Origin of the sequence: Stenotrophomonas sp. SAM-B (assembly GCF_013387485.1) — a bacterium.
GTDB lineage: Bacteria > Pseudomonadota > Gammaproteobacteria > Xanthomonadales > Xanthomonadaceae > Stenotrophomonas > Stenotrophomonas maltophilia_AA.
The window spans coordinates 334,033-391,703 of the sequence record NZ_JABBXB010000004.1 but is presented as its reverse complement, the minus strand read 5'-3'; the positions used below and the strand labels follow the sequence as shown (position 1 = coordinate 391,703).

Here is a 57,671-nt window from a genome sequence, read left to right as displayed (position 1 = left end):
CTGTTCGATTACCAGCCTGCCGATTACACCGTCGGCACGGGCGACGTCCTGTACATCACCGTCTGGGACCACCCGGAGCTGACTGTCCCCGCCGGGTCCCAGCAGCAGGGCAACCTTGCCGGCCGTCTGGTGCAGAGCGACGGCGCCCTGTTCTACCCCTACATTGGCAAAGTGCAGGCCCGCGGCAAGACGCCGATGGCACTGCGCGAAGAGATCAGCCGCCGCCTGGCGCAGTACATCGAGTCGCCCCAGGTCGACGTCTCGATCCTGAACTACGGAAGCCAACGCGTGTGGGTGACCGGCGCTGCGGAACGTTCCGCACCCATTGCCCTGGGCACCTCTCCCCTCACCTTGTCTGATGCGATCAGCCAGGCGGGCCTCAACCCGACTCAGGCCGACCTGTCGGGCGTGAAACTGAGCCGCGCCGGCGCCACTTTCACCGTCAACCTGGAGACGCTCGCCACGCAGTATGGCGGCCGGCAGCTCTACCTGAAGGACGGCGATTCGATTTTCATTCCGTACCTGGACCGCAAAGAAATCTTCGTTGTCGGCGAAGTGAATCTGCCGGGCGCTTACAGCTTCCGGACGGGCGACGTGTCGCTGAACCAAGCGCTGGGTCGCGCCCGCGGGCTGACCCAGGAAACATCCAACGGCAATGCGGTCTATGTGATCCGCGGCAGCAAGGATTTGCAAACGATACCGTCCCGCGTGTTTCAGCTTGAGGCCCGCTCTCCCACCGCCTTCGCCGTCGGCAGCCAGTTCATGCTGCAGCCTGGCGATGTGGTCTTCGTGGGTGCCGCAGGCGTGACTCGTTGGAACCGCTTCGTGAACCAGCTCTTGCCGTTCAGCAACATCCTGTATACCGCGGCACGCACGGAGAGCGAAGTCGGGAACAACTGACATGGCACTCTTTGACGCGCATGCCCAGAGCCGCAGGGCGCCAATGGCGCTTTTGCCGTGCATCGCTCTGGCCAGCACGATGCTGCTCGCCAGCTGCACCACAGGCAGCCGCGCCACCAGCGATTCGTTCCGCCTGCTGTTCCAGGGGCGGGTACAGGCGACGCCGGCGCAGGTGGCGGCCACGCCCTATCCACAGGCCCAGCTGAAGGCACCTGATATAGCGGCTGTCATCGTGCTGGGCTTCGTCGACGAGGGGCAGCAGACCTGGTATGCCGGCAACCATGCCGTGTTCAAGCTCGATGCAAACGGACTGCTGACAGGCACATCGGGCAGTGGGCGCCAGCTCCACTCGCGCATCGTTGGCCCCTCGCCTTTCGGCAACCTTGCACGCATTCAAGGCAGTGCGCGCGTACAACGTGAGTACGACTGGATCCCCGGCTACCGCATGGGTGTCCAGGCGCATGGCACCGTCGAACGCGGTCCACTGGAATCGGTGGATATCCTGGGCCGCAAGCGCGATCTGGTTCGTTTCGATGAACGCCTAGAGGGTGGCATGCGGGCCCACAATATCTACTGGGCCGATCCTGCGACGGGCTTCATCTGGAAGAGCCGCCAACAACTGAGCCCGGATTATGAGGTTGAGCTGATTCAGCTCAAGCCCTACCGGACATCGAAGGACTGAGACATGCAGTTGCGTTTCCTTGCCCTGGCGGCCGGGCTTGTGTGGGCGTGCACCGCCTGGACGGCTACAGCACACCCCGCATCTCTGATAGCCCGTGTCGACGGAGAAGTCCATGCGCCGGGTGATTACACGCTCGCTGCAGGCGCTCGGCTTTCGAGCCTGCTTGCGGCCGCGCGACCTGATACTCAGGCCTACCTGCCCGGTGCCGCCTTCTTCCGCGAACACGATCGCCTTGAACAGGTGCGCCTGCGTGCGGGTATCGAGCATGACCTTGCCGATCTGCAGGACCACAAACGTCCGGAGATAGCGAAGGTCGCCGAACAGCTTCTTCAGTGGATCGACGCACGCAATGCCACGGGGCGCGTCCCGCTGGCAGCCACAGATGTACGCCTGATGCAGGTTCAACCTGCGGCGGACCCTGTGCTGGCACCCGGGGACAGGCTGCACTTTCCCGCCCGCCCAACGACGATCACCGTCATGGGTGGGGTCGGCGCTCCCTGCAAGTTGCCACACCAACCCGAACGCGATGCACGCGACTATCTTCGCGATTGCCCCATCACGAAGGCCGCCGACACCGACGATCTGTTTGTCATCCAGCCCGACATGATCATCCAGCGGCTTGGCATCGCGCTCTGGAACCGCGCTGACCCGCAGGCCGTTGCGCCCGGCGGGGTCATCTATGTCCCCCTGCGCCAGCGCGAGATCAACAGGATTGATCCGTCGTTCAACACCGATTTTGCTGCGTTTATCGCAACACAGGCCCTGACACCGTGAGCTGCAGTAAGATGACGCGTCCGACGACGCTTGCATTCTCGATGCTTGCGCTGGCCCTGTCGGCCAGCCTCCATGCACAGGAAGCACCACCCGCCACCGCGAGCGAATGGGGTGGCATAGGGCTGCTACAGACGCCGACCGCACGGATGGCGGCCGATGGCGATATCGCCTTCACGGCCTCGCACAACTCACCGTACAGCCGCTACAACCTGACCATGCAGCCCTTCCCCTGGCTGGAGGGTGCGTTCCGCTACATCAACGTCTCCAACATCCGCTACGGCTCAACCGATATAAGCGGCGACCAAAACTACAAGGACAAGTCAATCGATTTCAAGGTCCGTCTCTGGCAGGAAACGCGCTGGACACCCGACCTTGCCTTCGGTGTGCGTGACTTGGGCGGCACCGGCTTCTTCTCCAGCGAGTATCTCGTCGCCAGCAAGAACTTTGGCCCGGTGGATGCCTCCATCGGCCTGGCCACCGGCTACATCGGTAACCGCGGCGACTTCTCCAACCCCCTCGGCGCGATTGATGACCGCTTCAAGGATCGCCGCCCTATCGCAGGCAGCAACATCAACGACGCCGGCAAGTTTGGTGCCAGCAACATGTTCAAGGGGCCGGTGGGCATCTTCGGCGGCATCACCTACCAGACCCCCTGGGACGCGCTTCTGCTCAAGGTTGAGTACGACGGTAATGACTACAAGCGCGAGCCCCGCCGGAACAACCTGAATCAGTCCACGCCCATCAACGTGGGGCTGGTCTATGTTCCGAACCGGAACATCGAGCTGGCCGCAGCGTGGGAACGCGGCGATGCGGCCATGTTCTCCCTGACGTTCCGCGGCAATCCGGGGCAGGCAGCTTCGTCGGCGAAGCCGTTCGACCCTGCGCCGGTCAGACTGAAGCAACGCGCCCCGGCAAAGACAGAGGCTGAGGAAGAGGCACGACCGCAGTCCCCGGCGGGAACTGCGCAGGCGCATGGTACCGAAGCCGATTGGGAGAGCATCGCCCGCCAGCTGCGCCATAACGCGGGTCTTCGCATCGAGCAGATCTCGCGCCGCGGCAGTGAACTGTATATCGACGGCTACCAGGCCAACTACTACCACACCGCCAAAGGGATGGGGCGCGCCGCACGCATTCTGGGCAACGGCGTGGGCGACGACTACGACTGGTACACCTTCCGGACGACACGACTGGGGATGCCGATCATCGATACGTCGATGAAACGAGACACCTTCGAATCCTACCTGGACGGGCGTGCAACCGAAGATGATCTTCGCCGCAGCACCGAAGTTTCCGTGCCTGCCGACGTTGAACGCGAGGTGCTCTACACGCAGCCCAGGAAGCCGTGGGGCGGCGGTTACAGCGTCGGCTACCGGCAGAACCTCGGCGGGCCCGACGGCTTCATCCTCTACCAGGTAGCGGCGAACTTCAGCGGCAGCGTTTTCTTCAAACCCAATGTCTGGCTGACAGGCACCGTCAGCGCGGACATCATCAATAACTACGACAAGTTCCGTTTCGACGCGCCCAGCAACCTGCCACGCGTACGCACTGACGTGCGCCAATACTCAACGACGTCGGACGTGATGATGCCTAACCTGCAGTTCAACGTCGCAGGCAGACTCGGACGCGACATCTACGGCATGGCCTACGCGGGCTACCTGGAATGGATGTACGCGGGCGTCGGTGGCGAGGTGCTCTACCGCCCCATGGGCGAACGCTGGGCGGTGGGTGGCAATCTGAACTACGTGCGCCAGCGCGACTATGATCAGCATTTCGGCCTGCGTGATTACAGCATCACCACCGGTCATGCCACGCTGTACTACACATTCGACGCGAAGGAACGCGTTGTCGGGTCGCTCTCGGCCGGTCGCTATCTTGCGGGTGACTACGGCGCCACGCTCAACTTGGCTCGTGTCTTCGACAATGGCATGACCATGGGCGCTTACGCGACCAAGACGAACGTGTCGGCTGCCGAGTTTGGTGAGGGCAGCTTCGACAAGGGCATCTACTTCAGCATTCCGCTCGATACGGTGCTGCCCCGTTCGACGCGTTCCAGGGCCACGATTAACTGGGCGCCTTTGATCCGCGACGGTGGCGCCATGCTCAATCGCAAATACTCTCTGTACAACCTGACAGGCGAGCGGGACGAGCGGTTCTTCTACGACAACATCAAGTCGGCGGCCGACTGAGTCGGCCGCAGGGCGGGCAACCCGCCCTGGCCCAGCGCTACGCAACAACAGCGCACCCTTTGCACGAAGCACCGTTTAAGCGGGCGCCGGCACAGTGACCGGCGTTCGCACCACTGCGTCTCGCAGCCCCCGCGCGCCGTTTACCCGTTCTGCATGAGTTTAGTATCGTCGGGCTGCGTCTCCATCGGCCGGCGAAGGCCCATCGCAAGCGCGAGCGCCAGGCTGACGAACACGCTGTTCATCGCCGAAACAGACAACGCCGAGCTGCACACGATACCGAGGAAGACCATGACCTCGATGGGGCTATAGCCGCTCCTCTTCAGCGCTATCACCATGAATGCGAGAAGGAACAGCAGGCCGAGAATGCCGTGATCGAACACCGCCCGCAGGAAGTAGGAGTGCAGGATTACCGAATAACAGCGACCGTCCCCGGAGAAACTGAACAGGTCCTCATAGTAAGACAGGCTCTGGCAGGAATAACTGGACAGGGGCGTCAGTGGCATGCTGCCCAGCAGGAACTTCCACGCGGGCCAATGCGCCACCTCGCCCACGAACACCATCATGAAGTTGTAGCGATCGATGGACTCGATGCCACCCCCGTCGGAACGCAGGACAAAAATTGCCACTGCCACGCCTCCTAGGGCAAGAAGGCCAGCCATGTAGAAGAACGTTCGCAGGGTCAGGCGGTTCAGGAACACCCCATAGAAGAGCACCAGCAACGCCAGCACCGAACTACGCGAGCCGGACAGGCCGATGATCGCCACCAGCACCGCAAACCAGACAACCATCCGTCGGCCGAGATCATTGCGGAGGATGTAGAACATCAGCATCAGGAAGATCAGTTCGAAGTTGTTCTCGACGTACAAACCAGGCCGGCTCCCCATGCGCGGGGTGAGATCAAGCGCAATCGAGTATGCGTATTTGGCCAGGAACAGCACCAGCAGCCACTTCAGCAGCTTCACCGCGGATGACCGCGAAAACACGTTTGCACCAAAGAAGAGACAAAGCGGCGCAATGTAGAAGAAGGCTTTGTAGGCCTGAGCGAAATCGAGGATATGCGCCGGCTGGAAAAGCAGCATCAATACATACGATATGCCGACATAGAGGACGGAGCCGATGAAGAACGCGATCACCGAACGCTTCGGAATCCTCGCGATCAGTGCGGCACATATCAGCAACACGCATTCAAACATCGCATTTGCCGGAAGGGCGTTGTAGGACAGCGGGCTGAACAGACCGACCAGTCCAATGAGCAGAAAAGAGTAAAAGAATACGCGTGCCGACCAGCGCGCCCTCAACGTACGCATATATATCCCTCTGGATAAAGCTCAGCAACGCGGCTGGCATAACAGCATTGAAACAGGCCCGCGCTGGAGCAGTCAGGCATTGCGCGCATCACGCACCCTCTTTGCCAGGGAAACGGCCAGCGGCAGGAAGAAGCAGCCTGCCGCGGTGGCACCTATGTAGATTCTGGACGCCCGGGAAAACTGGGCGGTGAACCTGGAGCGACGCGCCGCCGGAATTCGACGGTACATGGTCATCGAATCCCTGTAGCACTGCATGTAGCTCGCCCAGGAGCATCCCTTGCCCAAGCCACCTGCATAGCGCGGCAAGGAGTAGAAGAACAGCTCTTTGATGACCGAAGGACCGATGCGAGCATCATCCTGGTCGACATTGGCCATCAGATGCGACAGTGCCACGATCAGGTCAGGGTGGCGGCTGAAGTTTCCGTGGATGCTCGACGATGCACGCACCCCATATCTATAGCGAACCTGCCGGTCAAACGTAATCTTCCTCGCGCGGGACAGCCAAAGCGGCACGACCGCGAGATCCTCATGGATCACACCTTCCAGGAACGCATGCCCGGTCTGAAGATACAGCTCGCGCCGGACAATCTTGTTCCAGGCGCTATGGCCATAGACATCGAATCGCGCAATCTTCTCCTGCGTGCCGTCGATACCGGGCGTGGCGGGCAGGTACTGGCCTAGGGCGCGCCCCGAGTCGACATCCACACGCTCGTAGCCAACCAGCACCAGGTCGGTGTCTTCCGCGAACTGCAGAAGAAATGCAGGGCCAGATGTCACGATAACAAGGTCATCGACGTCGACAAACCACAGGAATTTCCCGACAGCGGCCCTCGCACCGATGTTCTTAGCCCTGCCCTGGCCTCCATTGGGGACATGCAGCACCGCGATGGAGGGCTGATGGAGCGCCATCTCATTCAACAGGCTACCGGTCTGATCCGTGGACCCGTCGTTTACGAACAGGAGCTGGACCTGGCCGGTGGTAAGCAGCGGCGCCACCGAGTCGACGAACGTGTTGAGATATGCCTCACCGTTGTAAACGGGGACAACAATGGACAACACGCTCACGGTTCGGCGCCGGGGAGCGCGGGGCCGCGCGCCAGGCGCAGGCGAAGATCCGCGACAACAAAGGGAAGGTATTCGACGAGGTAGCGGCGCCAGAGACGGCCGGGCTCACGGCACAGCCGGTAGGGGGCACGCAGATTGAGCCGGTTCACCCATTCCGGATAGTACTTCACTCCGCCATCAAGGGCCTGATCCAGATACCCTCCACACGTGAATCCGAGACCCTTCCACCCGGAGTCCTTCAGGCCAAGAAGAAAACGCTCTTGGTGAGGCGCGCCCATGCCACAGATCACAACATCTACGTTCAACGCCCGCAGCCTGTCGTAGCACGCTTGGACCTCGCCCTCGCCGGTGAAGAAGCCCGAACGCGCATACACAACCTCCGCGTCAAACTCAGTGGCAAAGACCCCCGCCGCTCTTTCAGCGACACCATGCACACCTCCCACCAGTGCAATCTTGAGCGCATGCGTGCGGCAGAAAGCGAACACTTCCGGGGCCATGGAGTTACCGTCGAAGGACTCACGGACGATGACGCGGCCAAGTTGCCGGCTTGCACTGGATGCGAGCAGGTTTCCATCTGGAAGCAGTACATCCATTTCGGCCAGATCAGCCACGTAGCCAGGCCGATCGATCGTCATGCGGACCGCATGAGGATTAATGAAGCTAACCAACAATGCGCGATCGCTGGGGATCTTGAACGCACGCCAGTCATCGTGCCGCCGCCCGAGCAGGGCAGTCAGTCGCTGCAGCGCTGCCATCGCTTCAGTGGTGTCCACCATCAGAACCCCAGCTTCTTCAGCGCGCGGGACGCAAAGCCCTGGCGCCACGACTTGCCCCAGTGGTGAATTGCGTACGTGTTCTCGGTGATGCTCGAGAACATTAGTTCCTTGACCGGGCGACTGGCATCGTAGGGGTTGTAGGGATAGAAGTGCTCTTCTGACAGGATCGAAACTGTCGAAGGATCACCGGTAGCAACCGACGCCATCGCCACTTCAGGGGCGATCAGGTACGGCTTTCGGGCAGCAAAGCGCTCATCTATCAGCCGCATGCACTCACGAGGCAACCAGTGCCCCGGGACGGATCCGATGACGCCGGTGGTGGGCCGGCCAGGTGCTTCCAGACCCAGGAAGCAGCCATGGCCCAGAAGTGGATCAAACGACTTCACAACCTCAATATCTGCATCAAGGTAGATGCCACCCTCGTCGGCGATGGCGCGCAGCCGGATATAGTCCGACAAAAAGGCCCACTGTTTCTTCTTCAGGCAGTGCTGCAGGAAGGGGGTGTCGAACTGCGTGGACGACTCATCCCAACGCACGATGCGATAGCCCGGCAGCTTCTCCGCCCATGTATCGATGCATCGGCTGTACAGCGGCGGCAACGCATTGCCTCCGAACCAACAGTAGTGGATGGTCTTTGGAATCACGATACGGGCTCCTTTGCTAGCGCCCCAAGCAGAAACGCCTTCGAGTGCTCCCGAAGCTCCGCGACACGCTGATTCACACGTTGGTAGTCGATCGGTTCAAGCTCAACCGCCCCGAAGGCTGGACTGGCCGAGGCGTCGCACAACCTGTCTTCAAGGCCGAGCATTGCAAGAAGTGATTTGAAGCGCGTAAGCCCACGCCCGGCATTGCCGATGGCGACAAACTGCTTTTCGAAGATGATGGAGAAGATCATGCCATGGTAGGAATCGGTCACGACAAAGTCGGCGTCACGGAAGCGGCGCGCCCATTGACCGATATTCACGTACCCAGTCAGATCCGTCTCCGGCTCGGCGAGGGTCATCGTGTCCAGCTGCTGCGCCCGCTGGACGGCGTCGATGATGCCCTGCTTCGTTGCGGATCGATCAAGCACATAGGCATACAAGCCTCCAGCGCTGTTTCCGGGCGCCAACTGCTGGATGACACGTTCATGGAACGCCCGCTCGACCAGCAGCGTCGGGTCCAGCACATGCACCGCATCTTTCCTTGCGAAGCGTTGCCCGCAAAGCGCGACGCCCGAATCTTCACGGACCGATACCGAATCAAACTCCCCAAGCAGCCGTGTAACCTGCGCCACCTTTCCATCATCGGCCCATTGGTCCGTACCAAACGAAGCGGCATACGAAATCCGTCGCACAGACAAATTCTGCAGGAACGACAGAAAATAGGCGTCGTAAGCCCCATCGTCGATGTAATCCAACCGCCACACCTGGTCGCTTCCCACAATGACGGCATCCAGACCAAGTCGCGCGCTTTCCGCAGCGAGCTGCGATGGGGTACGACTGACCCCGGACTGGATCGGCAAGAACGCCCGCATGAAGCCGGCGTGCTTGCGCAGCTTCAGGAATTGGCTGCGATAGTTGGCTATGTTCTGGCCCGGAATGCGCTTCAATGCGGCTATGACGGCCAACTTCCACGCCGCCTTGTGATGCTCCTTGCGCAGCAGAATAGGCTGGTGTCCCTGCTCGCTCAGGAACGCATACAGCGCCGCAACCTGGACGATACCGCCGTAGTTGGAATGCAGCGGGAGGGTGAGCAGGCCGATTCGGCGAGTCATGATTTCTTCCTCAAGGGTCGGAGGACCAGTGACTGCAGCATGGCCCGCAATGTACGGTACGTTCTGCGCAGAAGCTGACCATTCTGATAGTTGTAAAGCACGTCGTAGGGCAGCAGTCGCAGGAAGAACCACCCAAGCCAGCCCCCTTGCTTGGCCTCTTTCAGGGCCCGGTGGGAGACCTGGGAAAGGCGCATGCGAGTGACGTAAAGACGCCTTCTCATGGGCTCCAACCCACCGTCGCCAGCCTGGACGCGTTTGCGGGGACGCCAGATGCCACGCGAATCCATATGGGCAAGGCGAACCTGGAGCCCTTCGTTGCGATGACGGAAGGTTGCCGCCTGCGACTGGTGGATCTTGCCGGGGTCGATCGGATCAAGCGAGATTTCGCCCCGTGCGCTCGCGTCCGCGAGCAGCGCTGCGATGACAGGATGGCGCACGATCACCACGTTCGTGCCGAGGCTGTCGTTCACATACTCCGGCAGCCATGCATCGCCCATGACAACATCGGCGGTCTCGCAGGCAACGTCATCACAGAAATCGCAGGCCAGCGGCTTGAACAGGCCCAGCCCCCAGTCCGAGCCGTACAGGCGGAAGTTCTCCGTGCGCGCAACCTTCGTATTGGACCGTACTTCGATCGAGTAATCATTGGCCGGGCGGGACGTGTCCTTGACGCGGAAGTCCACATCGCTCACCGCGTCGGGATGAATGCCCAACTGCCACCCGAACGATTCCACAAAGCCTCGCGACTTGAGATGACCGCAGAAAATACCAACGAAGTACTTGAGTTTCCCCTGCAGCAGCAGATCGGTCTCGGCAGCCAGGCGCAGCGCCTTGATATGGCACGGAACACCGGTAATGGCGAACGTCCGCGTGGTATCGGCGCGCACCTGCTCCAGCACCTCGTGGAACCCCGTGGGGTAGTAGATCGACTTGACCCGCGTCCGCAGTTCATCCACTGAACTGGAAATCAGGTACTCGAAAATGCCGTCGCTGGCGCCACGCCCGACGTGGATGACCGCATCGACCTCACCACGAGTGAGCAGTTCTTCAAGCACCCACGAGGTGAGACCGCCGGAGCTGCCCGAAAGACGATGCGGCCCGGTGATCGCATGGCCGGCATGCAGATCCGAGTAGAAGCCCGTCGAAGGATGATGCGAGATGCCCTGCAGCCCCCCGAACAGCTCCTCGGCCAGGACCGTCTCATTCCTGTCGGTCCCGAACGGACACGTCTCTGCAGACAATGATTCCAGGGCCGGATGGGACGGTTGTGGCATGCCAACGTCGTTGACGGACATCTGCACACCACTAGCCGCCATTGCGCAACCGCCGCAGCCAACGCAGTAGCCGCCCTTGACGATCTGCCCAAGTGAAACTGCCTGGCTCATGCGGACTCGCTCCTGCTGAATGAACGGTGGGCGGTGTAGCAGTACAGGCCCACCAACAGTGCTTCGGTCGCAATGGCAGCCTGGATTGCGCCCTGCATGCCAAACCGGCTGATCAGAAGATGGTTCAGTACGAGATTGCAGACCGCTACCAGCCCCATGATCCGGATCTTCACCCGCATCAGGTTGCCCGTGCTGAGAATCGCACCGGCACTGGTCGCAACGAAGCGCATCGGAATGCACGGTGCAAGCCACATGAGCACCCACGCGGCTTTCGCATATTCCTTGCCGAACAACAGGGGCACCAGATACTGAGCCAGCAGGGCCGTACAGACCGCCGCGGCAAGCCCTAGAAGGAGCATGTACTTGTTGCCGGCACGATAAGCCGCGCGGAACGCGGCCCGATCCTGGAATGCCCAGCGGTGAAGGCGCGGCATCATCAGCTTCTGGTAGATCGTGGTGGGCAGCAGGTACAGCGCGGCCAGGATGGTGACCGCCACGCCAAAGGTCGCAGTAGCCTCGGGTCCCAGGTGGTGGCTGATGAAGAGAATGCTGCTCTGGAAGTAGACCAGGAAGAACAGGTTGCCCAGACCGAATGCCCAGGTCTCCGATGCCACGGCCAGAATGCCCGGCTGCTCCAGCACCACCGGGTCGGTGGGTCGCTCGTGCCCCACCACGCCCATGCGCCCGGTCGCAAGCGCGACCATGTTTGGAATGCCGGCAAGCACAAGCAGGCCGCCCACCAGCGCGTACAACCACGCCAGGGTAACTGCATCCAGACCTTGGCCTGCCAACAGGACGCCGACCACCACGAGGAACCTGACCACCTGCGGCAACGTCTGCCAGACCATTAGTGGAACCGGCTTTTCCTCAAGCAGGAACCGCGTGGTGACCACCTCGATGCTGGCCACGGAGAGAAGGCTGGTGGACAGGATGAGCAGGCACCACGCCGTCGGGTCTTCAACGCCCAGCCCGACTATCGCCCAGGCCGCCACGCCGACAATCGTGATCACGGTGCTCAACGCGCAGAACATGAACGTCGGGCGGATCCAGCGCATGGCATGCCAGCCCTCGCGCCCGAATACCTTCAGCCAGAACGCCTGAAGCCCAAAGGCGGTCAGCGGTGAGACGATATTGATCGTTGTGAACGCCGCCATGAAGATGCCGTACTCCCGCGGCCCCAGTACGCGCGCTGCGAGTATCTGGGTGAGGAACGTCAGCCCGGCGCCCACGATGGTGAACAGACCGATGACGGAAACGTGCTGGATGGAACGTTTCATTGTGTATGACTTCAAACCGCGTATGCGTGCGGGGCAAGGCCCTGCCAGAGAGGATGCCGCGACTGCCGCGCAGACATGCAGTTGCCTGGTTCAGTACCGACCGCCGCCGATGCAACGCCCTCGCGCAGCAACGGGGCCGGAAACAGCGTGGGTCAGGCCGGGCGCGCACCCCGGCCTCCCGCGCGATCGCCTCAGGAAGAGGTGGACTTGTACTCGTAGTACCCGTAGCTGTAGTACCCGGTTGCGCGGCGCTGCACTGCGTTGAAGATCGCGCCCTTGATGCGGACGTTGTTCTGCTCGAAGCGGCGCTTGGCCAGCGCAAGCTCCTTGGCCTGGTTCAGCCCGAAACGGGCCACCATCAGGCAGGTGCCAGCGTGGTGGGCAATGATCGCCGCATCGGTCACCGCCAGGATCGGCGGCGTATCCACAATGACGATGTCGTACTGCGGGGCAAGCTCTTCCAGCAGGCGCGTGAAGTTGGCATGCATCAACAGCTCGGATGGATTTGGCGGCACGTCGCCCCGGGCGATATAGCTCAGGTTGTCCAGGCCGGGCAGCGTGCGGATCACCTCGGAGCGCTCGGCCTTTCCTACCAGCAGATCCGACAGGCCCGGCGTCTGCGTGGTGCCAAGCGCCTTGTGCAGGGTGCCCTTGCGCATGTCGGCGTCGATCACCAGCACCCGCTGCCCGGCCTGTGCGATGACGGCAGCGAGATTCGAGGAAACGAACGTCTTGCCCGCATTCGGGCTGGCGCCGGAAATCAGCACGATGTTGTTCTTGGCCTCCAGCCGTGCGAAATGCAGGCTGGTACGCAGGCTGCGCACGGCTTCAATGGCAAGGTCGGCCGGGTCCTTCACCGCGAGCAGATGCAACTTCCCATCCGCGCGGAACTTGCCCCGCACCGAGTCTCCCTGCTGTTGCAGGCTGACTGGGATGGACGCATAGACCGGCAGCCCAAGCTCTTCGATCTGCGCCGGGTCTTCCACGCCGCGATTCAGCAACTGCTTCAGCAGCACCATGGCAATCGAAAGGAAGGCGCCCAGCGCCGTACCGATCAGCACCACAATCGCCTTTCGCGGCTTCACCGGGGTGGTTGCATCCACTTCGGCGGCATCGATGATGCGCACATTTCCGACCGTGCCTGCGCGCGCCACATCCAGCTGTTGCGCCTGGTTGAGCATGCCCGTGTACATCTCATTACTCACCTGCAGATCGCGGGTGAGTCGCAGCAATTGCTGCTGGGCTTCAGGCAACTGCTTCACCTGGCCCTGGAAATTGCTCTTGCGCCCTTCCAGCTCGCCCACCTGGCGCATCAATGCCTGGTAAGCCGGGTGATCACGGGTGAACTTTCGGTCCATCTCGGCCTGCTGCAGGCGGAGTTGCTGGATGCTGGTCTCGACCGCGACCTCCTGGTCCAGGAGGCCCTTGGTCTGCAGGGTAAGGTCAACCGAATTGGCCTTGGTCTGGTAAGCACTCAGTGCCTTCTGTGCAGCATCCACTTGGCTGCGGACGTTCGGCAGCTGCTCTTTCACGAAGGCCAGCTGGGCAGAGGCTTCGGCCGAGTTGCGTTCAACGTTCTGACGCACGTAAGCCTGTGCCACCTGCTGCAGGAAGCTCTGTGCCAGTACGGGATCGGCGCTCTCATACGCTAGGGTGAGGATGCCGGAGTCCTTGCCGGACTCGCTGACGCCGATATCGCGCTGAAGATCATTGATGACTGTCAGGTGGCGCTGCCGCATGAGGTCAAAGCGCATGCCCGGATGCGCGCGGAGCACGGCAACCTGCATCTTCACGCCACCGCCGGTCGCAACCTCACCGACACGTCCCTTCAACAGCCGGTCCCCATCGTCGTCCAACAGCTCGTAGCTCCCCTTCTCCCCGACAACGAGCGTCATCTGGCGCGCCAACTGCGCGCGCGGGACGTCAAGCTGGAAGATATCGAGCTTTTCACCGCCCCAGCCGAAACGACGCATTCCAAAGCGCACGTCGGATAATGCGTCCGGATCCCTGGCCGCCGCCTTGCGGGCAAAATAATTTCCGATCAGCGGGAAACGGTTCGGCTCAATGCTGACATCCAGCTTCAGCGCATCAACGGCACTGCCGACAACCGATCGGGACGTGATCAACGCAATTTCAGTCGAGGCCTCAGCCGCGCCGCCGCTCATGCCCAGCGACTGGCTTACATCCGCCAGCCCCGGAAGAGAAGGCACCTTCGACTCGACCTGCACGATCGCATCGGCGCGGTAGATCGGGGTTGCCAGCAGTGCGTACGCCGCAGACACGAGGAAGAACACGAGGGTGATGGAGATGATCCACCATTTGTAGTCCACCAGCGTGCCCAGTAGCTGCCGCAGATCAATCTCGTCGTTGTCGTCTTGTGCGGAATTGCGTGAATCAGTAGTCATGGGGAATAGGCATCAAGGCAAAAGAGTTTAGAGACAAAGGAAGGTGCAAGAGGCGCGCATCAAAGATGCCGCGACCAACTCTCCACGCCCTCGGCCATGAGCTTGTACACGTGCTCGAACGCGGGACGCTGCTGGCGGTAGGGATCGGGAATTTCCCGGTCCTGCTGCCACTTGCCCAGCAGGAAGGTCTTGCCGGATGCCTCTGGGGCGATTTCCGCGATGCGCCGGACGTGCTTGCGTTCCATGGTCAGCACCAGGTCGGCCGAACCCAGGATCGCACCATTGATCTGGCGGGCGCGATGCGCCACACCGTCCAATCCCCGTTCCAGCAACAGTTCCTGCGCGGTGGCATCTATGCCGTGGTCGACCAGTGCGCCGAGCCCCGCCGACGACACCTGGATGTCCTTGCCTGCGACGGCTTGGCGCAGCATCACTTCGGCCGATGGGCTACGGCAGATGTTGCCGACACACACAAAAAGAATGTTTTTGAACACTACCTGGATTCCATAACAGTTCGCGCAGGCCACGACGTGCGTACAACACTCAGCCAGTCGCACAGGTTACCGCACGATGCAGGCAGTGGCACAGTTTTTTTTATCAAATCATTGACTTAGGTCGCTAAAATCGTCCCTCGCCTCAATACGCTGACTTCTGTCCAAAGACCTTGAAGACCGTCATCGCGATGATCCGTGCATCGAGGGTGGGGCTCCAGCGGCGGATGTAGTCAATGTCGTACTGAACCCGCTTCTTCATTGATCGCAGCTCCGGGGTTTCGCCGCGCAGGCCGTGCACCTGCGCCCACCCGGTGATCCCCGGCTTGACGTAATGACGGTGCATGTAGCGCTCGATCAGCCGCTCATAGTGGTTATTGTGCTGAATGGCGTGGGGCCTGGGGCCCACCACCGACATGCTGCCACCGAGCACATTGAAGAACTGGGGCAGTTCGTCGAGGCTGGAGCGGCGGAGAAATGCACCAAAACGCGTCACCCGGGGATCATTGCGTGTCGCCTGGGTAATCTTGTCGGCTCGTTCTGCATGCACCCGCATGGACCGGAACTTGAGCATCCAGAACTCTTTTCCACCCAACCCGTGGCGCTTCTGCCGGAACAATATCGGCCCCGGCGAGCTCAGCTTGACCCCGATGGCCAGCAACGCCAGCAGCGGCGAAAGCAGCACCACGGCGATGCTGGCAACGAACAGATCCTCGATCCGCTTGCCCAGCTTGAATTTCTGGTCCCCCAGGCCTTGGCGGACGCCGATCATCGGCACGCCACCCACCTCGTGCACACCCGGATTCAATGCCCCCAGGCCGGTGGTATCAGGAATCAACCGGACGGGCACCGGGAACCGCTCGATGTTCTTCAGCATCGCCTTGATCTGCACCGCGCTGCCCATCGGCATGGACACCCACAGCTGATCGAAGTCTCCCGCGTGGGCGGCCATGTACTCCGGCAGATCCTCCACCGCGCCCAAGCGATGCGGCCAGCCACTGCGCCGCCCACCGGCGATGTCGTAGGCGCCGGCAAAGTAACCGACGACCTCTTTGCCCAGCTCCGGCTTGCCGTGAAGCAGCCGATGGAGCTTCAACGCGGGCGCACGCAACCCCACCAGCAGCACGCGCTCCCTGTCCAGCCCTCGCGCACGCAGACGGTGCAGCTGCACCCTGAGTACTACCCGGACGCAGGTCATGGCCAACATGCCGGCAACGAACCAGCCCACCAGCCAAGGCGCAGGCACGGCATCGGCTACGTCGATCAGGATGGCGTACATGGAGAACAGCGCGAACACGGAGGTCCACGCCATGAGCAGGATCCAGAGATCGGCCAGTAGTCCCCGGGCCCGCCAGTTCCGATACATCGGGGCAACGGAGAAACACACGATAGCGCTCAGCAACACCGCGCCAAAGATAACCTTCTGCTCATGGGTGGGGGCTACCCATCCATAACGCAGGTAATGAGTGGCAATGGCGGCCACCGGCACGGCCAGGAAGTCGCCCAGACGCAAGCCCAACTCCAGCGCGGCTCTAGCCTCGCCGCGGCGCGCTCGAACGCGACTACCCGTGCCGGCCAGCTCTTCTACAGATCCTTGTAGCATGTACCGCTCCTTTTTCTCCGCACTCATTCCGCATCCTGATACGAGCAGACGCCAAAGGCTCCGTATCGGCCGTCTTGCGTGCACACAATCAAGCATTGTAACCAGATTGTGACGGGAACCTAACTAAATTTCTCGCCGTTTGCGACGCCGACAGCCTGAATAGGCACGGTTCGTGCAGGGATCCGTTTCTGGCACACCCGCCTGCCGCTACGGGAGCCGCGTCACGACACACATCATCTCGGGCTCGGCCCCGAAGACCGCGCAAGCGGGTCTGTTAACATCCCCCCACACACGAACCGACCGCGCCTGGGTCACCGCCCGGCGCCTTCTACACACTCAAGGAAGAGCTCTTTTGCGGGACGTACTCATCTGCGGCGGCGCCGGTTACATCGGCAGCCACATGGCCCAATGGTTAGCCGAGCATGGCCACACGGTCACGGTCCTGGACAACCTTTCAACCGGGCACCGCGCAGCCGTTCGCTGGGGCGAACTGATTACCGCCGACCTGATGGATCCGGCTTCACTCGAGCGGGCCTTCCACGGCCGACGCTTCGACGCGGTCATGCACTTCTGTGCGCGGTCACTGGTCGGGGAATCAGTCGCCGACCCTTATGGCTATTACAGCAACAACGTTACCGGCACCCTGAACCTCCTCGAGGCGATGCGTGACCATGGGGTTGAGAAGCTGGTTTTCTCATCTACCGCAGCAGTGTTCGGTCACCCAGCCACCGCCGTCATCGACGAAGGTCACCCCACGACCCCGATCAACCCATATGGGGCGAGCAAGCTGATGGCCGAGCGCTTCCTGGCCGACGCTGCCACAGCCTACGGCCTTCGCTCAGTGACCCTGCGCTACTTCAACGCTGCCGGCGCCCTGCCCGAGCACGGGATCGGCGAAGCGCATGCGTGCGAAACGCACCTGATACCCAACGTCCTGCGTGCCGCCCTGGGCAAGGGGCCGCCGCTGAAGGTGTTCGGCAGCGACTACGACACCATCGACGGCACCTGCGTGCGCGACTATGTGCATGTCCAGGACCTTGCCCAGGCCCACGCGTTGGCGTTGGAATTCATGAAGCATCAGGAGGGCGCCCATGCGTTCAACCTCGGCAATGGCCGCGGCTTCTCGGTAAAACAGGTCATCGCCGCGGCCGCCGCCGTGGCGGGCGCTCCCATCCCGTGCACCATGGCACCCCGCCGCGCGGGCGACCCGGCTTCACTAGTGGCATCCAGCGCCAAGGCGCGCGAACTCCTCGGCTGGGAGCCGCGTTGGACCGAACTGGCGCCAATCATCGAGAGTGCGTGGCGCTGGCACCGTGATCAGCCAAGCTGGTCCCCGCATTGACTTCACGACGAGCCTCCACCGCGGAAGCGTGAGCCAGGGCGCGGCCGCTGCAGAAGCCGGCCCCTCTGAGATCCACCGAACATGGAATTCGTGGCCCGGGCTGCCCCGAGAGCAAAGCGTGGGCCAGAACCGCGCCGCACCGCCAGATGAGGCATTGCTCCCCTCTGTTACCATTCGGGGTTCAGCTTGCCGCCCCCCCCCACCCTGCCAGCGGCCAGCGCCTTACAAACGCAACGCAACAGGAGTTTGCATGTCCTCTGACCTGCTCAAGGCCCTCGGCCTCGACGCGACCAACGCTGGCACCTACCTTGGCAACGGCGAGTGGTCTTCGGCCACCGATGCCGGTGTGATCACCCCGGTGAACCCGACCACCGGCGAAGCCATCGCCCAGGTCTACGCGACCACTGACGCCGACTACGAAACCATCGTGGCCCGCGCCCAGGAGGCCTTCAAGGTCTGGCGCACCACCCCGGCCCCGCGCCGCGGCGAAGCCGTGCGCCTGTGCGGTAACGCCCTGCGCGCCAACAAGGATGCCCTGGGCTCGCTGGTCGCGCTGGAAATGGGCAAGAGCAAGCCCGAAGGCGATGGCGAAGTGCAGGAGATGATCGACATCGCCGACTTCGCCGTGGGCCAGAGCCGCATGCTCTATGGCTACACCATGCATTCCGAACGCCCGGGCCACCGGATGTACGAGCAGTACCAGCCGCTGGGCCTGGTCGGCATCATCAGCGCGTTCAACTTCCCGGTCGCGGTGTGGGCCTGGAACTCCTTCCTGGCCACGATCTGCGGCGATATCTGCCTGTGGAAGCCGTCCAACAAGACCCCGCTGACCGCGATCGCCTCCATGCGCATCTGCAATGAAGCGCTGCGCGAGGGCGGGTTCCCGGACCTGTTCTTCCTGATCAACGATGCCGGCACCGAACTGTCGCAAAAGATGGTGGCCGACAAGCGCGTGCCGCTGATCAGCTTCACCGGCTCGACCCAGGTCGGCCGCCAGGTCGCCGAGAAGGTCGCGCATCGCCTGGGCCGCTGCCTGCTGGAGCTGGGTGGCAACAACGCGATCATCCTGGATGAAACCGCCGACCTGAAGCTGGCGGTCCCGGGCATCGTGTTCGGCGCCGTCGGTACCGCCGGCCAGCGCTGCACCACCACGCGCCGCCTGATCGTGCACGAATCCATCCATGACGACGTGCTGGCCACGCTGATCAAGGCGTACAAACAGGTCGAAGGCAAGATCGGCGATCCGACCGACCCGGCCAACCTGATGGGCCCGCTCAACAGCGAAGGCGCAGTGGAGCAGTTCCTGGCCTCGATCGAGAAGGCCAAGGCCAGCGGCGGCACCGTGCAGACCGGCGGCACCCGCATCGACCGCGCGGGCAACTTCGTGTTGCCGGCCATCGTCACCGGCCTGAAGAACAGCGACGAGGTCGTCCAGCACGAGACCTTCGCCCCGATCCTGTACGTGATGAAGTACAGCACGCTGGACGAAGCGATCGACATGCAGAACGGCGTGCCGCAGGGCCTGTCGTCCTCGATCTTCACGACCAACCTGAAAACCGCCGAGCGCTTCCTCTCGGCAGCGGGTTCGGACTGCGGCATCGCCAACGTCAACATCGGCACCTCGGGTGCCGAGATCGGTGGCGCGTTCGGTGGCGAGAAGGACACCGGCGGTGGCCGTGAGTCCGGCTCGGACGCCTGGAAGGTCTACATGCGCCGCCAGACCAACACCATCAACTACTCCGACTCGCTGCCGCTGGCCCAGGGCATCAAGTTCGACCTGTGATGGACGCCGCGCCCCACCTGCCGGCCGGCCCGCGCCTGGACTTTACCGGGCGCCGGGTGCTGATCGCCGGGGGCAGCAAGGGCATCGGGCGCGCGATGGCGCTGGCGTTTGCTTCGGCAGGCGCCCGCGTCTCGGTCTGCGCACGCGGTGAGGCCGGTCTGGCCGCGCTGCATGCGGATGCCGGGGCGCTCGGCCTGGCCGTGCATACGGCCAGTGCCGACCTCTCCCGGGTGGGCGACATCGGCCGCTGGCTGGCCGATGCCGCCCAAGCCCTCGGCGGCATCGACGTGCTGGTCAACAACGCGACCGGGTACGGCATGACCGACGATGAGGCGGGCTGGGAAGCCAGCTTGAACGTCGATCTGATGTCGGCCGTGCGCGCCTCGCGGCTGGCGCTGCCCTGGCTGCAGCAGTCCAGCGATGCCTGCATTCTCAACCTTGCCTCGATCGCCGCCCAGCAGCCGCGCCCGGGTGGCGCGCCGTATGCGGCGGCCAAGGCCGCGCTGATGCACTACACCACCTCGCAGGCGCTGGCCTTGGCGCCGCACCGCATCCGCGTCAACGCCATCGCCCCCGGCTCGATCGAGTTCGAGGATGGCTTGTGGGCGCGCCGGCGCGAGCAGGACCCCGAGCTGTATCGAAACACGCTGGCGAAGATCCCGTTCGGCCGCTTCGGCGAGCCGGCGGCCATCGCCAACGCCGCGCTGTTCCTGTGCTCGCCGCTGGCGGGCTGGATCACCGGGCATACCTTGAATGTCGATGGTGGCCAGGTCCTGATGGGATAAACCCGCCGCTGGCCCTATCATCGAACCTTCCCACCGCGACCAGGACCTGCATGAGCCTTCCGCCCCGACAAACGAGTGCCATGGCCGTGGTCAGCCTGATCATGGGCATCCTCGGCTGGACCGCCCTGCCCTTCATCGGCAGCATCGCGGCGATCGTCACCGGCCACCTGGCCCGTGCCGAGATCCGCCGCCGGCCGCTGGAACTGGAAGGCGACGGCATGGCGCTGGCCGGCCTGATCCTGGGCTGGATCGTGGTGATCGGCAGCCTGCTCGCCCTGGTAGTGGTGCTGTTGTTCTTCGGCGGACTGGCCTGGTTTGCCGCTACCCAATCGTGAGGTGCACATGAGCCGCTCGGATTCGACCGAACGCTTCAGCAGTCGGGTTGCCGACTACGTCCGCTACCGTCCCGACTATCCCCCGGCCTTGCTGGACTGGCTGCACCAGGACATCGGTGTGCCCACCGAAACCCTGGTCGCCGATATCGGCGCCGGCACCGGCATTTCCACCCGGCTGTTCCTGGCCGCCGGCCACCCGGTCATCGCGGTGGAACCGAATGCGGCCATGCGCGAGGCCGCCGAGCAGTTGCTCGCGCCGGACTATCTGCGCCTGAAGGTCGCCGACGGCACCGCCGAGGTCACCGGCCTGGCCGACAACAGCGTTGGCCTCGTTGCCGCAGCGCAGGCCTTCCACTGGTTCGACACCACCGCGGTGCGCCACGAATGGGCGCGCATCCTGCAGCCCGAGGGCATGGCCCTGGTGTTCTGGAACTCGCGCCTGCTCGATGCGTCCCCGTTCCTGATCGGCTATGAGCAGCTGCTGCTGGAGTTCGGCACCGATTACACCGACGTCGCCGAGCGCTATCAGGACGATGACACCATGCGCGCGTGGTTCGGCGAGGGCCTGCGTGGCATGGCCCGGCTGCCGAATGTGCAGCGCATGGACTACGACGGCCTGCGCGGTCGCCTGCTGTCCTCCTCGTATGCACCGCAGGCCGGTCACCCGCGCCACGCCGCGATGCTGGACGCACTGCAACAGCTGTTCGACGCCCACGCGGTGGACGGCCAGATCGCCTTTGAATACCAAACCCGTGCCTTTGTCGGCACGCTGGACTGATTGAACGCCATGTACTCGCTTGCCCGCCCCTTCCTGTTCGCCCTTGATGCAGAACGCGCCCACGGTCTTGGCCTGAGCGCGCTGGACCTGGCCTATCGCACCGGCACCACGCCGCTGATGGGCCGCCGCATCGACCCGCTGCCGACCAACGCGTTGGGAGTGAGTTTCCCGAATCCGGTGGGCCTGGCCGCCGGCCTGGACAAGAACGGCGAGCACATCGATGCGCTGCTGGCCCTGGGCTTCGGCTACGTCGAGATCGGCACGATCACCCCGCGTCCGCAGGCGGGCAACCCGAAGCCGCGCCTGTTCCGGCTGCCGGAGCACCACGCCATCATCAACCGCATGGGCTTCAACAACCTGGGCGTGGATGCGCTGGTGCGCAATGTCGAACGCGCCAAGCGCCGCACCGGCCTGCTCGGCATCAACATCGGCAAGAACAAGGACACGCCCAACGAGCAGGCGTTCGACGATTACCAGCACTGCCTGCAGAAGGTGTATCCGCTGGCCGACTACATCACCGTCAACATCTCCTCGCCGAACACCGCCGGCCTGCGCGAACTGCAGGAAGAGACCGCGCTGCGCCAGCTGATTTCGCAGCTGCGCGAAAGCCAGGAAAGCCTCGCCGCCAAGCACGGCAAGCGGGTGCCGATGCTGGTCAAGGTCGCCCCGGACCTGAGCGATCGCGACATCGATGCGGCCGCGCGCGTGCTCGGCGAACTCAAGGTGGACGGCGTGATCGCCACCAACACCACCATCGACCGCAGTGCCGTGGCGGGTGACCCGCGCGCGAACGAAGCCGGCGGCCTGTCCGGTGCGCCGCTGCTGGGCCAATCGACCCTGGTGCTGCGCCGCCTGCGCGCGCGCCTGCCCGAATCGATGCCGTTGATCGGCGTGGGCGGCATTCAATCCGGTGCGGACGCGGTGGCCAAGATGGCCGCCGGCGCCGCGCTGGTGCAGTGCTACAGCGGCCTGATCTTCCGTGGCCCGGAGCTGGTACATGACTGCGTGGAGGCGATCCGTCGCCGCAGAGAGGCGCCCAGCCGCGGCGCGGTGGCACCGCTGTGAACGACGCCATGACTGCCTGGGCCATCACTGAAAACGCCTCGCTGAAGGCGCTCAACACTTTCCATGTCGACGCCACGGCCGCGCAGCTGCTGGAGGTGTTCGATCCTTCCGTGCTGCCGGAGGTGCTGGCCCTGCCACGCGTCGCAGAGCAGCCGCTGCTGGTGCTGGGCAGCGGCAGCAACGTACTGATCGCGGACAACGTGGAAGGCACCGTGCTGGTGTTCGCCAATCGCGGCATCGAGATCCTGGAACACCGCGCCGACCACACAATCGTGCGTGCCGGTGCCGGCGTGAACTGGCATGGGCTGGTGATGTGGTCGTTGCAGAACGGGCTGTCCGGGCTGGAGAACCTGGCCCTGATCCCCGGCACCGCCGGCGCCTCCCCGATCCAGAACATCGGCGCCTATGGTGCGCAGGTCGGCGAGTTCATCCAGGCCGTGGATGCCTGGGACCGACACGAGAACGACTGGGTACGCTTCGATGCGGAAGGCTGCCAGTTCGCCTACCGCGACAGCATCTTCAAGCACGACCCGGACCGCTACCTGATCACCGCGATCGAGCTGCGCCTGCCGCTGCTGCATGGCCTGCGCCTGGGCTATGCCGGGATCGCCGAGGAAATGGAGGCGATGGGCGTTGAACTGCCGGTGGCCGCCGATGTGGCCAACGCGGTGATCAACATCCGCCGCCGCAAGCTGCCGGATCCGGACGTGCTCGGCAATGCGGGCAGCTTCTTCAAGAACCCGATCCTGCCGTTGGAACAGGTGGAGGTGCTGCTGCAGCACTTCCCGGAGCTGCCCGTGTACCCGGCCGACGACGACAGCCGCCGCAAGATCTCCGCGGGCTGGATGATCGAAAGTTGTGGCTGGAAGGGGTACCGCGATGGCGATGCTGGCGTTGCCCCAAGCCATGCGCTGGTGCTGGTCAACCACGGCCAGGCCACCGGCGAAGAACTGCTCGCGCTGGCGCGGCGGATCTCCGCCTCGGTACTGGAGAAGTTCGGCGTGCCGATCGAACCGGAACCCAGGCTGATCGGCGCACAGTGGTGAACCCCGCCCCCGCGTTACCGGTGGCCACGCCGTTGCGGGCCGCCCTGCTGATGCTCGGCAGTACGCTGGCCTTCGGCCTGATGGCGATCGCGATCCGCTATGCCACCCGCTACGTGCCGACCCAGGAAGTGGCGTTCTTCCGCAACGCGTTCGGCCTGCTGGCACTGCTGCCAATGCTGATCCGCCCCGGCAGCGCGCCGCTGAAGACGCAGCAGCTGCCGCGTTACTTCCTCCGCAGCGCGATCGGGCTGGCCTCAATGCTGTGCGCGTTCTGGGCGATCGGGCACCTGCCGATCTCCCAGGCGATCTCGCTCTCCTATTCGACACCGCTGTTCGTGACCATCGCTGCCGTGCTGTGGCTGGGCGAAACCGTGCGCATGCGCCGCTGGGCGGCGGTGATCATCGGCTTCATCGGCGTGCTGATCATCGTGCGCCCCGGCTCGACCAGCTTCACACCCGGCACCCTGGTCGCCGTCGGCGCTGCCGTGCTGAGCTCGCTGGTGGCGATCCAGATCAAGCAGCTCACCCGTATCGACAGCGCCGATACGGTGGTGTTCTACACCTATGTGTTCTGGGTGCCGCTGTCGCTGGTGCCGGCGCTGTTCGTCTGGGTCTGGCCGACTGGCCTGGCCTGGGTCTGGCTGGTCGCGACCGGTGTGCTCGGCACGCTGGGCCAGCTGCTGTGGACGCGCGCCCTGCGCCTGGGCGAAGTCTCCGCACTCACTCCGATCAGCTTCATGCAGCTGCCGCTGGTCAGCCTGCTGGGCTGGCTGTTGTTCAATGAAGCCCTGGACCGCTGGACCGTGATCGGCGCCGGCATCATCCTCGGCGCGAACGCCTATATCGCCCACCGCGAAGCGGTGCTGGCACGGCGGGCGAAATCGCAGGCGGTCACAGCGGCCGCCAAGCCGGGGGAATAGACCCCCGGGCATCAATCCGACCCGAACAGATCGCGCGTGTACACCTTGTGCGCCACCTCCACCAGCTCCGGCGTCAGCCGGTTGGCGACGATGATGTCCGCCTCCGCAAGGAACGCCGCAAAATCGTTCACCACGCGGGAGCGGTAGAAGGTCGGCTCCGTGAGCACCGGCTCATGGACGATGACCTCGATGCCTTTCGCCTTGATCCGCTTCATCACGCCCTGCACCGCCGAGGCGCGGAAGTTGTCCGAGCCGGCCTTCATCACCAGCCGGTAGATGCCCACGACCTTCGGGTTGCGCGCCACGATGTCATCGGCGATGAAATCCTTGCGGGTGCGGTTGGACTCGACGATGGCGTGGATCAGGTTCTGCGGCACCTTGCTGTAGTTCGCCAGCAGCTGCTTCGTATCCTTGGGCAGGCAGTAGCCGCCGTAGCCGAAGGACGGGTTGTTGTAGTGGTCACCGATGCGCGGATCCAGGCTGACGCCTTCGATCATCTGCCGCGTGTCCAGCCCGTGCGAACTGGCGTAGGTATCCAGTTCGTTGAAGTAGGCCACCCGCATCGCCAGATAGGTGTTGGAGAACAGCTTGATCGCCTCCGCCTCGGTCGCGTCGGTGAACAGCACCGGCACGTCCTTTTTGATCGCGCCTTCCTTCAGCAGCCCGGCAAACACCGCGGCGCGTTCGGAGCGTTCGCCGACGATGATCCGGCTCGGGTGCAGGTTGTCGTACAGCGCGCGGCCTTCGCGGAGGAACTCCGGCGAAAACAGAATCGTGTCCGTGCCGAACTTGGCCCGCAGCGCATGCGTGCAGCCCACCGGCACGGTCGACTTGATCACGATGACGGCGGACGGATGGATCCGCAGCACATCGGCGATCACCGCCTCGACGGAGCCGGTGTTGAAGTAGTTCGACTTGGGGTCGTAATCGGTCGGCGTAGCGACGATGACGAAGTCCGCGCCTTCATAGGCCTGCGCCGGATCCAGCGTGGCGGTGAGGTTCAGCGTGCGATTGGCGAGGAAGTGCTCGATCTCGGCATCTTCAATGGGCGACTGGCGCGCGTTGATCATCGCCACCTTGGCTGGATCGATGTCCAGCGCCACCACCTCGTGATGCTGCGCGAGCAGCACCGCGTTGGAGAGGCCCACGTAACCGGTACCGGCGACGGCAATCTTCATTCAGGATCCTTCTGCATACGTCGTCCAGAGTCGAACGACGAATTTTAGCAAACGTGGCGGAGTAAGCGCCACAACGCGTCTCATTACGCGTCATTTCTGGCGTTTTAACTCTATAAATTGCCATAACGCGCCATATTTGGCGCTTTAGTGAAATACAATCTAAATGTCGTAAAGCGCCACACTTGACGCGTTATTGCAATAGTGCGATACAAAGCGTCAGGAGGGTCACTTTATGACGATCACACATCTGATGACGGACGAGGCTGTCCTGGCTGAGCTGGGGCAACGTCTATCCCACGTGCGGCTCTCGCAAGGCATCACCCAGGAGCAGCTGGCCGATGCTGCGGGCGTCTCCAAACGCACCGTGCAGCGGCTGGAAGACGGTACGCCCGCCCAGCTGGCCAACCTGATCCGATGCCTGCGCGCCCTCGGCAGGCTGGATGCGCTGGACGTGATGCTGCCCAGCGACGGCCCCAATCCGATCGATCTGCTGGAGCGCCGCGGCCACCCACGCCAGCGCGCACGACCGGGCGTTGCAGAAGCCGCCCCGGCCAAGCCTTGGAGCTGGGGGGATGAGCAATGAACACCACGGCCGAGGTGCGCCTGTGGGGCAGCCGGATCGGCGCGGTGACGCTGGCCGACGGCGAGCGGATCGCACAATTCGCCTACGACCCGGCATTCGCACGTTCCAGCATTGAGGTCGCCCCGCTGACCATGCCGCTCGCGGCGGATCGGATCTACGGTTTCCCCTCCCTCAACCCGGCAGGCTTCCATGGCTTGCCCGGCCTGCTCGCCGACGCCCTGCCGGACAAGTACGGCAATACCCTGATCAATGCGTGGCTGGCCACCCAGGGCCGCACCCCGGACAGCTTCAATGCGGTGGAGCGGCTCTGCTATACCGGCACGCGCGGCATGGGGGCGCTGGAGTTCTCGCCTGTGCATGGGCCGCGCGTCCGCACGGCACACAAGATTCAGATCGATGCCCTGGTCGCGCTGGCCACCGAGGTTCTGAGCAACCGCGACAACCTGCGTGCCTCGTTCGGCGATGAAGAACGCGCCGATGCACTGCGGGACATTCTGCGCGTGGGCACCTCGGCCGGTGGCGCACGGGCCAAAGCCGTAATCGCCTGGAACGAAGCCACCGGCGAAGTCCGATCGGGCCAGGCCGCGGCGGCGCCAGGCTTCAGCTACTGGCTGCTCAAGTTCGATGGCGTGCAGAACAACCGCGACAAGGAACTGGCTGACCCCAAGGGCTACGGCGTGGTTGAGTACGCCTACGCGCTGATGGCGCGTGATGCAGGCATCCAGATCAGCGAGTGCCGACTGCTGGAGGAAGGCGGTCGCCGCCACTTCATGACACAACGCTTCGACCGCACCGATGCAGGGGGCAAGCGCCATATGCAGTCGTTGGCGGCGATGGCCCACTTCGACTTCAATGATCCCACTGCCTACTCCTACGAGCAGGCCTTGCTGGTCATGCGCCAGTTGCGCCTGCCCATGGCGCAGCTGGAGGAACAGTTCCGGCGGATGGTGTTCAACGTGATCGCACGCAACCAGGACGACCACGTCAAGAACATCGCCTACCTGATGGACCGGCAGGGCCAGTGGTCGCTGTCACCTGCGTTCGATATCACCTGGGCGTACAACCCGGACGGCGACTGGACAGCGCGGCACCAGATGTCGATCAACGCCAAGCGCGAGGGTTTCGACGTGGCCGACCTGACCGCCTGTGCCGCGACTGCCTCGATCAATGCCCGCCGCGCCCGGGACATCATTGAGCAGGTCCGGCACAGCGTGCTGCGCTGGCCCCAGTTTGCCGACGAGGCCGGCGTCGCCGGGCACTGGCGCGATCAGATCCGCGGCAGCCTGCGTACGGACATTCGCTGAGTCGCAGTCTCACCCCTGCGCAACCTGCCACGCACGGGTCGCGCAGTCGGCCACGTTGCCGGGCGCGAACTGCTCGGCCATGTAGCGCAGCGCCTGGCGCCGCTGTGCAGGCGGGCGTGCCGTGGCGCCGGGTTCCAGCAGGAGATCGTGGAACTCCTGCAGGTCCTGCAGGATCCGCCAGTGGCGGTAGTACGCCCCCCACAGCGGATCCGCCTCGACCGGGCCGTAGCCCTCGGCGAACCCCGGCGGCTGCTCACGCCCCCAGCGCCCGCCGATGCCGGCGCCGATGAACATCAGGTCGCGCTCGCGCGGGGCCAGCACCATCTCGTCCCAATCGATCAGATGGATACCCTCATCTGGCCCGACCAGCACATTGCCCGCGTGCAGATCGGCATGACAGAGCACGCGGCGGGGGCGACCGTCGCCGATGCGCGCGCGCAGCGCGCCGCAGCGCTGCCAGATCGCCTCGATGCGCTGACGGTGCCGGCACCACAGGGCCAGATACTCCTCGCCCAATGCATCGCGCACCGGTATCCGCGCGTCGGCGCGCTGCAGCCATGCGCCGACGCGCTCCACCGCAGTGTCGTCGTCGAATCCAGGGCAACGCAGACGCACGGACAGTGCCTCCGGCAACCGCACGTCGTGAACCTGGCGCAGCACGCGCCCGAACCGCTCCCAGTGCCCACGCGACAGCGCCTCCTCGAAACCGGAAAACGCATCGACATAGGGAAACAGCGTCCACTGCAGGCCCGCCCAGGTTGCCGCGGCCGCACCGTCCCGGGTCGGCAGCGGCGCGATGATCTCACGCAGTCCCAGGTGGTCACGCAGATGGTGCAGAACGTCCCACACCACGGCATCCACCGCGTAACGCCGGCACTTCAGCCACCAGCGCATGCCATCAGGCCCACCCACCTGGTACACGGTCGCACCTGCATCGGCGCCACAGGCGCGCTGCACTACCGCGGTGGCTCGTACGCCGTAGGCCTCCCCCAGCACCTGGGTGATCTGCGCCGAGGACAACTCTTGTGGATGGAGCATCAATCCAACGGATGTAATGAATACGCATCGACTATCGCAGATCGATACCCTGCAGCGCAGCGCAGTCCATCACGAAAGTGGCCACGCGCTGCTGGCGTGGTCGCGCGGGCCGCCATGGCGGTGAAATCAGCCGATGATGTGGATGCCCGCCCCGCTTTCACCCGGCGCCAGTTCCGGCCGCAGCTGCAGGGCGGGAATCTCATAGTCACCCCCATTCTGGCGGCGGTAGGCGATCGGGGCATCGGTCGCCAGGCCGTCCAGCCGGGTTGCCCAGGTTCTCCAGCAGCGCCGGGAACGATGCGTCGTCGACGCGGCCGGTGCGGTAGATCACATGCGGCGGCAGCACCTCGAAGCCGGGATAGAACAGGATGCCGTGCTGGATCGGAAACAGGACATCCTCGATCGAACCGTTGATGCCGCGCGGTGCGTAGTGCGACGCCCAGCCACCGGTGGTGACCACCAGCATCGCCCGCTTGCCGCTCATGGCACCCTCGCCGTAGCGATCGCCCCAGTGACGGTCCGAGTGCTCGCCCACCCCATACGCGAACTCATAGGCGTATACCCGGTCGACCCAGCCCTTGAGGATGGCCGGCATCGAGAACCACCACAGCGGAAACTGCAGGATCACCGCATCGGCCCAGCGCAGTTTGTCCTGCTCGGCCGCGATGTCCGCGCTCTGCGCACCGTTGGCGTACGCCTGCCGCGAGTCCAGCGAGGCATGGAACGGCACCGACGGATCGCGGTCCGGATGATCGGCCGCATCGAGCTGCGGTTTCCACTGCATGGCATACAGATCGGAGACCTGCACGGTGTGGCCGGCCTGTTGCAGGCGTTCGACGGTGAAGGCTTTCAGCGAGCCACTGAGCGAAGTCGGTTCGGGGTGGGCGTAGACGATCAGGACGTTCATGGCAGTTCCACGGAGGAGATGCCGCCACGGTAGGGAGGGCAGCGCTATAGTGGAAATGAATTCCCACAATCGCTGACATTGCCATGGACAATACCCTGCGTCGCATCGACCTCAACCTGCTGGTGACCCTGCAGGCCCTGCTGGACGCGCAGAACGTCACCCGCGCCGCCGCGCGCCTGCATCTGGCGCAGCCCACGGTGAGCGTGCAGTTGGGGCGGCTGCGTGATCTGTTCGACGATCCGCTGCTGCTGCCCGGCCCGCGCGGCATGCGGACCACGGCGCGCGCCGACGCCCTGCGCGCGCCATTGGCCGACGCGCTGGCCGCGCTGGAGCGCGCAGTGGCGCCGACCCGGGCGTTCGACCCGGCGCAGGCCAGCAACACCTGGCAGGTGATGGCCTCCGACTACGGCGAGTCCACCGTGCTGCTGCCGGCTCTGCCCGGTCTGCGTCGCGCCGCACCGGGCACGCGCCTGGCCGTGGTCGAACTCGCACCGCGGCGCATGGTGGAGCAGGCCGAGCGTGGCGATATCGACCTGGCGTTCCACATCGCGTCCGATGCGCCACCCGCCCTGCACCACCGCCCACTGTTCACCGAACGCTACGTACTGGCTGGCCGCGCCGGTCATCCAAAATTGAAGCGTCGCCCCACCCTGACCCAGTTCTGCGCGCTCGAGCATGTCATCGTCTCGCCGATGGGCGGCGGCTTCCACGGCGTCACCGACGAGGCACTCGCCCGGGTGGGTGCACAGCGCAGGGTGGCCTTGTCAGTGCCGCACTTCCTGTACCTGCGCAGTGTGATCAGCCGGACCGACATGGTCGCGATGGTGCCCGCGCGGCTGGTCGCCGATGACCCGTCACTGCGTGTAGTGGAGGCGCCGATCGACGTGCCCGGCTACCAGATGGTGATGCTGTGGCACGAGCGCGTGCACCGAGATCCGGCGCATCGCTGGCTGCGGGACCAGATCGCCCAAGCGGTCAAGGGATGATCCGGCGCATATTGCGACGCGTCATGTAAACGATTACATCCCCTGCTAGCGTGTCCCCACCCCGCCGTCGGGGTCGTTTCAGATCAGGAGCGCGTTGATGGGGCTGCAGGCTGACCGTTCGACCGTCGTGCACCGACCGCGCCGCATCATGGCCGGCAGCGTGCTCTTCTCCACCCTCGCGCTGAGCCTCACCGCGGCCGCCCAGGACCTGCCACCGCGCAGCCAGTGGCAGGCCAGCAGTTCCTCCCAGCAGGTGCCGGCGATGGCGGTCGGGCACCTGATCGACGGCGACCCGAAAACAGTCACCGGCGGCGCCTTCAGCCCGGGCCACTGGTTCCAGGTGGACCTGGGCAGGCCGAGCATGCTCAGCGGCGCGCAGATCACCTGGGACGTCTCCAATCCGGAGGGGTACAGCCTTCAGACCTCGCTGGACGGTCAACAGTGGCAGCCGGCCTACACCATGCGCGATTCGCTCGGCGGTATCGAGACGCTGTTCTTTGCGCCGCGCAACGCCCGCTATCTGCGCCTGGCCAGCCCGGCGCGCACCTCGGACTGGGGCGTGTCGATCTTCGAGCTGGAGCCCTTGGATTCCACCACGAGCGCGCGCGTGTCCGGCGTGGATGCGACCCAGGCCGCGGCGCTGTGGCAGGGTGGCAGTGCGATCGACGTTCCGCGTGGCAAGGACGGTACGCACACGCTCGAGATCGCGTTGCCGCGTGCCGTCTCCACCACCGGCCTGTCCGTGGATTGGAAAGGTGAGCACGGTGCCGCACGGCTGCAGGCACGCGATGCGCAGGGCCGCTGGATGGACCTCGCACGCGATCCGCAGGCCGGTACACGGCAGCAGAGTTGGTTGGCGGGCACTGCTGCCGTGACCGCCACCGCGCTGCGGCTGAAGGTGGACGGTGGCGCCCCTCGGGTCGAGCGCCTGCGCCTGCTCGGCCCCAAGGCAGTGATGACGCCCATGAAGCGCTACCAGATCGCCGCCAGCGGCGCGCAGCGCGCATTGTTCCCGGCCTCGCTGCACATGCAGCAGACCTACTGGACCGCGGTCGGCATCCACGCCGGCCGACAGAAATCGATTTTCGACGAGTACGGCAACATCGAAGCCTTCAAGGGTGCGCCGCTGGTGCAGCCGATCTGGCGCAACGCGAACGGTGTTGCCGCAGGGGCCGCCGACCAGCCGGTGCAGCACGCGCTGCGCGATGGCTGGAAGCCGATGCCCTCGGCGACGTGGTCGCCACAACCCGGGCTGGAACTGCAGAGCGAGGCGTTCGCGGTCGAGCTGGGGGGACAGCCGGTCACCTTCGTGCGCCATCGACTGCGCAACACCGGCAGCGCCCCTCTCGAGGGCACCCTGACACTGGCGGTACGGCCGATGCAGATGAATCCACCGTGGCAGAACGGCGGCCTCTCGCCGATCCGCGAGGTGGCCGTGGAAGGTCGACAGGTGCGCATCAACGGGCGCGCCCTGCTGCAGTCGCTCACCCCGGTCGATGCCGTGGGTGCGGCGCCGTTCGGCACGGAGGGCAGTACCGAGATCACAGGGGCCATCGCCAGCGGTAGCTTGCCCGCGGCCACGCAGGCACGCGATGCCGAGGGTCTCGCGTCCGCGGCGCTGGCCTACCGCGTGCAGCTCGCGCCGGGTGCCAGCCGCTCGGTGGTGGTCGCCTTCCCGCTGGGCACCGCCGCTTCGGCTAAGGACGGTTCGTTGCCGGATGCACCGCCACTGGCGCTGCCTGGCGTCCCGCGTGCACCCGATGCGGCGTACGACGCACTTGCCAAGCGGGCATCCGACGACTGGCAGGCACGCCTGGGCCAGGTCGGCCTGCGCCTGCCCGATCCCTCGCTGGTGGACATGCTGCGCGCGCAGGCGGCGTACATGCTGATCAACCAGACCGGCCCGGCCATGCAGCCCGGCCCGCGCAACTACAACCGCTCCTTCATCCGCGACGGCATGGCCACCTCCGCGGTGCTGCTGCGCATGGGCGAATCCAGGGTCGCGCGCGATTACCTGGCCTGGTACAGCGAGCACGGCGTGCATGCCAACGGCCTGGTCTCGCCGATCCTCAACGACGACGGCAGCGTCAACACCGGCTTCGGCTCGGACATCGAGTACGACAGCCAGGGGCAGTACATCAGTCTGGTTGCCGATGTCGCGCGCCTGGATGGCGGACCGGACTCAGTACGCGCCTATCTGCCCAAGGTGAAAGCCGCGATGCGCTTCCTGCAGGAACTGCGCGAGCGCACGCTGGTGCCCGGCTACATGGCCAGCCAGCCTTCGCCGGAACGCTTCGCCGGCATCCTGGCGCCGTCGATCAGCCATGAGGGCTATCCCTCGCCCACGCACAGTTACTGGGACGACTACTGGGGCCTGAAGGGCTGGCATGACGGTGCGTGGCTGGCCGAGTCGCTGGGCGATCACGAAACCGCCGCGTGGGCGCGCGAACAGTACACCGCCCTGCACGATGCACTGGCTGCCTCGATCCGCGCCACGATGGCGTGGAAGGGCATCGACTTCATTCCCTCTTCGGCCGACCTTGGCGATGGTGATCCGACCGGCGTGTCGATCGCGCTCGATCCCACCGGCGCACAGGATGTGTTGCCGGCCGAGGCGCTACGCACCACGTTCGCCCGCTATCTGGACGATGTCCGCAAGCGCGGCGAGCCGGGCGCGTTGTATGCCTATACCCCGTACGAAATCCGCAACGTGCTGAGTTACGTGCATCTGGACCAGCCCGAGGCCGCCGACGAACTGCTGCAGGGCCTGCTGCATGACCGCCGCCCGCTGGAATGGCAGGTGCTCGCCGAGGTGGTCCATTCGCGGCTGCGCTTCCCGCGTTATCTCGGCGACATGCCACATACCTGGATCGGCGCCGAATACGGACGCACGCTGTTCGGGATGCTGATGCGCGAAGACGATGACGCGCTGTCGCTGTTGCCGGGCACCCCGCCCTCGTGGGTGGCCGGCGACGGGCTGGCGGTGGATCGCCTGCCGACCGCCTACGGCATCCTGGCCCTGCAGGCACGGCAGCGCGAGGGAACGCTGCAGGTAACGCTGGGCAAGGGGCTGCGCACGGACACCGCGGTGCGTGTGTGGTGGCCGAGCCGCACGCGCCCAACCTCGGTCCGGGTGGATGGCCGCGTCGTGAGTGACTACGACGCGCGCGGGGTGCTGCTGAAGCAGCCGTTCCGCCGGCTGGAGGCGACGTGGTGAGACCGACTCCGCCGGCATGGCGATGCTCTGTCAGCCGATGAAGGGCTAGAACCCGGTCAGCCCTGCCGGTCGACGGGACGACGCAAGCCTTGGTCCGGTCGTGGCGGTGCCTGGCATGACCGGCATTGACATGCAGGTATTTACCTGCATATTATCGGATCGTCGACGGGCGCCATCACATGCACAGGGCGTTACCTGGATCACGAGCAGCGAGGAACGCGGATGGATGCAGACAAGGTGTTCAAGGCGCTGGGCGACCCAACCCGCAGGGCGCTGCTGGATGCGCTCTGCCAGACCAACGGGCAGTCGCTGGGGCAGCTCTGCGCGCACCTGCAGATGGCACGGCAATCGGTCACCCAGCATCTGGGCCTGCTGGAAGACGCCAACCTGATCAGCACCGTCAGGCGCGGTCGCGAGAAGCTGCACTTCATCAACCCCGTGCCCCTGCACGAGGTTTACGAGCGGTGGGTACGCAAGTTCGAGCACCAACGGCTGAGCCTGCTGCATGACCTGAAAAAAGAACTCGAAGGAGAATGATGATGTCCACGGTGTCTACCTGCTTCATCCACGTGATCTATATCGCCTCCACCGCCGAAAGCGTATTCGAGGCCATCACCCGGCCAGAGATCGCCCGCACCTATTGGGGCCATGAGAACGTATCGGACTGGCAGCCCGGTTCACGCTGGCAGCACGTCCGTGCCGACGCGGCAAGGAAGGTCGAGCTGGTCGGCGAGGTGGTCGAAAGCACCCCGCCCTCGCGCCTGGTCATCACCTGGGCTGCCGCTTCGCAGGCCGATGACGCGCAGGCCTACAGCCGGGTGACGTTCGATATCGTGCCGTATGACGGCATGGTCCGTCTCACCGTGACCCATGACCAGCTCGAGCCGGGCAGCGGCATGGACACCGGCATCCGGCAGGGCTGGCCGCTTGTCCTGTCCAGCCTGAAATCACTGCTGGAGACCGGCAGGGGAATGGACGTCTTCGCCAAGCCACTGGCCTGATCCGGGCGGGAAGATCACAGAAAAGGGCGCCTTGGGCGCCCTTTTCATTCAACACATCTCGCTCGACCGCTGTACGCGACAACGCGCTCAGACGCTCCCCTCATGCTCATGTAGGGTGATCAGCGATTCCATCAGGTCTTCGTCCGCACTCGCGCACACGGCCAGCAGCACCGCTTCCTCGCAGCCGGTATCGACGATGTAGGCGTGCCCCATCTGGCTGTCGATGTAGATGCCCTGCCCGGTCTCCAGCACCACCGGATCGTAGAACTCGGTGTGGACCTGGATGCGGCCTTCCATCACGTGCACGTACTCCTCGCCCGGGTGGCGGACCAGGTCGCCGAACTCGGCGGTGGTCTTGGCCCGCACCTTGGTCAGGATCGGGATCATCCGCTTGCGGCGCAGTTCGGTGCACAGATAGTAGTAATCGTAGTTGTCGGTCTGGACCCGCAGCGCCTTGTCGAGCGAGCCGAGGCTGCGCCGTGCGGTGACCGGCTTCGGCGCGCTGTCGGCATCGGGCTCGGAGAACAGATCGGACATGCGCAGGTTCAGGCGCTGCGCCAGGTGCTGGAGCTTGTCGTAGGTCAAGGTCAGGCGGTCGTGCTCGATCTTGGACAGCGTGGACAGGGGAATTTCGGTGTGCTCGCTCATTTCCTTGAGCGTCCAACCCTGGCGCGTGCGCAGACCGCGCAGCAGGGTTCCGAGCGTCGGGCTTTTGGGGCTCATCGACAGGACCTTTGGGCTATTGCTGGTGAAGTTGCCGATACGATACTACGTAGAGATGAATGCCATCCTGATCAGGATGGTTTCTTGTCGCGTTCGCCTCATATGGCGTCCCTCAACGCCGTGTAATCGTTCTCATCGGCCCCGGAATGGCGTATTCAGGGCATGTAACGGTCGCAATCACCCCTGCTCGGCGGCCGCCGGACGAGATCACGCGCAATTGACATTTCTCTGATCAGGAATATTGTTGTCTGATTGAGATGGTTTTGGGCCCTCCGATCGTTTGTGCGGGGTGCCTCGTCTTCCAGTTCCAGAGGGGATCGTCACATGCGTGCGTTGTCAGGGCTTGTCGCGTTGTGTTGTGGGCTGTTGCTGTCCTTCCAGGCCGATGCACAGCGGCCGTCGTCCCCGCCTCCGGAGGCCGCGCCCACCCGCGTGGACACCGTGGCCCGATTGACCGCGGATGACGCGGCCACCTGGCTGGATGGGTTCATGCCGTATGCCATCGCGCGCGGTGACATCGCCGGCGCGGTGGTGACCGTGGTCAAGGACGGCCAGATCCTGGTCCGTCGCGGATACGGCGTCTCGGATGTGGAAAAACAGACCCCGGTGGATCCGGACCGCACCCTGTTCCGGATGGCCTCGGTCTCCAAGCTGATGACCTGGACCGCGGTGATGCAGCTGGTGGAGGCCGGCAAGCTGGATCTGGACGCGGACATCAACCAGTACCTGGACTTCAAGGTGCCCGAGCGCGGCCTGCCGATCACGCTGCGCCAGCTGATGACGCATACCGGTGGTTTCGAGGCCAACATCAAGTACATGTGGACCAGCGAGGCGGTGGCCGAAGCCGGTGACATCGCGCTGGGACCGTACCTCAAGCGACGGGTGCCGGCGCAGATCTTCGCCCCGGGCACCGTGCCCGCCTATTCGAACTACGGCACCAGCCTGGCCGGCTACATCGTCGAGCGCGTGTCCGGCCGACCGTTTGCCGAGTACGTCGAGCAGCACATCTTCGTGCCGCTGCAGATGCAGCACGCCAGCTTCCGCCAGCCGCTGCCGCCTGCGTTGCGTGCGCTGGTCAGCAAGGGCTATGCACTGGGATCGGGCAAGCCGCGCGATTTCGAAGTCACCCCATCCGCTCCGGCCGGCGCACTGTCGGCCACCGGCAGCGACATGGCGCGTTTCATGATCGCGCACCTGAGCGCGGCGGGCGGCCACGACACCGCTATTCTGAAAGCCGCGACCAGCCAGCTGATGCTGACCCCGCAGACGCGCTTCGCGCCGCCGCTGAACACCATGGCACTCGGCTTCTACGAGATCGATGTCAATGGCCAGCGCGTGGTGTCGCACGCCGGTGACACCTACTCGTTCCACTCGCAGCTGTTCCTGTTCCGCGATCACGACGTCGGTCTGTTCGTCTCACTCAACAGCGCGGGCGCCAACGGCATCACCGGCCCGATCCGGCGTGAACTGCTGGAGAACTTCGCCGACCGCTATTTCCCGGCCGCGGCACCCGCGGCGGCACCGCCCGTCGACGCAGCGCTGGCCAGGCAGCAGGCACGCCTGCTGGCGGCGCCGAGCTACCTGGATGCGCGGCGTGCGGAGACCGGCATCGGCCGCACCGGCATCCTCACCCAGACCCGCCTGGAAGCCCTCGACGATGGCAGCCTGCGTCTGCCGCGCATGAAGCAGCCCAACGGGCAGCCCACCACCTTCAAGCCGATCGCCCCGTGGCTGTGGCAGGCCAGCAACAGCGAGCTGCGCCTGGCCGCCATCGTCAAGGACGGCGCGCCGGTCGGCTTTGCGGTGGATTCGTCTTCGCCGTTCAACGTGTTCCTGCGTGCCGAAGGCTATCGCTCGGCGCTGTGGCTGAAGCCGGCACTGACCGGGGCAGTGGCCGTGCTGGCGCTGTCCGCGCTGGCCTGGCCGATCGCCGCGTTCGTGCGCCGCCGTCATGGGCGCGTGCTGGGCTGGCCGCGCAGGACGCTGCTGGCCTATCGCCTGAGCCGCTTCGCCTGCTGGTTCATGCTGCTGGTGCCTGCCGCGGCCATGGCGGTGATGACCTGGGCATCGGCGGATTTCGCCCGCCTCGATGACCGCCTCGATCCGGCAGTGATCGGCCTCGGCATCGCCACGGTGATCGCGATCGTCGGCGGGATCGGTTCGACGGCCTGGAATCTCGTGGAGACCGTACGCGCTGGTCGCGGCTGGCTCGCCCGCCTCTGGGCCGCGCTGCTGCTGATCGCGGCCTGCGTGCTCGCCTACGCCCTGGTCCTGATGGGCCTGGCCGACTTCGCTCTCAACTATTGACCCATGGCCCCGCCACGGGGCTGGAGACATCCTGTGAAACTGACCCTGCAGATCGATACGCTTGCCTTGCTGGCCCCGTTCCGGATCAGCGGCTACGTGTTCGAACACGCCCCGGTACTGCGCGTGGAACTGGAAGACGGCGGCCATCGCGGCCGCGGCGAAGCCAGCGGTGTGTACTACTTCGATGACACGCCCGAGCAGATGCTGGCGACGCTGGAACTGCTGCGTGCGCGCATCGAAGCCGGCATCACCCGCGACGAGCTGCAGCAACTGCTGCCCCGCGGCGGCGCGCGCAACGCACTCGACTGCGCGCTCTGGGATCTGGAGGCGAGCCGTAGCGGCACGCATGCCTGGGCGCTGGCCGGGCTGTCACAGACGCGGCCGCTGCTGACCACCTGGACCCTGGGCGCCGATGACCCGGCGACGATGCAGTCGATCGCGACCGGACGCTATGCGCCGGCCAAGGCACTCAAGCTCAAGCTCAGCGGTGATCTGGATATCGACATCGAGCGCGTGCGTGCGGTGCGCAAGGTGCGCCCGGATGTGTGGATGGGCGTGGACGCCAACCAGGGCTACAGCGTGGACGTGCTCGATGCGCTGATTCCGGTGCTGCTGGAGAACGGCATCAAGCTGCTGGAACAACCCTTGCCGCGCGGCCGCGAAGCCGAGCTCAAGGGCTTCGCGCGGCCGCTGCCGTTCGCGGCCGACGAGAGCGTGCAGGATGCTTCGGAAATCGAGGCGCTGGCGGGTCTGTTCGACGTCATCAACATCAAGCTCGACAAGGCCGGCGGGCTCACCGAAAGCCTGGCGATGGTCGGCAAGGCCCGCTCGCTGGGCATGCAGGTGATGGTCGGCAACATGATCGGCAGCAGCTGGGCGATGGGCCCGGCCTTCATCGTGGGCCAGCATTGCGACGTGGTCGATCTCGATGGCCCGCTGTTCCTGCGCGACGACCGGACCCCGGGCCTGCGCTACGACGACGGACTGGTGCATTGCGACGACGCCGTGTGGGGCAAGGGAGTGCACGCATGAGCATCTGGCGCCCGCTGATCTCCGGCCTGCTGCTGGCCTCGACTGCCGCGTTCTCGCCAGTGCATGCACAGGCACCGGTCCCCGTCGCGGCGCCGGCGGCACCTGCCGCAACCGAAGCGGCTGACAGCATCGCACCCGCGCAGACACCCACCGGCACGCTGGATGCCGCACGCGTGGACACCTTCCTCGATGGCCTGGTGCCCTACCTGATGGCCCAGGGCGATCTCGCCGGCGCCGTGGTCACCGTGGTCGAGAACGGCAAGGTCGTCACCGAACGCGGCTTTGGTTTTTCCGATGTCGAGAAGCGCACGCCGGTCGACCCCAAAACCACGTTGTTCCGCCCCGGCTCGATCTCCAAGCTGTTCGTGTGGACCGCGGTGATGCAGCTGGTCGAACAGGGCAAGCTGGACCTGGACACCGACATCAACACCTACCTGGACATCAAGGTCCCGGCCAAGGGTGAGCCAATCACGCTGCGCCAGATCATGACCCACACCAGCGGTCTGGAAGAGCGCATGCGCTACCTGATCGTGCTGGGTCCGGATCATCCGGCCAACCGCGACAACTACCTCAAGGAATGGGTGCCCAACCAGATTTCCACACCGGGCACGACACCGGCGTACTCCAACTACGCCACCGGCATCGCCTCGTACATCGTCGAGCGCGTCAGCGGACAGCGCTTCGAGGACTACGCCAGGCAGCACATCCTGCAGCCGCTGGACATGCAGTACGCCAGCTTCGAACAGAAGCTGCCGGCCGAGCTGCTGCCACACGCTGCCAAGGGCTATCTGCTGGGCTCGGGCAAAAGCTACCCGGCCGAGAAGAACACCGCACCGGGCGTGGGCGGTCTGTATGCCTCGGGGTCGGCGATGGCCCGTTTCATGATGGCCACGCTCAATCATGGTGAGCTCGACGGCCAGCGCATCATGCGCGCCGAGACCAACGCACAGATGCTGACCCCGCAGCCGGCGATCCTGCCGCATCTGCCGCGCATGGCCCTGGGCTGGATGGCCTCGGACACCGGTGGCTACGACACCCGCTCGCACGGCGGCACGATGCTGTTCTTCTACTCGTGGCTGTGGATGATCCCGGAGCGCAACATCGGCGTGTTCGTCTCCACCAACAGCGTCGGGCGTGATGCGGCCGGCTCGGCGCTGCGTGCCCAGGTGTGGGAGCGCTTCGTCGAGAACTTCCTGCCGACCCTGCCGATCCAGGCCGCCGGCCCGGGCGTGGATGCGGCAACCGCGCGAGAACACGCCGCGGCGCTGGCGGGGGTGAGCTGGCAGAGCACGCGCCGCTCGGACAGTTCGTATCTGCGCATGCTGACCCTGTTTGCACCGATCCGCGTGCACCCGCAGGAAGACGGCACGATCACCGTCGATGGCCAGAAGGGCCTCAACGGCCAGTTGCTGCGCTGGCGCGAGGTGTCGCCGTGGCTGTGGCAGCAGGAAAACGGTCGCGGCCTGTTGGAAGTGAAGGTCAAGGACGGCCGGCCGGTGTACTTCTCCGGCGGCCCGTTCGCCTCGGTGTTCGGTTTCGAACCGATCCCCGGCTGGCGTTCGCCGGCGTGGCTGCGTCCTGCACTGATCGTCGCGCTGGGGCTGCTGACGCTGTCGGCGGTGCTGCGCGTGGGGGGCGTGTTCGTCCGTCGCTACTACCGGGTTCCCGCGCCGGCCGAAGGCCGTGGCCTGCGTCGACTGCAGACGCTGTCGATCACCGTGCTGCTGGGCAGCGTGATCGCCTGGGTGGCGTATGTGAAGTCGATGTCCGCGCCGGGCGGTATCTCCAGTTACACCAACGGACCGTTGATCCTGGTGCAGGCGCTGTCCTGGCTGAGCGTGATTGCCGCGGTCGCACTGGTCTGGGTGGCCGTCCGCGCGCCGGCCAGCTGGCCGCGCGTGCGCCGCTACGGCGCCTGGGTGGTCGCCCTGTCGGGCGTGGTGGTGGCGTTCGTCGCCATTACCCAGCGCCTGATCAGTACCGGCCTGCAGCTCTGACCCCCGGACGCCCTGCCCGATGACCCTCGACGCACCGCGCAAGGCCTGGTTCGGGCAACCGCCAGGCCTCACCATCCTGTTCCTCACCGAGATGTGGGAGAAATTCTCCTACTACGGCATGCGGGCGCTGCTGGTCTATTACATGACCAAGCAGCTGTTGTTCTCGCAGGAACAGGCCTCGATGGTCTATGGCCTGTACACCGCGCTGGCCTACCTCAGCCCGGTTTTCGGCGGGATGCTCGCCGACCGCTGGCTGGGCAAGCGACGTGCGGTGATCCTGGGTGGCGCGATCATGGCGTTCGGGCACTTCCTGATGGCCTTCGATGCGCTGCTGTATCCCGCACTGCTGGCGATCGTGCTCGGCAATGGCCTGTTCCTGCCCACCCTGCCCGGCCAGGTCGGCGACCTCTATCAGCGCGATGATCCGCGCCGTGGCTCGGCGTTCAATGTGTACTACGTGGGCATCAACCTCGGTGCGTTCCTCGCCCCGCTGGTCTGCGGCACGCTGGGTGAGGTGTATGGCTGGCATGTTGGCTTCTCCGCGGCCGGCATCGGCATGCTGCTGGGGCTGGTGATCTACATCACCGGCCGCCGCCACCTGCCGCCGGATCCGCCGCGCAGCGAGCGCGCCACGCTGCCCTTCTCCGCGCTGTGGCAACCGGCCTATCGCCCGCTGCTGCAACTGATGGCGATGATTGCCGGCCTGATCGTGGTGTTCCGTCTTGCCTACGAGCAGATCGGCAACACCATCGCGATCTGGCTCGACACCGGCGTGGACCGCGTGCTCACCGCGGATTTCACCCTTCCGATGACGTGGTTCTTCTCGCTCAATCCGCTGCTGGTCTTCCTGATCACCCCGCTGCTGGTGCGGCGCTGGATGCGGCAGGCCCGCGACGGCCGCGAGCCGGCCGCACTGACCAAGATGGCGATCGGTGCCGCCGTGGTCGGACTGTCGTTCGCGCTGGTGGCGATACTCGGTGGCGAACCAACGGCCAAGGTCGGCTGGCTGTGGGCCGCGCTGTTCTTTGCGATCTTCACCTTCGGCGAGCTCTTCATCCTGCCGGTCGGACTGGGTCTGTTCGCCCGCCTGGCCCCGGTCGGCTTCGGTGCCACGATCATCGCGTTCTGGTTCCTGGCGTCGTTCGGCGGCAACCTGCTGGCCGGGGCGGTCGGCACGCTGTGGTCGACGCTCTCCAGCGCGGTCTTCTTCTCGCTGATGGCCGGTACCTGCATGATCGTCGCCGTGCTGCTGCTGCGTCTGGAACGACGCGCCCGACCATTGCTTGCCGGCAATGCTGCACCTGCACCGCAGGAAGCCGCCCCGGCTGACGGCACGGCCCCCGCACGGTGAGGCTGCGGCACTGACCATTGGCATCGGCCGCGACCTGGATCGCGGTCGATGCCGACCCGTTCGCCGGTGTACGCCACCCGGGACGGGTCAGAGGCGCCGACGCGCCCCGAGCGCGCACACGTAATGCTGCAATGCGACAGCCCTGAACGGGACGATGTTTTCTGATTGCGCTTGACATATACCTGATCAGGCTACATATTCCTTGCATAGGATTTGTAGGGATGTCGAAATGCCCGATCAGCTTCCGCACCGCCCCGACCACCGCCGATCTGGCCCTCTGGTCGCGCTGACCTCCCGCCTCGGTTTCGACGGCACGGGTGTCCCCATTCCCCCGCGTCACCTCGCCACACGGCTGCCCCAGCCGTGGATGACTGTTGTGCCTATTGCCCGACTTCGTTCCTGATTCCAGAGAGCCCGCCACATGCGCAAGCCGATGAAACGTTCGATCCTCGCCTCCACCGTCACGCTGTGCTGCATGAGCCTCGCCACTGCGGCGATGGCCCAGGACGCCGATGCCGAAGGCGGCCGCAGCACGCCCGATGTCGTCGAGCTCGATCGCGTGGTGGCCACCGCACAGAAGCGCAGCGAGAACGTCATGGAGGTGGCGGCCGGCGTCAGCGTGATCAGCGAAGAGCGGCTGGAAGCGTTCGGTGCGACGCGCCTGAACGACTTTGCCGCCTACGTGCCCGGCTTCCAGGTCGACAGTGGCGGCGCACCGGGCCAGACCACGATGGCGCTGCGCGGGGTGGCACCGCTTGGCGGCGGCTCGATCATCGGCACCTACATCGATGACACCCCGATCGGCCCGAGCAGCAACAAGCAGCGCGCGACCACCTACGCGCTGGATCTGTTGCCGTATGACATCCAGAGCGTGGAGGTGCTGCGCGGCCCGCAGGGAACGCTGTACGGCGCCAGCTCGATGGGCGGCCTGTTCAAGTACATCACCAAGGCGGCCGATCCGGACGGCTTCGAGTTCCGCGCCGGCATGGACGTCAACGCCACCAAAGAGGCCGGCGACGTGGGCACCGGCGTGCGCACCTCCTTCAACGTGCCGCTGATCGAAGGCAAGCTGGGCATGCGCGCCAGTCTGTCGCGCCAGGGCACCCCCGGTTACGTCGACCAGCCCGACCTCAGCGGCGAGGATGCCAAGGACAGCAACGGCTACTACCAGCTGGCCTCCCGCCTGGCGCTGACCTGGCGCATCAGCGACACCGCCAACCTGCGCGTGCAGGCGCTGTCGCAGATCGTGGATGCGGACAATTCCAGCGCGGTGGGCCTGACCTATCCCACGCTGGAGCCGATCCGCGGCCCGCTGGAAGGCATCCTGCAGCGCGCGACGCCGTACCGGATGGAGACCGACTACTACTCGGCGATCCTGGACTGGGATCTGGGCAACGTCGATTTCGTGTCGGCCACCAGCTTCTCCGAAACCCGCATGGACGAAGTGCAGGACTCCACGCTGGTGTACGGCGCGGCATGGCCCCTGCTGACGCCGTACCCGGCCGGCCAGGCGCAGTTCGATGTGTTCCTTGGCACCCGCAAATGGACCCAGGAGTTCCGACTCAGTTCCAAGGAGAGCGAGCGCTTCGAATGGCTGCTCGGCACCTTCTTCACCGGTGAGAAGAACACCAACCGCCAGCAGGTCAGCGCCTACGATGCCAATGGCATCCCGCTGCCCTTCAATCCCGGCACCGCGAGCCTGCCCGGCACCTATGACGAGCAGGCGATCTTCGCCGATGTCACCTACAAGTTCAGCCCCCGCTTCGATGTCTCCGCCGGTGTGCGGCACGCGCGCAACCAGCAGGATTTCGAGCAGCACAGCATCGGCCTGCTGTACGGCCCGCGGCCGATCGATCTGGCCGACTCCGCCGATGACAACGTGACGACGTGGAAGCTGGCCTCGCGCTGGCACCTCAACGACAGCTCGATGATCTACGCGCGCTACGCCACCGGCTACCGCCCGGGCGGGCCGAACGTATCGACCTCCGGCGTGGTGCCGATGACCAAGACCGATACGCTGGACAACCTCGAACTCGGTTTCAAATCGCACTTCTGGGACCGTCGCGCGATGATCGACATGGCGCTGTTCCGGATCGACTGGGACGACATCCAGGTGCGCGTTTCGGAAAACGGCCTGAGCTGGATGGGCAACGCCGGCAGCGCGCGCAGCCAGGGCGCGGAACTGAGCTTCATGGTGCGGCCGGCCGAGCGCCTGACGATCGGCCTCAATGCCGCCTACATCGATTCGAAGATCGGTGACGTGCCGCCGTCCAGCGGCCTGGTCTCCGGCAGCCGCATGCCGATGACGCCGCGGCTGAGCTGGTCGAGCACCATCGACTACGACGTCGATGTGAGCGACCAGTGGCAGGGCCGGATCGGCGCCGGCTATCGCGTCACCGGCGAGCGGGTGGCCGGTGCGTACGACATCGACAGCTACAACGCGCTGGACCTGCATGCCGAGCTGACCAACATGACGTGGACCGTGCGTCTGTACGCCCGCAACGCCACCGACGAGCGCGCTTACGTCTCGACCGGCGCCGTGCGCGACGCGCTCAACCGCTACGTCGCCGTGACCGGCGTTCCCCTGCAGCCGCGCACCATCGGCATGTCGATCGACTATCGCTATTGAGGGGCGTGGAGCAGACCGACAGAAGAGAGTGGAGAATTATCCTGATTAGGTTGCATATTCTCTGATTAGGACTTATACAGATCGAACCAGGTCTACCAACAGCGAGCCCTCGCCGTGAACGCCTCTCCTCTCTTCTCTCCCGCGACCACTGGAACCCTCATGAGCCCGACGCCCACCGCTGCCGTACAGGCCCTCGCCGCCCTCCCCCAGCCGTACCTGCTGTTCCTGGGCGACACCACCGAAGCCGGCTTCGCCAAGACCGCGATCGGCCTGCACGACTGGGCGCCGGAAGTGTGTGTCGCCGAATGGAGCCTGCCCGGCTGCCCGATCACCACCGGCCTGCCCACCATGACGCCGGCCCAAGCGCGCGCCGCCGGTGCGCGTGCGATGGTGATCGGCGTGGCCAACGGCGGCGGCGTGATTCCCCCGCAGTGGCTGCCGGCGCTGGTCGACGCCCTCGAAAACGGCCTGGACCTGGTCAGCGGCATGCACCAGAAGCTGGGTGACATCCCGGAACTGGCCGCCGCCGCCGAACGCCATGGGCGCGAGCTGATCAACGTCCGCGTGCCGCCGCGCGGCATTCCGGTCGGCAACGGGCGCAAGCGCACCGGCAAGCGCGTGCTCACCGTCGGCACGGACTGCGCGCTGGGCAAGAAGTACACCGCACTGGCCCTGGCCCGCGGCCTGCGCGGGCTCGGCGTGGATGCCGACTTCCGCGCCAGTGGCCAGACCGGCATCCTGATCGCCGGCAGCGGCATTCCGATGGACGCGGTGGTCGCCGATTTCTCAGCGGGCGCCGCCGAACTGCTCAGCCCGAATGCAGCCGACGACCACTGGGATGTCATCGAAGGCCAGGGCTCGCTGTTCCATCCCGCCTATGCCGGCGTCAGCCTCGGCCTGCTGCACGGCAGCCAGCCGGATGTGTTCGTGGTCTGCCACCAGCCGGGGCGCAAGCATGTGCTCGGCTATCCGGACTATCCGCTGCCCTCCATCGAGGAAGTGATCGCGTTGACCGTGCAGCTGGGGCGCCGTACCAATCCGGACATCCGCTGCGTCGGCGTCAGTCTCAACACCCACGGCATGACCGAGGCCGCGGCGTCTGCCGCCTGTGCGGAGGTCAGCGCGCGCCTGGGTCTGCCGGTGGCCGACCCGATGCGGCAAGATGGGGAATTCAACCGTTTGCTGGAGGCCTGCATCGCATGAAGATGACATCCCGTACCTTGAGCCTGTGCGTCGCGGCCGTGCTGGCCCTGAGCCCGCTCGCCGCCTTCAGCGCCAGCCGGACCAGTCCGGTGGAAACCGAAGTCGCACGCCTGGCCACATTGATCGACGGCAAGGTCGGTGTCTCGGCATGGCGCCTGGATGGCAAGGGCGAGCAGGTGCATCTGAATCCCGATGAAGGCTTCCCGATGGCCAGCACGTTCAAGGTCGCCGTCGCCGCCGTGATCCTGAGCAAGGTGGATGCCGGCGAACTGGCGCTGACCACGATGGTGCCGGTGCCGAAATCCTTCTATGTCGATTCGGAAGTGATCGCCGACCGTTTCATCCACGACGGCGTGAGCCTGTCGGTGCACAACCTGCTCGAAGTGATGTTGACGCAGAGCGACAACACCGCCACCGACGTGCTGGTGGCCCAGGCCGGTGGACCGGCCGCGGTCACCGCCTGGCTGCGCGCACACGGTATCGAAGGCCAGCGCCTGGACCGCAACACCCGGCAGTTGCTGAGCGACATATTCGGCCTCGGCGATGAGCCGCTGACCAAGGAACGCGTCGCGGAACTGACCCTCGACCCCGAGGTCGTCAAGCGCACCAAATCCGGCAGCGAGGCCTTCGACAAGGATCCGCGCGACACCTCCACGCCGCGTGCGATGTCGACCCTGCTGACCCAGCTGTTCACCGGCAGGGCACTCAGCCCGGCCAGCACCGAGGTGCTGGTGCAGATCATGGAGCGTTGCCGGACCTGCAGCGCACGCCTGCGCGGCAGCCTGCCGCCGGGCACCAAGGTGGCGGACAAGAGCGGCACCGTCGCCGGCACCGTCAACGACGTCGGCGTGGTCACCCTGCCCGACGGCAACCAGTTCGCGATCTCGGTCTTCGTCAAAGCGAGCAATGCCCCGCGCAGCGAACGTGAGCGGGTGATCGCCGAGATCGCGCGCACGGTGCGCGACTTCTACCTGCTGCAGCCCACGGCCGCCCGCAAGTGACCGCCGCCGCCAGCCGGTTCCAGCGGTATCTGTTGCCCGGTCTGGCGTTCAAGTCGGCCGTGATCGGCGGCGGATACGCGACCGGCCGTGAGCTGGCGGAGTTTTTCCTGCCATCGGGCCCGTGGGGTGGCCTGGCCGCGATGGTGTTGTCGATGCTGATCTGGAGCGTGATCTGCATCCTGACGTTCCTGTTGGCACGGGCGATCCGTGCCAACGACTACCGCACCTTCTTCCGGCATCTGCTGGGCCGTGGCTGGTGGACCTTCGAAGTCGCCTACCTGGCATTGATCGTGGTGGTGCTGGCGGTCTTCGGCGCGGCCGCCGGCGAACTGGCGGCGACCATGTTCGGCTGGCCGCGGATCGTCGGCACGCTGGTGCTGGTGGCGATCATCACCGGTGTGGTGCAGGCCGGCACCAATGCCGTCGAACGCATGTTCAAGCTGATGTCGGCCTTCATGTACCTGGTGTACGCCATCGCGGCGTGCCTGATCCTGTACCGCTTCGGCGGCGGCGCGATGGCGCAGTTGTCCAACACCCACGAGCTCGGCCAGGACTGGGTGCTCAACGGGGTCACCTACGCCGGCTACAACATGTTCGCCGCGGTCTCGATCCTGCTGGTCGTGCGCCACCTGCTGTGCCGTCGCGATGCGGTGATCGCCGGTGCGCTGGCCGGCCCGCTGGCGATCCTGCCGGCGATCGTCTTCTATGTCTGCATGATCGCGTTCCTGCCGGACATCGCCGACGCGCCGCTGCCGTCGGACCTCATGCTCGGCCAGCTCGGCCTGCCGTGGTTCCAGTGGCTGTTCCGCCTGATGATCATGGTGGCGCTGGTGGAAACCGGGGTCACGCTGATGGCCTCCGTGGATGGCCGCATCAGCGTCAACTGGAAGGAACGCACCGGTGCCGCACCGAAGCGCGGCGTACGCGTGGCGATCATCGTGGCGATCCTGCTGATGGCCGTGTTCATGGCCGATGGCATCGGCCTGGTCGCACTGATCGCGAAGGGATACCGGCTGCTGGCCTACGCGATCCTGGCCACCTACGTGGTGCCGTTGCTGGCCTATTCGGCGTGGCAGATCTGGTCACGCCGTGGCCAGGCCTTCACGGCGCCCGTGGGCGACCTGCCCGATCCGCGTCCCGCGTTGGCCGATGCCATCGGCGCTCATCCGCCACAGGCGAAGACCAGGAACTGATGCAGTGCGCGTGCCGGCGCGGACAGGTCTTCGTCCGGGCGCCAGACCAGGCCGACTTCCATCGGCGGCACCGCGTCGGTGAGGGTGCGTACGTCGATCCGGCGCCCCTCCAGCGACCACGGCCGATAGACCATGTCCGACAGGATGCTGACCCCGAACCCGTAGGCGACCATGCCGCGCAGCGCTTCCAGCGACGAGGTCCGGAACACGACGTTGGGTTCGCGCCCGACCGAGCGCCAGTAGCGCATCGCCGACTCCTGGCCCTCGTCGACCATCAGCATGATGTACGGATACGGCTCCACGTCGGCCGGGCTGATCACCGGCAGCTGCAGCAGCGGATGCGACTCGGCCAGCCACAGTTGGCGGCGGGAGCGGATCAGCACCTGGCGCCGCAGTACATAGGGCTCGGCCATGTTGGAAATGATGCACAAGCCGAAGTCGAGGTCGCCGCTGCTGACGCCCTGCTCGATCGCGGCACGGTCCATGTCGACCAGGTCGACCTCCACCTGCGGGTAGGAGCGCTTGAAGCGCGCCAGCAGGCTCGGCAGGAAGTAGCCCAGCACCGTATAGGACGCGCCGATCCGCACCCGGCCCGGGAGGGTGTTGGCCAGGAACATCGGCTCGCTGAGCGCGTCCTGCAGCGTATCCAGGATGTGCCGCACATGCTGGTGGAAGCGGTGCCCCTCGGCGGTGAGGCCGACCCCGTGCGGCATGCGGTCGAACAGCTTCAGACCCAGCGAGGCTTCCAGCTGGGCGACCGCCGTGGTGATCACGGATTGGGAGACGTGCAGCTTGCGCGCGGCCTGCGAGAACTGCCCCAATTCAGCCGCTTCGGCAAAGTAACGCAGCTGGCGCAGGGTCATGTTGGCGGGGATTTGCATGCCCGGGCTCCCACGGAATGAAGATATCTGAATAAACAATACCTCATACGCAATTAAACAAATTTACGATAAGCCGCTGTGCCTCTAGACTTCACACTGGGTGCAATGCGCCATGGCCCCAGCCGCCTTGCAAGCGCTGGTCCTTACCCGCTTCGCGACGAGATCCCGCCCGGATGTCGGCGCGTCAACATCGCCATTACCGTTGCCCCCCGCCGGCGGTATGCCTGTAGCTCCATGACCCAAGCCCAGCGAGGCCCCTGACATGTCATCACCCCAGATTCCCGCCACGAGCGAGCCGTTGCATCTGCACGTGCCCGAGCCCAGCGCCCGTCCCGGCCAGGCCACCGACTTTTCCTATCTGAAGCTGAGCCCCGCCGGCGCGGTCGACAAGCCGCCCGTGGACGTGAGCGCCAGCCAGACCGCGCCGCTGACCGGCCAGCTGATCCGCGTGCTGGACGACAACGGCGACGCCGTGGGTCCGTGGGCCGCCGACATCGACGACGCAGTGCTGCTGCGTGCCATGCACGCCATGCTCAAGACGCGCGCCTACGACGCCCGCCTGCTGATCGCCCAGCGCCAGAAGAAGACCTCGTTCTACATCCAGTGCTTGGGTGAAGAAGCCATCGCCGTCGGCCAGACCCTGGCGCTGCGCGATGACGACATGCAGTTCCCGACCTACCGCCAGCAGGGCATCCTGATCACCAAGGAAGTCTCGCTGGTCGACATGATCTGCCAGGTGCTGTCCAACGCGGCCGACCCGCTGAAGGGCCGCCAGCTGCCGATCATGTATTCGTACAAGGACTACGGCTTCTTCTCGATCTCCGGCAACCTGACCACCCAGTACATCCAGGCCGTGGGCTGGGCGATGGCCTCGGCGATCAAGGGCGACACCCGCATCGCCACCGCATGGGTGGGTGATGGCGCGACCGCCGAAGGCGACTTCCACGCCGCGCTGACCTTCGCGCACGTGTACCGCGCGCCGGTCGTACTCAACGTGGTCAACAACCAGTGGGCGATCTCCACCTTCCAGGCGATTGCCGGCGGTGAGAACACCACCTTCGCCGCCCGCGGCGTGGGCTACGGGATTCCGTCGCTGCGTGTGGACGGCAACGATCTGCTGGCCGTGTACGCGGCCTCGCGCTGGGCGGCCGAACGCGCCCGCAGCAATCTCGGCCCGACCCTGATCGAGTGGGTGACCTACCGCGCCGGCCCGCATTCGACCTCGGATGATCCGTCCAAGTACCGCCCCGCCGACGATGCCCAGCACTTCCCGCTCGGCGACCCGATCGACCGCCTGAAGCAGCACCTGATCAAGCGCGGCCTGTGGAGCGATCAGCAGCACGACGAAGTGCGCACCGAACTCGATGCCGAGGTCCTGCGTGCCCTCAAGGAAGCCGAAACCCACGGGTTGCTCGGCAGCGACAACCGTCCCGGCGCGGCCCTCATGTTCGAAGACGTCTACAAGGACATGCCCGAACATCTCCGTCGCCAGCGTCAGCAGTTGGGAGTCTGAACACATGAGCGGGATTGAACAGAACAACACCGGCGGCACGCCGATGACCATGATCCAGGCGCTGCGCTCGGCGATGGACGTGATGCTGGAACGCGACGACAACGTGGTGGTCTTCGGCCAGGACGTGGGCTACTTCGGCGGCGTGTTCCGCTGCACCGACGGCCTGCAGACCAAGTACGGCAAGCAGCGCGTGTTCGATGCGCCGATTTCCGAAAACGGCATCGCCGGCGCGGCGATCGGCATGGCCGCCTACGGCCTGCGCCCGGTCGCTGAAATCCAGTTCGCCGATTACATCTACCCGGCCTACGACCAGATCGTCTCCGAAGCGGCGCGCATGCGCTATCGCTCCGGTGGCAGCTTCACGTCCTCGCTGGTGTTCCGCACCCCGTGTGGCGGCGGCATCTACGGCGGCCAGACCCACAGCCAGAGCCCGGAGGCGATCTTCGCCCACGCCACCGGCCTGCGCACGGTCATGCCGTCCAACCCGTACGACGCCAAGGGCCTGCTGATCGCCTCGATCGAGAACGACGATCCGGTGATCTTCCTGGAGCCCAAGCGGCTGTACAACGGCCCGTTCGACGGTCACCACGACCGCCCGGTCACCGCGTGGTCCAAGTACCCGGACAACCTGGTGCCGGAGGGCTACTACAACGTGCCGCTGGACAAGGCCGCGATCGCCCGCGAAGGCAAGGCACTGACGGTCATCACCTACGGCACGACCGTGTGGGTGGCCAAGGCCGCCGCCGAAGATGCCGGGATCGACGCCGAAGTGATCGACCTGCGCAGCCTGTGGCCGCTGGATCTGGACGCCATCGTCAATTCGGTCAAGAAGACCGGCCGCTGCATCGTGCTGCACGAAGCCACCCGCACCTGCGGCTTCGGCGCCGAGCTGGTCGCCCTGGTGCAGGAGCATTGCTTCTACCACCTGCAGGCACCGGTGGAACGCGTTACCGGCTGGGACACCCCGTATCCGCACGCGCAGGAATGGGACTACTTCCCGGGTCCGTCCCGGGTCATCGATGCAATGCAGCGCGTGCTGGAGGACTGAACCATGGGACATCACGTCATCAAGATGCCGGACATCGGTGAAGGTATCGCCGAAGTCGAACTCATCACCTGGAAGGTCGAGGTCGGTGGCCCGGTCGCCGAAGACCAGGTCGTTGCCGAGGTCATGACCGACAAGGCCATGGTCGAGATCCCCTCGCCCGTGTCAGGCACCGTGGTCTCGCTGGGCGGCAAGCCCGGCCAGATGATGGCCGTCGGCAGCGAGCTGATCCGCCTGGAAGTGGACGGTGCGGGCAACGCCAGCGCCGCCAGTGCGCCGGCCGCCGCGGCGCCGGCCGAACCGGTAGCTGCGCCCAAGGCTGCCGCACCCGCAGCGGCACCTGCGGCCGCCGCAGATCCTGCACCGGCTGCCACGCCGGCCAAGGCCGCCGCGGCATCCGCACCCGCCTGTGCCGCCAAGCAGGACGCGCGTGGCGCGGTCACCAACGGCGTGCTCAACGCCGGTGAAGCCCCGCTGGCCTCGCCGGCCGTGCGCCGCCGCGCCTGGGACCTGGGGATCGAGCTGCGCTACGTGCCGGCCACCGGCCCGGGGGGGCGCATCCTGCAGGCCGATCTGGATGCCTACGCCGCCGCCGGTGGCAAGGCACAGCCGGTCGGCGGCAGTGCCGGCGGCAGCAGCTACGCACGCCGTACCGGCGAGCAGCAGGTGCCGATCATCGGCCTGCGTCGCAAGATCGCGCAGAAGATGCAGCAGTCCTGGTCGACCATTCCGCACATCACCTATGTGGAAGAGATCGACGTCACGGAAGTGGAAGCCCTGCGCGCCAAGCTCAACGAGCGCTGGGCCAAGGAACGCGGCAAGCTGACCCTGCTGCCGTTGCTGGCACGCGCGGTCGTGCTGGCCGCACGCGACTTCCCGCAGATGAACGCCCGCTTTGATGACCAGGCCAACATCGTGACCCGCTACGAGGGCGTGCAGCTGGGCATCGCGACCCAGAGCGAGGTCGGCCTGTCGGTGCCGGTGGTCGCGCATGCCGAGTCGCTGGACCTGTGGCAGACCGCCGCGGAGATCGCGCGCCTGGCCAGTGCCGTGCGCGTGGGCAAGGCCACCCGCGAGGAGCTGTCCGGTTCGACCATCACCATCAGCAGCCTCGGCGCGATTGGTGGCCTGGTCTCGACCCCGATCATCAACCATCCGGAAGTGGCGATCGTCGGCGTCAACCGCATCATCGAACGTCCGATGTTCCGCGAGGGCCAGGTGGTGGCACGCAAGCTGATGAATCTGTCGTCCTCGTTCGACCATCGCATCGTCGATGGCATGGATGCGGCCGAGTTCGTGCAGGCGATCCGTACCCGCCTGGAAACCCCGGCCCTGCTGTTCGTGGAGTAAGCGATGTCCAATACCCTTCAAACCCAGTTGCTGATCATCGGCGGCGGTCCCGGCGGTTACATCGCCGGCATCCGCGCCGGCCAGCTCGGCGTCAAGACCATCGTGGTCGAGGGCGTCAATCCGGGTGGCACCTGCCTCAACATCGGCTGCATTCCCTCCAAGGCGCTGATCCATGCTGCCGAGGAGTTCGCCAAGGTCACCGCGTATGCGGCGGGCACCTCGCCGCTGGGCATCAGCGTGCAGGCACCGTCGCTGGACCTGGCCAAGACCGTCGCGTGGAAGGCCGGCATCGTCAAGAAGCTGACCGGCGGCGTCAGTGCACTGCTGAAGAAGAACGGCGCACAGCTGATCAAGGGCTGGGCCACGATCGTCGACGGCAAGACCGTCGAGATCGCCGGCGCCGCGGAAGATGGCGGCACGCTGCGCATCGCCTGCGAGCACCTGCTGCTGGCGACCGGCTCGGTGCCGGTGGAACTGCCGTTCCTGCCGTTCTGCGGCAAGGTCATCTCCTCGACCGAAGCCCTCTCGCCGACCTCGCTGCCGAAGCAGCTGATCGTCGTCGGTGGCGGTTACATCGGCCTGGAGCTGGGCACGGTGTACCGCAAGCTGGGCTGCGAAGTCACCGTGGTCGAAGCCCAGGAGCGCATCCTGCCGGCCTACGACGCCGAGCTGACCAAGCCGGTAACCACGCACCTGGAGAAGTCCGGCGTGAAGCTGCTGACCGGCCACAGCGTGCTCGGCCTGGCCGACAACGGCCAGCTGCGCGTGCGCGACAAGGACGGTAACGAAATCGCGCTGGACGCCGACCAGATCCTGGTCGCGGTGGGGCGTCGCCCGAAGACCGACGGCTTCAATCTGGAATCGCTGCAGCTGGATCTGACCGGCAAGGCGATCAAGATCGACGACCAGTGCAAGACCTCGATGCGCAACGTGTGGGCGATCGGCGATGTCGCCGGTGAACCGATGCTCGCGCACCGCGCGATGGCACAGGGCGAACTGGTGGCCGAGATCGTCAGCGGCAGGAAGCGCCACTTCGTGCCGGCCGCGATTCCGGCGGTGTGCTTCACCGATCCGGAAATCGTGGTGGTCGGGCTGTCGCCGGACGAAGCCAAGGCACAGGGCATCGAGACCAAGGTCGCGCTGTTCCCGTTCGCGGCCAATGGCCGTGCGATGTCGCTGGAATCCACCGATGGCTTCGTGCGCGTTGTTGCACGCAGCAGTGACCACCGCATCCTCGGCTGGCAGGCCGTGGGCGTGCAGGTCTCGGAACTGTCCATCGCCTTCGTGCAGTCGATTGAGATGGGCGCCACGTTGGAGGATATTGCCGGGACGATTCACCCGCACCCGACACTGGGTGAGGCGGTGCAGGAAGCGGCGCTGCGTGCGTTGGGGCATGCGCTGCATATCTGAGGCAGGTCTGTAGGTCCGAGCCATGCTCGGACGCTTTACAGGCACCAAAACAAACGGCCCGCACTGCGGGCCGTTTGTCTGTATCGGTTCCGGTAGATCGCAACGCGCAGCCGTGGATGCTGGCCGTGACGGAGGGGCCACCCGCCCTCCATCCCGTCGGGCGTCACCGCGCGCCTTGGTGCGCGCCGCCCTCCGCGCTCACGCGCGTCGCGCCAAGAATCCAGGTCATGTCCGAGGTCGACCACGGCACGATGTGCGCAGACCGCGCAGGCAGTGGCGCCGCATCCTTCGGCCAGCCATCGATTCCCGCCGCGGCCTGCACCTCGACCGGACCGCCGTCCGCTGGCCACCGCAATTCGATCCCGTCCGGGCCGGGTGCCTGCCAGCGCAGACGCGACCAGCGGTCCGCCTCGTCCAGCAGGGGCACCGCTTCGCCCTGCAACTGCACATTGCGTACCACCGCCCCGCTCTTCAGCCGTACACGGAGTTCGCGCGTGCCTGCGGGTGCCAGCACGCGCAGCACCGATTGGCCTGTGGCGGCATCGAACGACGGCTCGAAGCGAACCCGCTCCGGCACCGCGATGGCGTCGGCCTTCGTCGCCCAGACACCTGCCCAATCCAACGCCGGAATCGGCAGACGGGCAGGCTCACCCTGCCCTACCCGCAATGCGCCGCGGCTCCAATCGGACAGCTGTGACAACGGACTGACGCGGTGGTACTGCTGGTTGTCTGGATCGGCGACGAACAGCACCTGGGACAGTTCGGGATAGCGCGTGCGGTCCGCCTGGGTGAGCGACGCGGCGGCCAGTACCCCTGCGGCAGACAACAGCGTGATGAACGCGGCGATGGCAAACCAGCGTCCGCCATCGGCCACCCGTACCCACGGCAAGAGCAACATGGCGAGCCACGCGAACGGCAACGCCAATACTTCCGGCGTACCGAAGCCGATCGCCTCGAACAGTTGCAGCGCGAAATGGAAGACATGCGCCAAGGCGAATGCGGTGATCACTGCCGCGGCAAGGACACGCAATGCGGTCAGCGGCGCATGCGCCGGCAGCAGCCAGACCACCGCGGCCACCGCCAACAACGGCCACAGCAGCAACGGTGCCAGTTCCGGTGCGAGCACCTGCACGACCGCGCCAATGATCCAGGCCACCAGCAACGCCCCCAGCCGCATGCTTTCCCCGCGCACCGCGGCACCTGCACTGGTCCAGGCCAGCAGCGCCACCACCACGCCCAGCACCAACGCTATGGCATCGAACCCACCCCGCAGCGAGGCGCATGCGCCCGCCAGCACGGCGAGCACGGCCGCTGGCTTACGCGCCGCCCTGCAAAGCGTCAGTGCGCCCAGCGCCAGCACCACGCCGATCGCCAACAGCCCCTCGCCTGCCGCCAGTTTGGAGAACGCCGCCAGCAGGTCACGGTTGTTCACCAGCGTGGCGTCGCCGCCGCCCAGCAACCGGTACGACACACGCACAGCCAGCGCCACCGACAGCAGCGCCAACGGCCACCACGCCACGCCACTGACCATGCCCCGCCAGCCGCCCTGATTGAACGTGGCCCGGCGCGCGACCACGACAAGGACCAGCAGTCCAAACGCCAGCACGCACCAGCCCGACCACGTCGGCACGCTGATCATCCAGCCGCCGGGAAGATCGCTGTAGATCGCCTCCTGGGTGGAGGTCGGCAGCGTCGCCGAGGTCGCCAGCTGGCGAACCATAGGCAGCACCTGCGCGCCCATGTGCTGCACGCTGCCCGGGTCGAGGTTCGCCACGCTCGCGGTCGCGGCGTGATAGTCGATCTGGCGGCCGATGATCGCGAAGTTGAGCCCCGGAATGCCCTTCTGCGCCGGCACGGTGAAGTCGGTGCCGTTGGGCATGTAGCGGTAGACGAAACCGGTCAGCGAGTTGCCCAGCGGCTGCGGCGCGAGTTTGGCGAACGTGCCCAGCAGCACCGCGTTGCCCGGCCCGGTTTCGAACAGCACCGCACGGCCACTGCTGCCGCGTGCTTCCAGATTGATGACCGTGCCGACACGCGACGACAGCGGATGCGACGCGAAGAACGCACGCGCGCCGAGCAGGCCGGCCTCCTCCGCATCGGTGAACAGGAACACCACGTCACGCTGCCGCACGTCACGCTGCAGAGCACGGGAGATCTCCAGCATCATCGCCACGCCAAGGCCATCGTCGGCCGCGCCGGGCGAATGCGGAACGGTGTCGTAGTGCGCCATCAGCAGCACCGCCGGCAGGCTGCGATCGCGGCCCGGCAGTACCGCGACCACGTTCTCGACATTGGCCGCGCGCACACCACGTCCGTCGCCCGAACCGTACTCGGCGGCTGCGTGCCCGCGGTGCACGGCCACCTGCAGTCCGGCCTGCTGCAGGTGGTGCATCAGTTGGTCGCGTACCCTTGCCGCAGCCGCTGAGCCGGTGGGATGCGGCTCGGCCGCGATCCAGCTCAGGTGCTGCATTGCGCGTGCGGCCGAGAACTCAGCGATGGCGACGCTGGCGGGCTGTGGCGGCGGGGTTTTCTGCGCGCTCCAAGCGGACCATGCGGCGATGGCGATGCTGAGGAGCAGCAGTGGCAGCGTGTAGCGTGCGACGCCACTGGATGACCGCCGCGCGCTCATGCCTGCGCCCTATGGTAGATGTCGTTCGCCAAGCTGCAGAAGACCGGGATGACTAGCACGGCGGGGAATCCAGAAAGGATGACCTTCGCAGGATTACAAGGGCATTTCCGATCTGTCAAACAATTTTCGGATCAGCGAATGCCTAGAGCCGCCTTAGTTCACCGCCGAACTGGGAACGCCGAAGCACCGGTCAAAAGCCCAGTTGTAGGCGAACGTATAGAAAGGGATGTAGACGATGAACACCAGGTCCAGTACGAACGCCTGCGTCAGCGTGATGCCCAGCCACCATGCGATGAGCGGGACCAGAAAGCACACCAGGGTCAGCTGGAACGCCACGGCATGCAGGACGCGTCGGCGTACCGTGCGGGTGCGGTCGCGCTGGCGACGCTCCCATGCCTCGAACAGGTAGTTGAAGCTCACGTTCCATACCGTGGCTATCCCCGTGATCATCAGCGCCAGCAGTCCGGTCGTGGCCGGTGACTTGCCGGTCAGCACCGTCATGACCATCGTTCCCACCGCGAGTCCCAGAAGC

General features: G+C 65.4%; 47 protein-coding genes (2 of these 47 only partly in view). 30 read left to right on the top strand and 17 right to left on the bottom strand.

Going from position 1 to position 57,671, the window contains the following annotated elements; all coding sequences use genetic code 11:
• The 4 genes in view from HH110_RS11865 to HH110_RS11850 are tightly spaced (at most 11 nt apart) and all read left to right on the top strand, a layout consistent with a single transcriptional unit that may run on beyond the window.
• Nucleotides 1–900 carry the 3' portion of a polysaccharide biosynthesis/export family protein gene (locus HH110_RS11865; RefSeq protein WP_176989852.1) on the top strand. It extends 210 nt beyond the left edge of the window, so 900 of the gene's 1,110 nt are visible here — the last part of the coding sequence; its start codon lies beyond the left edge, outside the window; the stop codon is at nucleotides 898–900.
• A gap of 1 nt (nucleotide 901) precedes the next feature.
• A complete protein-coding gene (locus tag HH110_RS11860) occupies nucleotides 902–1,582 on the top strand; it encodes a YjbF family lipoprotein (protein ID WP_176989851.1) in 681 nt (226 codons plus the stop codon).
• A gap of 3 nt (nucleotides 1,583–1,585) precedes the next feature.
• Complete coding sequence (locus HH110_RS11855) at nucleotides 1,586–2,356, top strand: capsule biosynthesis GfcC family protein (protein ID WP_176989850.1); 771 nt, start codon at nucleotides 1,586–1,588, stop codon at nucleotides 2,354–2,356.
• Nucleotides 2,357–2,367: 11 nt separating this feature from the next.
• Nucleotides 2,368–4,542, top strand: coding sequence for a YjbH domain-containing protein (locus tag HH110_RS11850; RefSeq protein ID WP_176989849.1), 2,175 nt, complete (start codon nucleotides 2,368–2,370; stop codon nucleotides 4,540–4,542).
• Between the two features lie 140 nt (nucleotides 4,543–4,682).
• Here the strand turns inward: HH110_RS11850 and HH110_RS11845 are convergent, their stop codons facing one another.
• The 10 genes from HH110_RS11845 to HH110_RS11800 form a co-directional block, all read right to left on the bottom strand.
• Complete coding sequence (locus HH110_RS11845) at nucleotides 4,683–5,849, bottom strand: hypothetical protein (RefSeq protein WP_176989848.1); 1,167 nt, start codon at nucleotides 5,847–5,849, stop codon at nucleotides 4,683–4,685.
• A 72-nt stretch (nucleotides 5,850–5,921) separates the two neighbouring features.
• On the bottom strand, nucleotides 5,922–6,914 hold the full coding sequence (locus HH110_RS11840) for a glycosyltransferase (protein WP_176989847.1): 993 nt from the start codon (nucleotides 6,912–6,914) through the stop codon (nucleotides 5,922–5,924).
• Nucleotides 6,911–7,690: a WecB/TagA/CpsF family glycosyltransferase gene (locus HH110_RS11835; protein WP_176989846.1), complete on the bottom strand. Its 780-nt coding sequence runs from the start codon at nucleotides 7,688–7,690 to the stop codon at nucleotides 6,911–6,913. Before HH110_RS11835 ends, HH110_RS11840 begins: the two co-directional genes overlap by 4 nt.
• Nucleotides 7,690–8,334, bottom strand: a complete 645-nt coding sequence (locus tag HH110_RS11830) for a glycosyltransferase (RefSeq protein WP_176989845.1) — start codon at nucleotides 8,332–8,334, stop codon at nucleotides 7,690–7,692. Before HH110_RS11830 ends, HH110_RS11835 begins: the two co-directional genes overlap by 1 nt.
• A complete protein-coding gene (locus HH110_RS11825) occupies nucleotides 8,331–9,446 on the bottom strand; it encodes a polysaccharide pyruvyl transferase family protein (protein ID WP_176989844.1) in 1,116 nt (371 codons plus the stop codon). The genes HH110_RS11830 and HH110_RS11825 overlap by 4 nt, the downstream gene beginning before the upstream one ends.
• Nucleotides 9,443–10,831, bottom strand: a complete 1,389-nt coding sequence (locus tag HH110_RS11820) for a Coenzyme F420 hydrogenase/dehydrogenase, beta subunit C-terminal domain (protein ID WP_176989843.1) — start codon at nucleotides 10,829–10,831, stop codon at nucleotides 9,443–9,445. Before HH110_RS11820 ends, HH110_RS11825 begins: the two co-directional genes overlap by 4 nt.
• Nucleotides 10,828–12,108, bottom strand: coding sequence for an oligosaccharide flippase family protein (locus tag HH110_RS11815; protein ID WP_176989842.1), 1,281 nt, complete (start codon nucleotides 12,106–12,108; stop codon nucleotides 10,828–10,830). Before HH110_RS11815 ends, HH110_RS11820 begins: the two co-directional genes overlap by 4 nt.
• Nucleotides 12,109–12,299: 191 nt before the next feature.
• Complete coding sequence (locus HH110_RS11810; protein ID WP_176989841.1) at nucleotides 12,300–14,513, bottom strand: polysaccharide biosynthesis tyrosine autokinase; 2,214 nt, start codon at nucleotides 14,511–14,513, stop codon at nucleotides 12,300–12,302.
• A gap of 59 nt (nucleotides 14,514–14,572) precedes the next feature.
• Nucleotides 14,573–15,007 (bottom strand): low molecular weight protein-tyrosine-phosphatase, encoded by a 435-nt coding sequence (locus HH110_RS11805; protein WP_137189321.1) that lies wholly within the window; start codon nucleotides 15,005–15,007, stop codon nucleotides 14,573–14,575.
• A gap of 142 nt (nucleotides 15,008–15,149) precedes the next feature.
• On the bottom strand, nucleotides 15,150–16,634 hold the full coding sequence (locus tag HH110_RS11800; RefSeq protein WP_275135806.1) for an undecaprenyl-phosphate glucose phosphotransferase: 1,485 nt from the start codon (nucleotides 16,632–16,634) through the stop codon (nucleotides 15,150–15,152).
• 325 nt (nucleotides 16,635–16,959) lie between these two features.
• On the opposite strand from HH110_RS11800, the gene galE reads away from it, so the two are divergent.
• The 8 genes from galE to HH110_RS11760 all read left to right on the top strand — a co-directional run bounded on the left by galE (nucleotide 16,960) and on the right by HH110_RS11760 (nucleotide 24,661).
• Entirely contained in the window at nucleotides 16,960–17,949 is a 990-nt protein-coding gene (galE, locus tag HH110_RS11795) for a UDP-glucose 4-epimerase GalE (RefSeq protein ID WP_176989840.1), read from the top strand.
• Nucleotides 17,950–18,199: 250 nt separating this feature from the next.
• Complete coding sequence (locus HH110_RS11790; protein ID WP_176989839.1) at nucleotides 18,200–19,732, top strand: aldehyde dehydrogenase family protein; 1,533 nt, start codon at nucleotides 18,200–18,202, stop codon at nucleotides 19,730–19,732.
• Complete coding sequence (locus HH110_RS11785) at nucleotides 19,732–20,517, top strand: SDR family NAD(P)-dependent oxidoreductase (protein ID WP_176989838.1); 786 nt, start codon at nucleotides 19,732–19,734, stop codon at nucleotides 20,515–20,517. The genes HH110_RS11790 and HH110_RS11785 overlap by 1 nt, the downstream gene beginning before the upstream one ends.
• A gap of 50 nt (nucleotides 20,518–20,567) precedes the next feature.
• Nucleotides 20,568–20,852: a DUF4190 domain-containing protein gene (locus HH110_RS11780; protein WP_176989837.1), complete on the top strand. Its 285-nt coding sequence runs from the start codon at nucleotides 20,568–20,570 to the stop codon at nucleotides 20,850–20,852.
• Between the two features lie 7 nt (nucleotides 20,853–20,859).
• A complete protein-coding gene (locus tag HH110_RS11775) occupies nucleotides 20,860–21,630 on the top strand; it encodes a class I SAM-dependent methyltransferase (protein WP_176989836.1) in 771 nt (256 codons plus the stop codon).
• 9 nt (nucleotides 21,631–21,639) lie between these two features.
• A complete protein-coding gene (locus HH110_RS11770; RefSeq protein WP_176989835.1) occupies nucleotides 21,640–22,695 on the top strand; it encodes a quinone-dependent dihydroorotate dehydrogenase in 1,056 nt (351 codons plus the stop codon).
• The gene (gene murB / locus HH110_RS11765; RefSeq protein WP_176989834.1) at nucleotides 22,692–23,741 is read left to right on the top strand and encodes a UDP-N-acetylmuramate dehydrogenase; all 1,050 of its coding nucleotides are present in this window, start codon (nucleotides 22,692–22,694) and stop codon (nucleotides 23,739–23,741) included. The genes HH110_RS11770 and murB overlap by 4 nt, the downstream gene beginning before the upstream one ends.
• A 32-nt stretch (nucleotides 23,742–23,773) precedes the next feature.
• Nucleotides 23,774–24,661, top strand: coding sequence for a DMT family transporter (locus HH110_RS11760; RefSeq protein WP_275135858.1), 888 nt, complete (start codon nucleotides 23,774–23,776; stop codon nucleotides 24,659–24,661).
• An 11-nt stretch (nucleotides 24,662–24,672) separates the two neighbouring features.
• Here HH110_RS11760 and HH110_RS11755 read toward each other — a convergent pair whose 3' ends face one another.
• Nucleotides 24,673–25,839 carry a nucleotide sugar dehydrogenase gene (locus tag HH110_RS11755; RefSeq protein WP_176989833.1) on the bottom strand — a complete coding sequence of 389 codons (1,167 nt, stop codon included), beginning with the start codon at nucleotides 25,837–25,839 and terminating at the stop codon, nucleotides 24,673–24,675.
• Between the two features lie 232 nt (nucleotides 25,840–26,071).
• Here HH110_RS11755 and HH110_RS11750 point away from each other — a divergent pair, with 232 nt between their 5' ends.
• Nucleotides 26,072–26,422 (top strand): helix-turn-helix domain-containing protein, encoded by a 351-nt coding sequence (locus HH110_RS11750; RefSeq protein WP_176989832.1) that lies wholly within the window; start codon nucleotides 26,072–26,074, stop codon nucleotides 26,420–26,422.
• Nucleotides 26,419–27,726 (top strand): type II toxin-antitoxin system HipA family toxin, encoded by a 1,308-nt coding sequence (locus HH110_RS11745; RefSeq protein WP_176989831.1) that lies wholly within the window; start codon nucleotides 26,419–26,421, stop codon nucleotides 27,724–27,726. Before HH110_RS11750 ends, HH110_RS11745 begins: the two co-directional genes overlap by 4 nt.
• 9 nt (nucleotides 27,727–27,735) lie before the next feature.
• Here HH110_RS11745 and HH110_RS11740 read toward each other — a convergent pair whose 3' ends face one another.
• Both HH110_RS11740 and HH110_RS11735 read right to left on the bottom strand, forming a co-directional pair.
• Nucleotides 27,736–28,764 (bottom strand): phosphotransferase enzyme family protein, encoded by a 1,029-nt coding sequence (locus HH110_RS11740; protein WP_176989830.1) that lies wholly within the window; start codon nucleotides 28,762–28,764, stop codon nucleotides 27,736–27,738.
• A gap of 205 nt (nucleotides 28,765–28,969) precedes the next feature.
• Nucleotides 28,970–29,671 carry an NAD(P)H-dependent oxidoreductase gene (locus HH110_RS11735; protein ID WP_241696530.1) on the bottom strand — a complete coding sequence of 234 codons (702 nt, stop codon included), beginning with the start codon at nucleotides 29,669–29,671 and terminating at the stop codon, nucleotides 28,970–28,972.
• 83 nt (nucleotides 29,672–29,754) lie between these two features.
• Here HH110_RS11735 and HH110_RS11730 point away from each other — a divergent pair, with 83 nt between their 5' ends.
• The 4 genes from HH110_RS11730 (at nucleotide 29,755) to HH110_RS11715 (ending at nucleotide 34,875) form a co-directional block, all read left to right on the top strand.
• Nucleotides 29,755–30,657: a LysR family transcriptional regulator gene (locus HH110_RS11730; protein ID WP_176989829.1), complete on the top strand. Its 903-nt coding sequence runs from the start codon at nucleotides 29,755–29,757 to the stop codon at nucleotides 30,655–30,657.
• 148 nt (nucleotides 30,658–30,805) lie between these two features.
• Complete coding sequence (locus HH110_RS11725) at nucleotides 30,806–33,874, top strand: discoidin domain-containing protein (RefSeq protein WP_241696552.1); 3,069 nt, start codon at nucleotides 30,806–30,808, stop codon at nucleotides 33,872–33,874.
• A gap of 222 nt (nucleotides 33,875–34,096) precedes the next feature.
• Nucleotides 34,097–34,411 carry a helix-turn-helix transcriptional regulator gene (locus tag HH110_RS11720; RefSeq protein WP_176989827.1) on the top strand — a complete coding sequence of 105 codons (315 nt, stop codon included), beginning with the start codon at nucleotides 34,097–34,099 and terminating at the stop codon, nucleotides 34,409–34,411.
• 2 nt (nucleotides 34,412–34,413) lie between these two features.
• Nucleotides 34,414–34,875: an SRPBCC family protein gene (locus tag HH110_RS11715; RefSeq protein WP_176989826.1), complete on the top strand. Its 462-nt coding sequence runs from the start codon at nucleotides 34,414–34,416 to the stop codon at nucleotides 34,873–34,875.
• 87 nt (nucleotides 34,876–34,962) lie between these two features.
• Here HH110_RS11715 and HH110_RS11710 read toward each other — a convergent pair whose 3' ends face one another.
• Nucleotides 34,963–35,598, bottom strand: coding sequence for a helix-turn-helix domain-containing protein (locus HH110_RS11710; RefSeq protein ID WP_176989825.1), 636 nt, complete (start codon nucleotides 35,596–35,598; stop codon nucleotides 34,963–34,965).
• 324 nt (nucleotides 35,599–35,922) lie between these two features.
• On the opposite strand from HH110_RS11710, the gene HH110_RS11705 reads away from it, so the two are divergent.
• The 8 genes from HH110_RS11705 to HH110_RS11670 all read left to right on the top strand — a co-directional run bounded on the left by HH110_RS11705 (nucleotide 35,923) and on the right by HH110_RS11670 (nucleotide 48,311).
• Complete coding sequence (locus tag HH110_RS11705) at nucleotides 35,923–37,905, top strand: serine hydrolase (protein WP_176989824.1); 1,983 nt, start codon at nucleotides 35,923–35,925, stop codon at nucleotides 37,903–37,905.
• A 33-nt stretch (nucleotides 37,906–37,938) separates the two neighbouring features.
• Nucleotides 37,939–38,937, top strand: coding sequence for a dipeptide epimerase (locus HH110_RS11700; protein ID WP_176989823.1), 999 nt, complete (start codon nucleotides 37,939–37,941; stop codon nucleotides 38,935–38,937).
• On the top strand, nucleotides 38,934–40,934 hold the full coding sequence (locus tag HH110_RS11695) for a serine hydrolase (protein ID WP_176989822.1): 2,001 nt from the start codon (nucleotides 38,934–38,936) through the stop codon (nucleotides 40,932–40,934). Before HH110_RS11700 ends, HH110_RS11695 begins: the two co-directional genes overlap by 4 nt.
• 19 nt (nucleotides 40,935–40,953) lie before the next feature.
• Nucleotides 40,954–42,285 (top strand): peptide MFS transporter, encoded by a 1,332-nt coding sequence (locus tag HH110_RS11690; protein WP_176989821.1) that lies wholly within the window; start codon nucleotides 40,954–40,956, stop codon nucleotides 42,283–42,285.
• A 433-nt stretch (nucleotides 42,286–42,718) separates the two neighbouring features.
• Complete coding sequence (locus tag HH110_RS11685) at nucleotides 42,719–44,914, top strand: TonB-dependent receptor (RefSeq protein WP_176989820.1); 2,196 nt, start codon at nucleotides 42,719–42,721, stop codon at nucleotides 44,912–44,914.
• A 159-nt stretch (nucleotides 44,915–45,073) separates the two neighbouring features.
• Nucleotides 45,074–46,117, top strand: coding sequence for a DUF1611 domain-containing protein (locus HH110_RS11680; protein WP_176989819.1), 1,044 nt, complete (start codon nucleotides 45,074–45,076; stop codon nucleotides 46,115–46,117).
• Nucleotides 46,114–47,118, top strand: coding sequence for a class A beta-lactamase (gene bla / locus HH110_RS11675; protein ID WP_176989818.1), 1,005 nt, complete (start codon nucleotides 46,114–46,116; stop codon nucleotides 47,116–47,118). The genes HH110_RS11680 and bla overlap by 4 nt, the downstream gene beginning before the upstream one ends.
• Nucleotides 47,115–48,311: a hypothetical protein gene (locus HH110_RS11670; protein ID WP_176989817.1), complete on the top strand. Its 1,197-nt coding sequence runs from the start codon at nucleotides 47,115–47,117 to the stop codon at nucleotides 48,309–48,311. Before bla ends, HH110_RS11670 begins: the two co-directional genes overlap by 4 nt.
• Here the strand turns inward: HH110_RS11670 and HH110_RS11665 are convergent.
• A complete protein-coding gene (locus HH110_RS11665; RefSeq protein ID WP_176989816.1) occupies nucleotides 48,281–49,192 on the bottom strand; it encodes a LysR substrate-binding domain-containing protein in 912 nt (303 codons plus the stop codon). The two genes, HH110_RS11670 and HH110_RS11665, sit on opposite strands and share 31 nt — an antisense overlap.
• Before the next feature lie 262 nt (nucleotides 49,193–49,454).
• Between HH110_RS11665 and HH110_RS11660 the strand changes: the two genes are divergently transcribed.
• From HH110_RS11660 to lpdA, 4 genes are read left to right on the top strand one after another with little or no spacing between them, the layout of a single operon-like run.
• Nucleotides 49,455–50,705: a 3-methyl-2-oxobutanoate dehydrogenase (2-methylpropanoyl-transferring) subunit alpha gene (locus HH110_RS11660; protein ID WP_176989815.1), complete on the top strand. Its 1,251-nt coding sequence runs from the start codon at nucleotides 49,455–49,457 to the stop codon at nucleotides 50,703–50,705.
• Nucleotides 50,706–50,709: 4 nt separating this feature from the next.
• The gene (locus tag HH110_RS11655; protein ID WP_176989814.1) at nucleotides 50,710–51,753 is read left to right on the top strand and encodes an alpha-ketoacid dehydrogenase subunit beta; all 1,044 of its coding nucleotides are present in this window, start codon (nucleotides 50,710–50,712) and stop codon (nucleotides 51,751–51,753) included.
• Between the two features lie 3 nt (nucleotides 51,754–51,756).
• Complete coding sequence (locus HH110_RS11650) at nucleotides 51,757–53,100, top strand: dihydrolipoamide acetyltransferase family protein (RefSeq protein WP_176989813.1); 1,344 nt, start codon at nucleotides 51,757–51,759, stop codon at nucleotides 53,098–53,100.
• Between the two features lie 3 nt (nucleotides 53,101–53,103).
• On the top strand, nucleotides 53,104–54,510 hold the full coding sequence (gene lpdA / locus HH110_RS11645) for a dihydrolipoyl dehydrogenase (protein WP_176989812.1): 1,407 nt from the start codon (nucleotides 53,104–53,106) through the stop codon (nucleotides 54,508–54,510).
• 163 nt (nucleotides 54,511–54,673) lie between these two features.
• Here lpdA and HH110_RS11640 read toward each other — a convergent pair whose 3' ends face one another.
• Nucleotides 54,674–57,139, bottom strand: coding sequence for a M20/M25/M40 family metallo-hydrolase (locus tag HH110_RS11640; RefSeq protein ID WP_176989811.1), 2,466 nt, complete (start codon nucleotides 57,137–57,139; stop codon nucleotides 54,674–54,676).
• Nucleotides 57,140–57,292: 153 nt separating this feature from the next.
• A protein-coding gene (locus HH110_RS11635) for a PACE efflux transporter (protein WP_176989810.1) crosses the window boundary here: on the bottom strand, nucleotides 57,293–57,671 show its 3' portion. Its footprint extends 44 nt past the window's final position; 379 of the gene's 423 nt are visible here — the last part of the coding sequence; its start codon lies beyond the right edge, outside the window; it ends in the stop codon at nucleotides 57,293–57,295.

Bases quoted from the DNA above. Each gene is read 5' to 3' on its own strand.
- HH110_RS11860 (WP_176989851.1), top strand. From the start codon at position 902: ATGGCACTCTTTGACGCGCATGCCCAGAGCCGCAGGGCGCCAATGGCG.
- HH110_RS11855 (WP_176989850.1), top strand. From the start codon at position 1,586: ATGCAGTTGCGTTTCCTTGCCCTGGCGGCCGGGCTTGTGTGGGCGTGC.
- HH110_RS11850 (WP_176989849.1), top strand. From the start codon at position 2,368: ATGACGCGTCCGACGACGCTTGCATTCTCGATGCTTGCGCTGGCCCTG.
- HH110_RS11845 (WP_176989848.1), bottom strand. From the start codon at position 5,849: ATGCGTACGTTGAGGGCGCGCTGGTCGGCACGCGTATTCTTTTACTCT.
- HH110_RS11835 (WP_176989846.1), bottom strand. From the start codon at position 7,690: ATGGTGGACACCACTGAAGCGATGGCAGCGCTGCAGCGACTGACTGCC.
- HH110_RS11825 (WP_176989844.1), bottom strand. From the start codon at position 9,446: ATGACTCGCCGAATCGGCCTGCTCACCCTCCCGCTGCATTCCAACTAC.
- HH110_RS11820 (WP_176989843.1), bottom strand. From the start codon at position 10,831: ATGAGCCAGGCAGTTTCACTTGGGCAGATCGTCAAGGGCGGCTACTGC.
- HH110_RS11815 (WP_176989842.1), bottom strand. From the start codon at position 12,108: ATGAAACGTTCCATCCAGCACGTTTCCGTCATCGGTCTGTTCACCATC.
- HH110_RS11810 (WP_176989841.1), bottom strand. From the start codon at position 14,513: ATGACTACTGATTCACGCAATTCCGCACAAGACGACAACGACGAGATT.
- HH110_RS11800 (WP_275135806.1), bottom strand. From the start codon at position 16,634: ATGAGTGCGGAGAAAAAGGAGCGGTACATGCTACAAGGATCTGTAGAA.
- HH110_RS11790 (WP_176989839.1), top strand. From the start codon at position 18,200: ATGTCCTCTGACCTGCTCAAGGCCCTCGGCCTCGACGCGACCAACGCT.
- HH110_RS11785 (WP_176989838.1), top strand. From the start codon at position 19,732: ATGGACGCCGCGCCCCACCTGCCGGCCGGCCCGCGCCTGGACTTTACC.
- HH110_RS11780 (WP_176989837.1), top strand. From the start codon at position 20,568: ATGAGCCTTCCGCCCCGACAAACGAGTGCCATGGCCGTGGTCAGCCTG.
- HH110_RS11775 (WP_176989836.1), top strand. From the start codon at position 20,860: ATGAGCCGCTCGGATTCGACCGAACGCTTCAGCAGTCGGGTTGCCGAC.
- HH110_RS11770 (WP_176989835.1), top strand. From the start codon at position 21,640: ATGTACTCGCTTGCCCGCCCCTTCCTGTTCGCCCTTGATGCAGAACGC.
- HH110_RS11755 (WP_176989833.1), bottom strand. From the start codon at position 25,839: ATGAAGATTGCCGTCGCCGGTACCGGTTACGTGGGCCTCTCCAACGCG.
- HH110_RS11750 (WP_176989832.1), top strand. From the start codon at position 26,072: ATGACGATCACACATCTGATGACGGACGAGGCTGTCCTGGCTGAGCTG.
- HH110_RS11745 (WP_176989831.1), top strand. From the start codon at position 26,419: ATGAACACCACGGCCGAGGTGCGCCTGTGGGGCAGCCGGATCGGCGCG.
- HH110_RS11740 (WP_176989830.1), bottom strand. From the start codon at position 28,764: ATGCTCCATCCACAAGAGTTGTCCTCGGCGCAGATCACCCAGGTGCTG.
- HH110_RS11735 (WP_241696530.1), bottom strand. From the start codon at position 29,671: ATGAACGTCCTGATCGTCTACGCCCACCCCGAACCGACTTCGCTCAGT.
- HH110_RS11730 (WP_176989829.1), top strand. From the start codon at position 29,755: ATGGACAATACCCTGCGTCGCATCGACCTCAACCTGCTGGTGACCCTG.
- HH110_RS11725 (WP_241696552.1), top strand. From the start codon at position 30,806: ATGGCCGGCAGCGTGCTCTTCTCCACCCTCGCGCTGAGCCTCACCGCG.
- HH110_RS11720 (WP_176989827.1), top strand. From the start codon at position 34,097: ATGGATGCAGACAAGGTGTTCAAGGCGCTGGGCGACCCAACCCGCAGG.
- HH110_RS11715 (WP_176989826.1), top strand. From the start codon at position 34,414: ATGTCCACGGTGTCTACCTGCTTCATCCACGTGATCTATATCGCCTCC.
- HH110_RS11710 (WP_176989825.1), bottom strand. From the start codon at position 35,598: ATGAGCCCCAAAAGCCCGACGCTCGGAACCCTGCTGCGCGGTCTGCGC.
- HH110_RS11705 (WP_176989824.1), top strand. From the start codon at position 35,923: ATGCGTGCGTTGTCAGGGCTTGTCGCGTTGTGTTGTGGGCTGTTGCTG.
- HH110_RS11695 (WP_176989822.1), top strand. From the start codon at position 38,934: ATGAGCATCTGGCGCCCGCTGATCTCCGGCCTGCTGCTGGCCTCGACT.
- HH110_RS11690 (WP_176989821.1), top strand. From the start codon at position 40,954: ATGACCCTCGACGCACCGCGCAAGGCCTGGTTCGGGCAACCGCCAGGC.
- HH110_RS11685 (WP_176989820.1), top strand. From the start codon at position 42,719: ATGAAACGTTCGATCCTCGCCTCCACCGTCACGCTGTGCTGCATGAGC.
- HH110_RS11680 (WP_176989819.1), top strand. From the start codon at position 45,074: ATGAGCCCGACGCCCACCGCTGCCGTACAGGCCCTCGCCGCCCTCCCC.
- bla (WP_176989818.1), top strand. From the start codon at position 46,114: ATGAAGATGACATCCCGTACCTTGAGCCTGTGCGTCGCGGCCGTGCTG.
- HH110_RS11665 (WP_176989816.1), bottom strand. From the start codon at position 49,192: ATGCAAATCCCCGCCAACATGACCCTGCGCCAGCTGCGTTACTTTGCC.
- HH110_RS11660 (WP_176989815.1), top strand. From the start codon at position 49,455: ATGTCATCACCCCAGATTCCCGCCACGAGCGAGCCGTTGCATCTGCAC.
- HH110_RS11655 (WP_176989814.1), top strand. From the start codon at position 50,710: ATGAGCGGGATTGAACAGAACAACACCGGCGGCACGCCGATGACCATG.
- HH110_RS11650 (WP_176989813.1), top strand. From the start codon at position 51,757: ATGGGACATCACGTCATCAAGATGCCGGACATCGGTGAAGGTATCGCC.
- lpdA (WP_176989812.1), top strand. From the start codon at position 53,104: ATGTCCAATACCCTTCAAACCCAGTTGCTGATCATCGGCGGCGGTCCC.
- HH110_RS11640 (WP_176989811.1), bottom strand. From the start codon at position 57,139: ATGAGCGCGCGGCGGTCATCCAGTGGCGTCGCACGCTACACGCTGCCA.